The organism is Paenibacillus turicensis (genome assembly GCF_017873435.1).
GTDB lineage: Bacteria > Bacillota > Bacilli > Paenibacillales > Paenibacillaceae > Fontibacillus > Fontibacillus turicensis.
Genome location: NZ_JAGGKG010000003.1, coordinates 1 through 57,671 on the forward strand (window position 1 = coordinate 1; position 57,671 = coordinate 57,671).

The 57,671-nt window shown below is 39.5% G+C and carries 49 protein-coding genes and 1 other annotated feature (1 of these 50 running past the window's edge); of the genes, 42 read left to right on the forward strand and 7 right to left on the reverse strand.

What is annotated here, in order from left to right; translation table 11 throughout:
* The first annotated feature begins 103 nt into the window (after positions 1-103).
* The 3 genes from J2Z32_RS04090 (at position 104) to J2Z32_RS22490 (ending at position 2,171) form a co-directional block, all read left to right on the forward strand.
* On the forward strand, positions 104-391 hold the full coding sequence (locus J2Z32_RS04090) for a holin (RefSeq protein WP_210087905.1): 288 nt from the start codon (positions 104-106) through the stop codon (positions 389-391).
* Between the two features lie 287 nt (positions 392-678).
* Positions 679-2,043 carry a helix-turn-helix domain-containing protein gene (locus J2Z32_RS04095; protein ID WP_210087906.1) on the forward strand — a complete coding sequence of 455 codons (1,365 nt, stop codon included), beginning with the start codon at positions 679-681 and terminating at the stop codon, positions 2,041-2,043.
* Positions 2,040-2,171 carry a hypothetical protein gene (locus J2Z32_RS22490; protein WP_280921100.1) on the forward strand — a complete coding sequence of 44 codons (132 nt, stop codon included), beginning with the start codon at positions 2,040-2,042 and terminating at the stop codon, positions 2,169-2,171. Before J2Z32_RS04095 ends, J2Z32_RS22490 begins: the two co-directional genes overlap by 4 nt.
* Positions 2,172-2,295: 124 nt before the next feature.
* Here the strand turns inward: J2Z32_RS22490 and J2Z32_RS04100 are convergent, their stop codons facing one another.
* Positions 2,296-3,183, reverse strand: a complete 888-nt coding sequence (locus J2Z32_RS04100; RefSeq protein WP_210087907.1) for an Abi family protein — start codon at positions 3,181-3,183, stop codon at positions 2,296-2,298.
* Between the two features lie 383 nt (positions 3,184-3,566).
* Here J2Z32_RS04100 and J2Z32_RS04105 point away from each other — a divergent pair, with 383 nt between their 5' ends.
* Complete coding sequence (locus J2Z32_RS04105) at positions 3,567-4,544, forward strand: helix-turn-helix transcriptional regulator (protein ID WP_210087908.1); 978 nt, start codon at positions 3,567-3,569, stop codon at positions 4,542-4,544.
* Positions 4,545-5,046: 502 nt separating this feature from the next.
* Here J2Z32_RS04105 and J2Z32_RS04110 read toward each other — a convergent pair.
* Entirely contained in the window at positions 5,047-5,892 is an 846-nt protein-coding gene (locus J2Z32_RS04110) for a YitT family protein (RefSeq protein ID WP_210087909.1), read from the reverse strand.
* A gap of 349 nt (positions 5,893-6,241) precedes the next feature.
* Here J2Z32_RS04110 and J2Z32_RS04115 point away from each other — a divergent pair, with 349 nt between their 5' ends.
* Positions 6,242-6,859: an acetate uptake transporter gene (locus J2Z32_RS04115; RefSeq protein ID WP_210087910.1), complete on the forward strand. Its 618-nt coding sequence runs from the start codon at positions 6,242-6,244 to the stop codon at positions 6,857-6,859.
* A gap of 604 nt (positions 6,860-7,463) precedes the next feature.
* Here the strand turns inward: J2Z32_RS04115 and J2Z32_RS04120 are convergent.
* Complete coding sequence (locus tag J2Z32_RS04120; RefSeq protein ID WP_210087911.1) at positions 7,464-8,411, reverse strand: ArsR/SmtB family transcription factor; 948 nt, start codon at positions 8,409-8,411, stop codon at positions 7,464-7,466.
* A gap of 400 nt (positions 8,412-8,811) precedes the next feature.
* Here J2Z32_RS04120 and J2Z32_RS04125 point away from each other — a divergent pair, with 400 nt between their 5' ends.
* From J2Z32_RS04125 to J2Z32_RS04150, 6 genes are all read left to right on the forward strand, one after another.
* Positions 8,812-10,179, forward strand: coding sequence for an ABC transporter substrate-binding protein (locus J2Z32_RS04125; RefSeq protein ID WP_210087912.1), 1,368 nt, complete (start codon positions 8,812-8,814; stop codon positions 10,177-10,179).
* A 121-nt stretch (positions 10,180-10,300) separates the two neighbouring features.
* Positions 10,301-11,191 (forward strand): carbohydrate ABC transporter permease, encoded by an 891-nt coding sequence (locus tag J2Z32_RS04130; protein WP_210087913.1) that lies wholly within the window; start codon positions 10,301-10,303, stop codon positions 11,189-11,191.
* Between the two features lie 25 nt (positions 11,192-11,216).
* Positions 11,217-12,059, forward strand: coding sequence for a carbohydrate ABC transporter permease (locus J2Z32_RS04135; protein WP_210087914.1), 843 nt, complete (start codon positions 11,217-11,219; stop codon positions 12,057-12,059).
* A 47-nt stretch (positions 12,060-12,106) separates the two neighbouring features.
* Positions 12,107-13,516 carry an arabinan endo-1,5-alpha-L-arabinosidase gene (locus tag J2Z32_RS04140; RefSeq protein WP_210087915.1) on the forward strand — a complete coding sequence of 470 codons (1,410 nt, stop codon included), beginning with the start codon at positions 12,107-12,109 and terminating at the stop codon, positions 13,514-13,516.
* Positions 13,517-13,534: 18 nt separating this feature from the next.
* The gene (locus J2Z32_RS04145) at positions 13,535-14,491 is read left to right on the forward strand and encodes a glycoside hydrolase family 43 protein (RefSeq protein WP_210087916.1); all 957 of its coding nucleotides are present in this window, start codon (positions 13,535-13,537) and stop codon (positions 14,489-14,491) included.
* Between the two features lie 475 nt (positions 14,492-14,966).
* The gene (locus tag J2Z32_RS04150; protein ID WP_210087917.1) at positions 14,967-16,583 is read left to right on the forward strand and encodes a response regulator transcription factor; all 1,617 of its coding nucleotides are present in this window, start codon (positions 14,967-14,969) and stop codon (positions 16,581-16,583) included.
* A 32-nt stretch (positions 16,584-16,615) separates the two neighbouring features.
* On the opposite strand, the gene J2Z32_RS04155 is transcribed toward J2Z32_RS04150, so the two are convergent.
* Positions 16,616-17,503, reverse strand: coding sequence for an AraC family transcriptional regulator (locus J2Z32_RS04155; protein ID WP_210087918.1), 888 nt, complete (start codon positions 17,501-17,503; stop codon positions 16,616-16,618).
* Positions 17,504-17,621: 118 nt separating this feature from the next.
* Between J2Z32_RS04155 and yicI the strand changes: the two genes are divergently transcribed.
* From yicI to J2Z32_RS04180, 5 genes are all read left to right on the forward strand, one after another.
* The gene (gene yicI, locus J2Z32_RS04160) at positions 17,622-19,985 is read left to right on the forward strand and encodes an alpha-xylosidase (protein ID WP_210087919.1); all 2,364 of its coding nucleotides are present in this window, start codon (positions 17,622-17,624) and stop codon (positions 19,983-19,985) included.
* A gap of 336 nt (positions 19,986-20,321) precedes the next feature.
* Entirely contained in the window at positions 20,322-22,106 is a 1,785-nt protein-coding gene (locus J2Z32_RS04165) for a sensor histidine kinase (RefSeq protein WP_210087920.1), read from the forward strand.
* Between the two features lie 132 nt (positions 22,107-22,238).
* The gene (locus J2Z32_RS04170) at positions 22,239-23,219 is read left to right on the forward strand and encodes an ABC transporter permease (RefSeq protein WP_210087921.1); all 981 of its coding nucleotides are present in this window, start codon (positions 22,239-22,241) and stop codon (positions 23,217-23,219) included.
* A gap of 13 nt (positions 23,220-23,232) precedes the next feature.
* Positions 23,233-24,132 (forward strand): carbohydrate ABC transporter permease, encoded by a 900-nt coding sequence (locus J2Z32_RS04175; RefSeq protein ID WP_210087922.1) that lies wholly within the window; start codon positions 23,233-23,235, stop codon positions 24,130-24,132.
* Positions 24,133-24,365: 233 nt separating this feature from the next.
* Positions 24,366-26,081, forward strand: a complete 1,716-nt coding sequence (locus tag J2Z32_RS04180; protein ID WP_210087923.1) for an ABC transporter substrate-binding protein — start codon at positions 24,366-24,368, stop codon at positions 26,079-26,081.
* 152 nt (positions 26,082-26,233) lie between these two features.
* On the opposite strand, the gene J2Z32_RS04185 is transcribed toward J2Z32_RS04180, so the two are convergent.
* Complete coding sequence (locus tag J2Z32_RS04185) at positions 26,234-27,070, reverse strand: AraC family transcriptional regulator (protein ID WP_210087924.1); 837 nt, start codon at positions 27,068-27,070, stop codon at positions 26,234-26,236.
* 140 nt (positions 27,071-27,210) lie between these two features.
* Here J2Z32_RS04185 and J2Z32_RS04190 point away from each other — a divergent pair, with 140 nt between their 5' ends.
* Positions 27,211-29,244, forward strand: a complete 2,034-nt coding sequence (locus tag J2Z32_RS04190) for a beta-galactosidase (RefSeq protein WP_210087925.1) — start codon at positions 27,211-27,213, stop codon at positions 29,242-29,244.
* The gene (locus J2Z32_RS04195; protein ID WP_210087926.1) at positions 29,245-30,213 is read left to right on the forward strand and encodes a phosphotransferase family protein; all 969 of its coding nucleotides are present in this window, start codon (positions 29,245-29,247) and stop codon (positions 30,211-30,213) included.
* Positions 30,214-30,344: 131 nt separating this feature from the next.
* Here the strand turns inward: J2Z32_RS04195 and J2Z32_RS04200 are convergent, their stop codons facing one another.
* Together J2Z32_RS04200 and J2Z32_RS04205 are read right to left on the reverse strand one after the other, a co-directional pair.
* The gene (locus J2Z32_RS04200; protein ID WP_210087927.1) at positions 30,345-31,418 is read right to left on the reverse strand and encodes a M42 family metallopeptidase; all 1,074 of its coding nucleotides are present in this window, start codon (positions 31,416-31,418) and stop codon (positions 30,345-30,347) included.
* 386 nt (positions 31,419-31,804) lie between these two features.
* On the reverse strand, positions 31,805-31,945 hold the full coding sequence (locus J2Z32_RS04205) for a hypothetical protein (RefSeq protein WP_210087928.1): 141 nt from the start codon (positions 31,943-31,945) through the stop codon (positions 31,805-31,807).
* 798 nt (positions 31,946-32,743) lie between these two features.
* Between J2Z32_RS04205 and spoVAC the strand changes: the two genes are divergently transcribed.
* From spoVAC to J2Z32_RS04325, 24 genes are all read left to right on the forward strand, one after another.
* A complete protein-coding gene (gene spoVAC, locus J2Z32_RS04210; protein ID WP_210087929.1) occupies positions 32,744-33,244 on the forward strand; it encodes a stage V sporulation protein AC in 501 nt (166 codons plus the stop codon).
* Positions 33,245-33,246: 2 nt separating this feature from the next.
* Complete coding sequence (spoVAD, locus tag J2Z32_RS04215) at positions 33,247-34,257, forward strand: stage V sporulation protein AD (RefSeq protein ID WP_210087930.1); 1,011 nt, start codon at positions 33,247-33,249, stop codon at positions 34,255-34,257.
* 5 nt (positions 34,258-34,262) lie between these two features.
* Positions 34,263-34,613, forward strand: a complete 351-nt coding sequence (gene spoVAE, locus J2Z32_RS04220) for a stage V sporulation protein AE (protein ID WP_210088175.1) — start codon at positions 34,263-34,265, stop codon at positions 34,611-34,613.
* Between the two features lie 112 nt (positions 34,614-34,725).
* Positions 34,726-35,682 (forward strand): AAA family ATPase, encoded by a 957-nt coding sequence (locus J2Z32_RS04225; RefSeq protein ID WP_210087931.1) that lies wholly within the window; start codon positions 34,726-34,728, stop codon positions 35,680-35,682.
* A gap of 3 nt (positions 35,683-35,685) precedes the next feature.
* Positions 35,686-36,888, forward strand: coding sequence for a DUF58 domain-containing protein (locus J2Z32_RS04230; RefSeq protein ID WP_210087932.1), 1,203 nt, complete (start codon positions 35,686-35,688; stop codon positions 36,886-36,888).
* On the forward strand, positions 36,872-39,103 hold the full coding sequence (locus J2Z32_RS04235; RefSeq protein WP_210087933.1) for a transglutaminase TgpA family protein: 2,232 nt from the start codon (positions 36,872-36,874) through the stop codon (positions 39,101-39,103). The genes J2Z32_RS04230 and J2Z32_RS04235 overlap by 17 nt, the downstream gene beginning before the upstream one ends.
* A gap of 47 nt (positions 39,104-39,150) precedes the next feature.
* Entirely contained in the window at positions 39,151-39,675 is a 525-nt protein-coding gene (locus tag J2Z32_RS04240; protein WP_210087934.1) for a YqeG family HAD IIIA-type phosphatase, read from the forward strand.
* Positions 39,675-40,802, forward strand: coding sequence for a ribosome biogenesis GTPase YqeH (gene yqeH, locus J2Z32_RS04245; protein ID WP_210087935.1), 1,128 nt, complete (start codon positions 39,675-39,677; stop codon positions 40,800-40,802). The genes J2Z32_RS04240 and yqeH overlap by 1 nt, the downstream gene beginning before the upstream one ends.
* A 12-nt stretch (positions 40,803-40,814) precedes the next feature.
* On the forward strand, positions 40,815-41,642 hold the full coding sequence (aroE, locus tag J2Z32_RS04250) for a shikimate dehydrogenase (RefSeq protein WP_210087936.1): 828 nt from the start codon (positions 40,815-40,817) through the stop codon (positions 41,640-41,642).
* An 81-nt stretch (positions 41,643-41,723) separates the two neighbouring features.
* The gene (gene yhbY / locus J2Z32_RS04255) at positions 41,724-42,020 is read left to right on the forward strand and encodes a ribosome assembly RNA-binding protein YhbY (protein ID WP_210087937.1); all 297 of its coding nucleotides are present in this window, start codon (positions 41,724-41,726) and stop codon (positions 42,018-42,020) included.
* Positions 42,021-42,032: 12 nt separating this feature from the next.
* Positions 42,033-42,623, forward strand: a complete 591-nt coding sequence (locus J2Z32_RS04260; protein ID WP_210087938.1) for a nicotinate-nucleotide adenylyltransferase — start codon at positions 42,033-42,035, stop codon at positions 42,621-42,623.
* Positions 42,610-43,182, forward strand: a complete 573-nt coding sequence (gene yqeK / locus J2Z32_RS04265) for a bis(5'-nucleosyl)-tetraphosphatase (symmetrical) YqeK (RefSeq protein WP_210087939.1) — start codon at positions 42,610-42,612, stop codon at positions 43,180-43,182. Before J2Z32_RS04260 ends, yqeK begins: the two co-directional genes overlap by 14 nt.
* A gap of 16 nt (positions 43,183-43,198) precedes the next feature.
* Positions 43,199-43,546 carry a ribosome silencing factor gene (gene rsfS, locus J2Z32_RS04270; RefSeq protein ID WP_210087940.1) on the forward strand — a complete coding sequence of 116 codons (348 nt, stop codon included), beginning with the start codon at positions 43,199-43,201 and terminating at the stop codon, positions 43,544-43,546.
* The gene (locus tag J2Z32_RS04275; protein WP_210087941.1) at positions 43,543-44,466 is read left to right on the forward strand and encodes a CvfB family protein; all 924 of its coding nucleotides are present in this window, start codon (positions 43,543-43,545) and stop codon (positions 44,464-44,466) included. Before rsfS ends, J2Z32_RS04275 begins: the two co-directional genes overlap by 4 nt.
* A 49-nt stretch (positions 44,467-44,515) precedes the next feature.
* Positions 44,516-45,292, forward strand: a complete 777-nt coding sequence (locus tag J2Z32_RS04280) for a class I SAM-dependent DNA methyltransferase (RefSeq protein WP_210087942.1) — start codon at positions 44,516-44,518, stop codon at positions 45,290-45,292.
* A gap of 301 nt (positions 45,293-45,593) precedes the next feature.
* Positions 45,594-47,300, forward strand: a complete 1,707-nt coding sequence (locus tag J2Z32_RS04285; protein ID WP_210087943.1) for a ribonuclease J — start codon at positions 45,594-45,596, stop codon at positions 47,298-47,300.
* A 175-nt stretch (positions 47,301-47,475) separates the two neighbouring features.
* The gene (locus J2Z32_RS04290) at positions 47,476-48,744 is read left to right on the forward strand and encodes a glycosyltransferase family 39 protein (protein ID WP_210087944.1); all 1,269 of its coding nucleotides are present in this window, start codon (positions 47,476-47,478) and stop codon (positions 48,742-48,744) included.
* Positions 48,745-48,828: 84 nt separating this feature from the next.
* Positions 48,829-50,769 (forward strand): stalk domain-containing protein, encoded by a 1,941-nt coding sequence (locus J2Z32_RS04295; RefSeq protein ID WP_210087945.1) that lies wholly within the window; start codon positions 48,829-48,831, stop codon positions 50,767-50,769.
* A 42-nt stretch (positions 50,770-50,811) separates the two neighbouring features.
* The gene (locus J2Z32_RS04300) at positions 50,812-51,510 is read left to right on the forward strand and encodes a glycosyltransferase family 2 protein (protein ID WP_210087946.1); all 699 of its coding nucleotides are present in this window, start codon (positions 50,812-50,814) and stop codon (positions 51,508-51,510) included.
* 10 nt (positions 51,511-51,520) lie between these two features.
* Positions 51,521-51,889, forward strand: coding sequence for a DUF2304 domain-containing protein (locus J2Z32_RS04305; protein ID WP_210087947.1), 369 nt, complete (start codon positions 51,521-51,523; stop codon positions 51,887-51,889).
* 80 nt (positions 51,890-51,969) lie between these two features.
* Positions 51,970-52,224, forward strand: a binding site (T-box leader).
* 99 nt (positions 52,225-52,323) lie between these two features.
* Positions 52,324-54,750 carry a leucine--tRNA ligase gene (gene leuS / locus J2Z32_RS04310; protein ID WP_210087948.1) on the forward strand — a complete coding sequence of 809 codons (2,427 nt, stop codon included), beginning with the start codon at positions 52,324-52,326 and terminating at the stop codon, positions 54,748-54,750.
* Between the two features lie 26 nt (positions 54,751-54,776).
* A complete protein-coding gene (locus tag J2Z32_RS04315; protein ID WP_210087949.1) occupies positions 54,777-55,229 on the forward strand; it encodes a ComEA family DNA-binding protein in 453 nt (150 codons plus the stop codon).
* A 19-nt stretch (positions 55,230-55,248) separates the two neighbouring features.
* Positions 55,249-55,773: a deoxycytidylate deaminase gene (locus J2Z32_RS04320; protein ID WP_210087950.1), complete on the forward strand. Its 525-nt coding sequence runs from the start codon at positions 55,249-55,251 to the stop codon at positions 55,771-55,773.
* Between the two features lie 159 nt (positions 55,774-55,932).
* On the forward strand, positions 55,933-57,671 hold the 5' portion of the coding sequence (locus tag J2Z32_RS04325; protein ID WP_342453913.1) for a DNA internalization-related competence protein ComEC/Rec2. It continues 820 nt past the right edge of the window; 1,739 of the gene's 2,559 nt are visible here — the first part of the coding sequence; its start codon is at positions 55,933-55,935; its stop codon lies beyond the right edge, outside the window.

Sequence of the window (57,671 nt, forward strand, 5' to 3'; positions counted from 1 at the left end):
TTCTTACATGACTTCTCCAACTGCCATTCTGTCAATGAATGAAAACCTGAGAACGAGTGAGCAAACAAGAGAAAATATTAATTTATAGTGGGAGGAAATAAAAATGAATAACGCCATTTTAACTCAAGTATTATCCTTTGCATCTATTCTTGCCGTATTTGTGATGTCCATCGTACAGCTTGTAAAAACGACGCTCAACATCAACAAAAACCTTGTACCGCTTGTAGGCATTTTAGTTGGCTTGCTGATCGGTGTGGTCGCATATCCCTTTACAGACATGGATTTAGTATTGCGTTTATGGTCTGGAGGACTTGCCGGTTTGAGTGCGACGGGATTATTTGAATTAGCCTTTAATAAACGAGATGGAAATACGAAGGATAAAGAGCTTTAAACGACTTCAAGAATCCATTCAGCAAATGAAACAGGATTAAGCAATACAATAAAATTATAAAGTTAGACAATAAGTAGCTAAGTCAAGCTACCGATAAACGGAGCAATATACCAACTTTTAGGTATATTTGCTCCGTTTTTTTTATTTTCATAATTTAACTTATTGACAATATTAACCTATAGGTTTATGGTTGAATTATACAAATAATACTCTAACATACATTTTGAATTGTGGGTTTTGAATTCTTTTTTAATTTGTACTGAATCATTTATTTAAGAGGTGGTGTCGTGAAATCATCTACTATCCTAGCCGTCATGGAAAACTACATGAAGCAAAATTATTTAAATGGTCGGCAATTTGCCGAGCTGATCGGGGTTAACCCTGGAACAGTGACATATTTTTTTAACGGTCAACGAATTATTACAGTGTACAACTTAGACAAGCTTACCGAAGTGATGGGGTATCCTGAAGGTTATTTTTATGAGCAATATATTGAGGATTACTTGCGTGATCGAACCCCAAACTGGCGCCGAATTGGTCCTTATCTAAATCGTTGTGTAGAAATTGGCAAAATAGATTGCTTTAACAAGGTTGTAAATATATTAATGGAGCATTCTATCTACTGTAATTTATTGTTTGAACTGGCGGAGAAGTTGTTTAAGGAAGGCAATTATGCTTTAGCAGAAACCTTGTATGAAAACATAGCTTTAAGTGAGGAGAAGCAATATTCTGAGCGTCTTGCCGTGTGTCAGTATCGTCTTTTTAAAATTAAATTAGGAAAAAGCCAAGTTGATAATTACAAGGTTGCGAGTCAGTTTGAACCGTTTGTCGATCGCTTAGATGAGTGGGAGCAACTGGATGCCTTGAAGGATTTGGCGAATGTCTACCGTTCGCTTAGAAATTGGGAGCAGGTGGAGCTGTTCGCGAAGGAAATGGAGTATAAGGCGAACCTTCACTATTTCAGCAAAAAAAGAGAAAATCGCAATCCTATTCAGTTAAGTAGACCGCTTTTTGTATATATTACCTATAGCAAGCTGCTGCTCGCAGAGGTTTGTGAGGGAAGGAAGGACTTTGAGGGTGCGCTTCGCTATACATACCAATATGCGGATTTGAGTTGGGTGCAGGAGCAGGATGAGGGTACAAACTATTGGAAAACTCTCTTTAGGAGGTGGTCAAAGGCAAATATATATGCGAATAAGCTGATGAATGGCGAATGTTGTGTACTATCAGAATACACAGAGTTTCTTAAACAACACCCAGATGAAATGGTTACAGGACTGTTTAATATTGTATTTGCTGCAAATCGATATCATCTTAATGTAGATTATATTTTAAGAGAGTTTAGAAACAAGTTAGAAGCAGAATTAGAAGTCTACCCATCTCGCTTAGACAATGATCTTTACAAAGGACAAGTTCTCTTTGACAGTTACAATACCTTTTTATATGAACTAACCTGTTACTATTTAAATAGAAGAAAGCATACACAGGGGTTAAACATTTTAATACACGGACTTAAAAACTCTATATTTCTCCACAAGGAAATAAATATTGTTAAATTTATGGCTTTGTTTGAGCAAGTGAGAGGTTCAGCTTCTGAGGAGATCAATGAAAAGTTTAAAAATATAATTAGCGAGGTGCTAGAGAAGGTATGAAGAAAAAAATTATAGTGATGTTACTTTTAAGCATGGTGTGTATATCCTCAGGTTTAGTCGAAGCAAGTCAACCAAGTCAATCGAGTCCATTAGGTATTCAAGTTAATTCTCAGCATGGTGGGGCTTAATCATTGTTTTGAATTTTAACAGAGAGTAGGGACAAGCCGCATCTAGTATATGGATGTGGCTTGTTTTATACAATTCAGAAAATTTGTATATCTCTACAATGTCCCACATAGAATTGGTGAAATATTAATTTAACTTTTGTTTGATTAAGATCGCTTCCCAATCCTCAGGAAATCCAATTCGTTCTAACTCTATAAAGTCATTATATTCGTTAAGTAACGCTTCCAACCGTATCACAAAATTATTCCATTTCTTTTGTTCAGGAATTAGATGTTTAAGAACATAAAGGTGAGCAAAAATTCGGTTTTGCTTAATACGCAGCTTTTTGGATTTATGATCCAGTCTTGGCTTGCTTGTAAACGATCGGTTATATAATCTGCCATAGTGAGCACATATATTACGAACATAAGATAGGCATTTAAGCCAACTCTCAAGATAAATTGCTGGTGCTTGATAATTGTTTTTTGCAATATAATTCTTATCTTCATTTTTCATATTAGAGTACAACTTTGAAAGAGTTCCGAACGAGAGTATTTCAATTGCTACCCAAATGGGGATGTTTCCTTCATATTTACTGAAATGGTGCTTAATAAATATTTCTTGAGATCGACTGATTTCCTTATTCAATTCAGTAACAAAAGTCTCATGATAGTTTTCATTTTCAAAATGTGATGATTCCAAATGTCCTAAGGCGCCATATGTATGAGCAATGTGATAAGAAATATGAGTGCGAAAAGAAATTTCTACTTGCTCTGTTAGGTCCATAATCAAGTAGCGTAAACGATGATCAAATTCATATATGGCATGGATTTGGGTAAATGTTACTCCGGAGTGAAATCGATCATTGCTTTTGAGACTCAACCCATATGCGCTCAGACGGTAATAATTAATTCTCTGCAATGTTTTAAGAGCAGCATCTTCATCATCTATTATAAGGCCTCGTTTTTTTAGAATTACAATTTGTTCTTCGAAAGTAGCAGGTGGCTTAAGCCCAAGAGCTATTTGTGGATTCATAGAATTCCCCCGAATAATAAAAAGGCCCACCTTGGTACGCATTGTTAAGAGGCGTGGTGGGATCTGTTACCTTAATTTTACAATAGTTATATTCAGTTGTCAAACCATTTATCAATTTAGCAAGTTGAAAATGATAGAGAAATTTCATAATAAACTAAAAATTCTTACTCAAGTTTTTAAGCAGTAGTTTGATTCCTAATTTCTTACCTGTTATTGTAAAAACTGAGGGTCAATATTTTGAATAACTCTAATAACCTTATGAATGATATCTTGTGTTATCTATAAATATCCCCATCCCCTCAATCTCAGCAACTAAAATCAAGGCACACCATCTCCATTATCCTATAATGGCTGTAGAGTGGTTGAAACGAGGTGAACAATTCATGTACGAGTGGCATAAGCAGATCAACATCATTGTAAATGAAATTGACGAATGTATTAAAGAGCGTAACGATGAAGCGCTAACTCTGTCTTCTTTGTCTAGCAAGCTGGGTTATTCCGAGTTCCATACAACGAGAAAATTTAAGGAAATATCGGGCATACAGTTTAGAGATTATTTGCGGCTGAGAAAGCTAGCTTTTGCGTTAAAAGAGGTGCGAGATAGCGAAAAAAGCATTGTTGATATTGCCTTTGATTATGGCTTTTCCTCGCATGAAGCTTTTACAAGAGCCTTCAAAGGCACCTATGGTGTTGCGCCAATCGAGTATCGTAAACACCCTTTGCCTGTGGTGCTCCGTACAAAAATACTCCCCTTTGACCGCTACTTTTTAGGTATTGGAGAGATTGGAATGGTAAAATCTACGGAGGATGTTAAGATTTATTTTGTAACGATTCCCGCCCATAAGCTTTTGTACGTTAAAAACTATGAAAGTAACGGCTATTGGGATTTTTGGCAAAAGCAAAGCACTGTACCAGGACAAGATTGTGATACCATTTGTGGGTTACTGGATAGTGTGAAAGGAAAGCTAGATGACCTAGGGGATGATACAGGGATTTGTAACGGGGGATCTGGTCAGGTGTTGGGATACATTCATGATCCAGAGGCTCGCAAGTTTGATTGTTATGCTGTTCCTCGTGCCGAATTTTATGGCGTGCGTCTTGCCGCTGATTATGACGGGGAAGTGCCACCCCAAATGCTGATGATGGACGTTCCTGAAGCGGAATACATCGTGTTTGAACATGGCCCATTTGATTATGAAAAAGAAAATCGGATTGTGGAGGACACAGTGGATCTGGCAGTCGCTACTTTTGATTATGCAGGCACAGGTTATTGCTTTGACACTTCACCAGGGAGAGTAGCCTACTTTTACCATGACCCAACCCGCTTTTGGAAGTACATTCGACCTGTACGGAAAGTATAAATCATTCTTCAAAGTGTATAAAGTATTTAAAATGTTAGAATGTTTTGAATCATATGAATGCTTAAAAGATTTAAAAGGCTTTAAAGGTTTGAAAGGTTTTAAAGGTTTGAAATGTTGTAAATTGAAAAAGTACGATAATATAAAATCGTTATATTTTTCACCTCGGTCTATGAATTTAGTTGCTAAGCGATAAGTAGCAACAAACCCAAGATAAATAAAAAAGCCAAGCTATTCACATTGTTTTACTGTACTTGTGAACAGCTTGGCTTTATGCTTTTCTCTCCCTGCCCCTCACTTAAATTAGTGGTTGACACCAACTCACATTAGCGAAGGGACAGAGGGATTCTGGAGAATGAAATATTCGTATTTGAAACCAGATTTCTACTATAGAATTTAATCTAATGGAAGAAATCTGGTTTCAACAACGATCGCAAGAACCCTCTGGAGCGCAGCAACCACCTTCACAGTGAAAGTGTCAATCACTAATTTACAGCCTTCGTCTCTACTTCGATATATCCACAAACCCTTCCCCAAACACATCTCTTGCATCATGAATCGTCACAAACGCATTTTTATCGGTTTTGCGAATGATCTTTTTCAACGTCGTAACCTCTTGCTTGTTAATGACGGTATACAGCACTTCTTTAGGCAACTTCGTATAATAACCGTATCCGGTTAGCACCGTAACACCACGATCTAAAACGTGGCTAACCTGCTCTGCAATTTCATCCTGTTTTTCAGATATAATGGTAACTGCTTTTTTCGGGTTTAAGCCTTCGACCACAAAGTCCATTACCTTTGTCCCCACAAATAACATGACGATCGTTAGCATGAGTTTTTCTGCACCAATAATAAAGTAACAGGAGAAAGCGACGATAAGATCAAAAAATAATAAAGCATAGCTAATATTCCAGTTTAAATATTTGTTCATCAGTCTGGCTAAAATAACCGTCCCCGCAGACGTGCCCCCTGCACGCACAATCAGCCCAATTCCCAAACCGACCATTAAGCCTCCAAAAATGGCATTGATCATCGGTTCATTAGATGTAATACTCCAGTTGTGACTAATACCGAGGAAAAAGGAATGTGCCGCCACAGCAATAATCGTATATAAAGTAGTTAGCTTCCCAAGAAATTTGTATCCAATTAAAATGAGGCAGGAATTAATAATTAAGCTCGTGAGCCAGGGCTGAAATGCGAATAAGTAATACAAAATGATGGTAACACCTGTTACGCCACCTTCGCCAAACTCATGGGGAATGACAAATAAATTTATTCCCAGCGCAAAAATAAAAGAGCCAAGTATGACAGATAGCACTTCCATCATGCGCGTTTTTACAACATTCATGTCCAATCACAATCCTTCCAATGTCCAGTTTCGTTTAATTTCTTATTTATATAGGAAACATTTCATTAAGACTTTAGTGTCACCACTAAGCAATCACATTATATGTGAAGGTTCAAGTTTCACCCTGTACATCTAATCATGTAAGTGTAAAAATCTCAAGTTTTCATACTAATATATTAATAATGTAACAATGTAGTTGGTTAAAGTAGCTAAATATATTTATTCCATGAATATTCATATAGGCTAAGTTCCTAACGTGTGATATGATAGACGGCGTGTCTTAGGTTTGTCGTAACAATCGAAGACAATAATAAATATTTTTATAGATAAAATGGGGGATCGGTTAAGTATGTCATCACAATCAACACAGCATGTCAAAATCGTGAGTGCAGACCCTAGTGCAATCGGGTTGTTTGGTCTTGCGATTGTAACCTTAGTAGCTTCATCACAAAAGCTTGGAATCACTACGGGGTTAGGATACGCTGTTCCATGGGCAATCTTTTTAGGCGCATTTGCACAATTATTTGCAGCGATTCAGGATGCGAAGCATAATAATACATTTGGTATGACCGCATTTGGTGCATATGCATTTTTCTGGTTTGGCATGGGTGCAAGCTGGCTCGTGAAGATGGGCGTATTTGGAGAAGCATTAGCTTCACAAATCGATGTTAAGCAGCTTGGTTTTGCATTTGCAGGTTATTTTATTTTCACTGTGTTTATGACCATTGGGGCAATGGAGACACACAAAGTATTATTTACGATTTTTTTACTCATTGACTTTTTATTTTTAGGATTATCATTAGATTCCTTTGGCGTGGGCAATGGGTTCTTCCATGAAGTTGCTGCGTTTGCGGAGTTAGCGATTGCGATTGTTTCATTATATGGTTGCGGAGCAGCTGTGCTAAATACTCATTTTGGCAAGGTATTCCTGCCAGTGGGTAAGCCATTTGGTATTTTTAAAAAGTAAAAAGTGTAAAAGTTAAACTTAAGTAGATTTTGACAACGTTTGTGAGTCATAGACTCCTAGATCATAGACGCTGAGATAAGAAGACCTTAGAATGCTTTTATTAGCATTTTAGGGTCTTATTTACATATATTGATTTCACATAAAAGATACCAACCTTATGAGGCTAGATTGTAAATTATGGTATACTAAAAGGGACAAAGTAACCGGTGGGATTACTGACACGGCGACTCTTCCGAAAGGAGGTGACGCTGTGTCACTTGATCTTATAGTGAAAATTCTTGACGTGCTACTAAAAGTAGTCGGTATTCTCTCAAGTATGTTAAGTCTGCTTGGAAGTAATAAAGAGAAGAAAACACGTAAAATCAAGAAAAACCACCGGCGATAGGTTGGCTCCCTTACCGGTGGTTTTTCTCTTTACTTGAATAACTCGCCGTGGTTGCCCACTGGCCTTTGTTATAAGTCACGATGTTACAGCATCGTGGCTTTTCTTTAGCTTAAGCTTTTTGTGCTTCCATTATACCATACGTCTTCATTTTGTGTAACTTTACAAGTAACCTCTATAAGTAAACTATAATTTATTTATCCCATTTATTCTTTTTTTTGCTTATAATTTCTCATTCATCGACTGACCACTCAAATCATCCTCCACATCGTACAACACCCGTGCAATTAGCTCTTGGCTGTAGTTGCCAAAATGCTTGCCATAAATCGTAAGCCCTCTTTTATTTATTGGTTGATCCGTCACCGCAATTCGCAGTGTAATGTCACTTTTATAATCTAATCCAATTTGCGACAACGTAACGTCTGAAATTCGACAGCCATCAATAAAGCTACCTTCTTGGTTGATGCGAATCAGCTTCAGCATACCGTATTGATTGAGGTGAGGAGGCCACCAGTCAGGTGTAAACGTCCCACGTGCATCCCCAAAATCCCCTGGACTCGTCCAAAATCCAATTTCAATTCCATTAATGTAGAAATAAATATCAGATGGATAATTGTTCGAGAAGCCGGGCGCTTCTGAGCTAAGCTCCATTGAAAACTGAATTTCCCGAAACGTTTGATTAGGCTTCAAATAGTTAGGAATACGATATTCTAAATATCCGTCCGCTAACCAAATGATTTCAGAATTTATCCGCTGTGGATCAGCAAAATAACGTGGATCATCAAAATCACCAATAATGCTGTCCTTTGTCGCTAAGCCACAGGTAGGCACCGCTTGATAATCACTATAATGTCCGACCTGTATTTCCACCTCGTACAAATTAGTTACATCCTTACTTTGCAAATCCACCATTAATTTATCCTTATTTAAATAACACAGCTTTTGAATGCCATGCTTCCCAACAGAGGTATTGATCTCGATGAGTCCACTTTCCTCTAGCTTCTTAATATGCATTGTAATAGCCCCGTTGCTTAAATTCAGCCTTGTTGCAAGTTCATTAAGATTAAGGGACTGATTTTTAGCAAGCAGTTCAATAATTTGAATCCGTATTTCGGAGCTTAACGCTTTAAAAATATCTATTCCACTCATCAAGTCCTTGATATAGATCATTGTAAAAATAACCTTCTTCCTCGTGATATTGCATTTGTTTTATATTAGTATAAACTAACGCGCGATTTTTATAAAGTTTTTATCGTGTTTTCTGGTATAATGACTATAAATAATAAATTTTAATTATTACATAGAGGATTGTTTTATATTAATATAAAATAAATAGACTCAAATAACCATTAAATTACTATTATATGCAAATAATTAGTGTGTTTTTACATTAAGTTTAGATAAATATAAAAAGGTTTATATCTTTATGTTTACAACAGTTTTGATCTATGTTATTTTATATTTGTAAGCGGATTCATATATGCGTTTATAAAATTATTTATAGTTTATTAAAACAGTTATAACCCTGTTATAGCTAAGTAATTAGAATTTTTTTAGGAGGGGTTCTCAGATGTTAAAGAAAAAAAGCTGGTTTGTTCTCACTTCTCTAATTTTAGTGCTTTCACTTGTGTTAGCGGGCTGTGGGGGGAGTAAAAACGCCAACAGTGGCGGTAAAGGCGACTCAGGCTCAGGAAATAAGGAATTAACGTTTATGTTTAGAGGAGGACCCGATGAGCAAACGGCTTATAAAAATGTAGTTAAAAAGTTTGAAGATGATCATCCAGGTGTGAAAGTAAAAATCATCGTGACGGCTGCGGATCAATATGCAACGAAGCTGAAGGCAGCGATCACAGGTAACAAAATGCCGGATGTATTTTATTTTGAATCTGGAGATTTGAAGGCGTATGTCAACAGTGGCATCTTACTTAACTTAACTCCTTATTTGGACAAAAATGAAAAAGTAGACCTCAACAATATATGGAAATACGGAATCGATTTGTATCGTTATGATGGCAACATGGCGGGTCAAGGCGATATTTATGGGATGCCAAAGGATGTAGGTCCATTTGCATTAGGTTATAACAAAACGATGTTTGAAAAAGAAGGCATTCCACTCCCTGATAAAGATAAACCAATGACTTGGGATGAATTTGTAGATATCAATAAAAAGCTGACCAAGGACACCAATGGAGATGGCAAGCCAGATCAATATGGTTCAGGCTTTAACGTGAACTGGGCATTACAATCATTTGTATGGAGTAACGGTGCGGACTGGATTGATGAAACTAAAACAAAAGTGACCATTGATGATCCGAAATTTGCAGAAGCATTGCAATATTTTGCTGACCTACAAAATGTGCATAAGGTGACACCTTCCATTGAGGATTCTCAAACCTTGGATACGTATCAACGTTGGATGAAAGGTGAAATGGGCTTTTTCCCTGTAGGTCCTTGGGATATGTCTACGTACGAAACATTGCCTTTTAACTATGATTTAATTCCTTACCCAGCAGGTTCAACAGGAAAATCAGCAACTTGGACTGGCTCATTAGGTATTGGGGTTTCAAGCAAATCCAAAGCACCAGAGGAAGCAGTGGAGCTAGTCAACTACTTAACCGCTTCACGTGAAGGCATGGAGCAGCTTGTCAATGCGAAGGTACAAATTCCTAACCTAATCGATATGGCACAAGAATGGGCTAAAAATTCAACTACAAAACCAGCGAACAAAGAAGAGTTTTTACAAATTGTCGAGGATTATGGACGTGTATTGCCAGGTCACTACACCTATAATGCAGAATGGTACAACTTATTTTTCACTGACATTCAACCTGTATTAGATGGCAAAATTACAGCGGAGCAATATGTGAAGGAAGAGCAACCAAAAATGCAAAAGCTGTTAGATAAAGCGATTGAGCAGGAGAAGAAGTCTAAAAAGTAACTGAGGTGGCACAACAAATACGTAGTGTTACCCACATTTAAAAGTAATGAAGTGATGTTAGTCTCCAATTAAATACTGAGGCTAACATCATTTTAATTCTGCATCATAAGAGGTGAAGAAAATGAAGGCAAAATCCAACCTTTACAGGAAGGAACGAATATATGGATATTTATTTATTCTTCCTCCAGTGCTTGGATTGTTAATATTTACACTTTTCCCTGTAGTTTATTCCTTTTATGGCTCATTAACAGATTGGGACGGCTTAGGGAGCATGAACTTTGTTGGCTTCGACAATTTTAAAGACGTATTTAGTGACGAGCTATTTTATAAAGCAGCATTTAATACTGTATTTTATATGATTGGGATTCCGATTGGTATCGTGTTAGCGCTATTGCTAGCGTTAGGTTTAAATCGTAAAATCCCAGGAACCACCACGTTCCGCGTCATTTATTATATCCCAGTCATTTCATCACTTGCCGCGATTTCAATTCTATGGAACTGGGCGTATAACGGCGATTATGGATTAGTCAATCAGTTTCTTGCTTTGTTTGGTATTGACGGTCCAAACTGGCTGATGAATAAGCACAGCATTAAGCCTGCCATCATCTTAATGACGGTATGGAAAGGGTTAGGTTATACGATGCTCCTATACTTAGCGGCGTTGCAAAGCGTGCCTAAAACATATTATGAAGCGGCAGAGCTGGATGGAGCTAGTGGCTTTAAAGCATTTAGACATATTACTTGGCCGATGGTGAAGCCTGTTACCTTCTTTATTGTGGTGACGAATATCATTGGAGGCTCGCAAATATTTACGGAAATTAACATTATGACACCAAAAGGGGGAACAGAATTCTCCTCCGCTTCGGTCGTATTTTATATTTGGGATAAAGCATTTGGCAACCTGCAAATGGGGTATGCGTCCGCTATGGCGGTTGTGCTAGGCTTATTCATTTTTGTAGTCACTTTAATTCAATTTAGAATGAATGAGAAATCGTCTAGCGATCTGGCTTGATGAGGACAGAAAGGAGGAACAACACGTGTCGCATTCACAAAAAGTAAAGCTTATAAATACGATTATTTTTATCGTTTTGGCGATTGGTGCAGTATTTATGATTGCCCCATTGCTTTGGATGGTTACCACCTCTGTGAAGGAAAAGCAAGATGTGTTTGCATTACCACCTAAATGGATACCTGACACCATCAATTGGATTAAATATAGTGAAATTTGGGAGAAGGGGCCTTTGCTAGATGGGATTAAAAATAGCTTAATTGTGGCTTTAAGTGTAACGATTGTGGGGACATTTACATCAAGCTTAGCCGCCTTTTCTTTTGCGAAGCTCAAATTTCCGCATAAAAATAAAATCTTTTTATTGCTGCTAGCTGCGATTATGATTCCTTATCCTGCGGTAATGATTCCGCAATTTATGTTTTTCTCAAAAATCGAATGGGTAGACACCTTACTTCCTTTAATTGTGCCAGGCTTGTTCGGAAATATCATCATGATCTTTTTTATTCGCCAATATTTAATGAGTGTGCCTGATGAAATTATTGAAGCGGCAAAAATAGATGGTAGCTCTTACTTCAGATTATTTTCAACGATTACCTTCCCACTAATTAAACCAGCGGTAGCCGCACAGCTTATTTTGTGGTTTATGGGCATTTGGAATGACTATTTAGCACCAATTATTTATTTGAATTCACCTGAAAAGCAGACGCTCCAGCTCGTCATTGCGAACTACAATGCGACGTATGCCATTCAAACCGATTACCCGTTAATTATGGCGGCTTCTGTTGTGGCGTTGTTACCTGTGTTGATTACATTTTTAATTTTCCAGAAACAGATTATTGAATCCGTTGCAATCTCAGGTGTGAAGGGATGAGGATGAGAAATTGGTCATTCAAAATGAGAATGGTGGTGCTGTGTTGTATGGCTATGTTGCTAATGCTTGGCCTTGGGGGATGTGGAGCTTCTTCTGATTCAGCTACACCTCCGCTAGTGTATCCAGAGTCACCCGGAGAGTTCCCGATGTATGATGTGTCTAACATCAATAATGAATCGGCATGGGAGACGGTTAATACTCATGATCCAAGCATCATTAAGACGGATAAGGGCTACTACATTTTTTCTACCGATATAAAGGTGGGCGGGGAGCCGCGTGCAGGTGTGATGGTTCGTCGTTCCGATGATCTTATCCATTGGAAATGGGTGGACTATGCGCTGCCCGGTGTACCACAGGAGGCAAAAACTTGGACGAAAGCGACCAATCTATGGGCGCCTGACATTGTGAAATATAAGGATCAATATCGTTTGTATTATTCGGCATCAACCTTTGGCAGTAGACAATCGATGATCGGACTAGTGACTTCACCCTCCATTGAGGGGCCTTGGGAAGAAAAAGGGAACGTCATTCGTACAAAAGGTACGGATGGATTAAATGCGATTGATGCCAATGTGGTGACAGATGCACAGGGGAAAATGTGGATGGTATATGGCTCCTTTTTTGATGGGATTCATATTATCGAATTAGATCCTGAAAGTGGAAAACCAAAGGAGCAAGGCTTTGGCCCAAAAATTGCCGCACGTAGTAAAGCGGTGAATAACGGCGCAGTAGAAGGGCCTTACATCGTTTACAATGAAAAATTTAAAAAGTATTATTTGTTCGTTTCCTATGATTCCTTATTTGAAAATTACAATGTGCGAGTAGGGCGCTCAGACTCTATTACAGGGCCGTATTTAGATTTTAATGGTCGAAATATGCTAGATACTCAGCATGAGCCCCAATATGAGGTGGGAACCAAGCTTTTAGGTGGTTATCGTTTTGGTGAGGAGGAGGGCTGGATTGCGCCAGGACACAATTCAGTGCTTAACGATGATGGACAATATTACATTGCTCACCATGCCAGAGGGGAAGCCGATAAAAACTGGGCTTACTTGCATATTCGTAAAATATTGTGGAGTGAAGACGGCTGGCCGCTAGTATCCCCAGAGCGTTATGCGGGGGAAAAGGAGCAGGATGTCCCGAAGGTAGAGGTTGTCGGTAAATGGCAACGTATTGTGCAGGACCCTTTCCTTGATGGGCAAGCCGAGTCCGATGAGCTTGAATTGCTCAAGGATGGAACATTTACTGGTGTGCATGGCACAGGCGTATGGACGCTACAGGAAAATAAGCGAACTTTACAGTTAACATGGAATTCGTTGTCCCAAGGTGAAGGTAAAATAGAAACCGTCGCCTTATCCCCTGCATGGGACTGGGAAAAGGGTGTCCCTTGCCTCGTGTTCACAGGACTTAATGAGCAAGGCGTCAGCATATGGGGGAAGAAAATTAGCTCTAATTGAAGATACGGAGGAGAAACTATGACAACTCAAATTAAATATCCTGACCCACTTGTGGAGCAACGTGCGGACCCTTGGGTATATAAGCATAGTGATGGTTATTATTACTTTACAGGTTCCGTGCCTGCTTATGATCTCATCGAGGTACGGCGTTCCACAACGTTAGCAGGGTTAAAGGATGCACAACCTGTTGTTGCTTGGAGAAAATACGATACTGGGCCACTAAGTGCGAATATTTGGGCGCCTGAAATTCATTATATTAATGGTAAATGGTACATTTATTTTGCGGCGGCTAGAACAACGGAAACAAGAGACGGCTTATTTGATCATCGGATGTATGTGCTAGAAAATGAAGCCGAAAATCCGCTAGAAGGGACTTGGGTGGAAAAAGGACAAATCGTAACCCTATGGGAGTCATTTGCCCTTGATGGTACAACTTTTCAGCATAATGGAGAGCTATATTATGTATGGGCACAAAAGGATCCTGAAATTGAGGGGAACTCCAACCTCTACATTTCTAAAATGAGCAACCCTTGGACGTTAACGGGCGAGCAGGTTATGATCTCAACCCCTGAATATGATTGGGAAATTATCGGTTTTCGCGTCAATGAAGGAGCGGCAGTATTGAAGCGTAACGGAAAAATCTTTATTTCCTACTCCGCTAGCGCTACCGATCATAACTACTGTATGGGACTGCTCATGGCAGATGAAGGCGCTAACCTGCTTGATCCACCGTCATGGCATAAGTCGCCATCACCTGTATTTCAGACCAATGAGCAAACACAGCGATATGGACCGGGGCATAACAGCTTTACACTATCAGAGGATGGTCAAGATGTAATCATTTATCATGCTCGTAGCTATAAGGACATCGAAGGTGATCCCTTATATGATCCCAACCGACATGCACGCGCGCAGATTTTCACTTGGAATGAGGATGGAACCCCTCACTTTGGCATCCCAGGCAACAATGGCTAAGTAAATATGATTTGATAAATAAAGGTAATAAAAGCAGACTAAAAGTACGCTGTATAAGTAATAGCAGTATTAATTCAGTATTGGTTGAGAGGAAGCAAAACTAGCGAAGGGGTAGAGGGATGGTGGAGAAGTGAACACGTCCGCCTTTACAGCCTGTTTTTCAACCGATAACTATCTAATTCAAGAAAAACAGGCTGTAACAGGGGTCGAAGCCACCCTCTGCACCGTAGCTGCTTTCCTTCGAACTTAGTACTAAATCATAAGCGCCTATCACATTTAGTGATGGGTGCTTTTTTTGCATTAGCATCAAAATAGTGCAACAAGTCAACAGGAAAATGGAAGTTAGCACAGTCAGTATTGCTATAATAGAATTAAAAAAGTGAGATTTAACAGCAAATCTAAATTAAACGTGTTTTACATATAAATGATAATATCTTGAAGCAAATTACATCATTGTACAGGGGGGGAGCTACGGATGATAAAAGTATTAATTGTGGATGACGAGCCAAAGCTACGCGAGGGATTAAAATTTTTTATTGACTGGGAATCCTACGGCTATCTCGTTGTAGATACAGCTGCCAATGGTTATGATGCGTTAAGTAAATATGAACAACACCATCCGGATCTCGTCATTGCCGATATTCGAATGCCAGGTATGGATGGCATACAATTAATTAAAGCGTTACGTGAGAAGGATAATGATTTACATATTTTAATATTAAGTGGTTATGCCGACTTTGATTATGCCAAAAAAGCGATCACTCATCGAGCAGATGGCTACCTGTTAAAGCCAGTAGATGAAGAAGAGTTAATTAGTTATTTAGAAACGATAAAGCAAGCGATAGAGTTAAAGGAAATGTCTACGCAGAGGAATAATACAGCGAAGGAATATAATCGTGAGGCGTTGATTACGAATCTAATTGAACAATCATCGTATTCTCTCTCTAAAAATGAGGATCAATTAACGGAAGACGAGCTTATATTATATGATCAAGCAGACGAGTTAGGGCTGTTGTGGCCTAGCTATCAAATTTTATTGATATCTGTACAATATGAAGATGAATCTGACACAACAACAGCGGCATTGCTGAGAAAAAAGCTAGCTGATTTATTTGAAAAAAGTAATCGTGGATATTGTTTTACAATGCATTCCTTAGTTGGGGTGTTATTAAAGCAACCGCTTGTAGAGGTAGAGCTACAGGAGTTATATACTTATATTGCAGAGATAGTTACACCAGATGCAGCGTACTTTACCGCAGCGATTAGCTCAAAGGGGTACGAGCTTCGCGAGGTGAAGACTTGCTTCGAGGAGGCGAAGGAGCTTCTTCGACAGCATTTTATATTAGACCAAGGCAACATTTTAAGTAATCAGCTTACCAATCAATGTGAGGATCAATATAATGATCAGCTTGATGAGCAGGATACCTCTGAAGCGCTCAGTAAAATAGACACGTTAACCTTCATAGAGAAATTATATTATGCGATTGATATTAGTAATGCTAGTCTAGCGGCAAAGCTAATTCATAGGATCGGTCAATATTTTGTAACAGAGGGCTTTAACGAAAAAATAATTAAGCAACGTTTTGCCGAAATTTTAAATGTAGTATTTACTAAATTTGTACAAAAAAGAAGTGAGCAGGATATAAAAAATGTAGAGTTTAGCGATGCTTTGGCAGAAATTTATGAGGTACGTACTTTACATGAACTATATGAAAAGGCGAATTTGATTGTAAAAGAAATGATGAGCAATATAGGGCAGGAAGGAAAACATCAGGAAGTTAAAATTATGCTTGATCTGATTCAACGTAACTATAGTGACAATTTAAAGCTAGAGACGTTAGCTGGTGTATTTAACTATAATAGCGCATACCTAGGTAAGTTATTTAAAAATGAGACTGGGGAATATTTTAATACTTATGTAGATAAAGTGAGAATTGAAAAGGCAAAGGACTTTTTGGAGCAAGGCTACAAGGTGTACCAAGTCGCGGAAAAGGTTGGCTACACCAATGTAGACTATTTTCATACAAAGTTTCGTAAGTATGTAGGTACTTCCCCCTCCGCTTACCGTAAAGAGTCCGAGGCTTCTAGTTAATTTTTTGCCTCTGTCTCCGGTCCCTTCAACGCTTAGCTGATGCTTTTGCGGAATTCAGAAGGCGAGCAGCTCATCACCTTTCTAAAAACACGAATAAAATAGCTAATGTTATCATAGCCAACTTCAAGCGCAATATCTGATATTTTGCGTTCATCATCACGTAATAAATCAGCCGCTTGTCGGATGCGATACGAGTTAATATAGTCCATTGGCGTTTGGCGAGTCATCGACTTGAAAAATCGACAAAACTGCCCTTCACTCATCGGGATTAAAGCAGCTAGCTCCGCCAGTCGGATTGGCATATTATAATTTTGCTGAATATACACAATGACCGTCTTTAGTCGCTCTATTTTTGAGGATTGGAGGCGGTTATTTATGGTGCGGTTACAGGCGATATCGTTTTTTGCAATCTCGGCTAACATAAAATAGAGATGGCCCTTAATGGCTCCCTCATACCCCGCATGCTGCTGCTCGCAGCAGTCAAAAATCGCCCTAATATGCTGTACTAATTGTGCCCCACCTAAGCTATCTAAAGTAATATGACGAGGAAAGGTCGCTTTGCGCTCCTGTAATGGTAAAATCATATTTTCCTGTACTGCATCATAGTGTGCACTTGCCAAAAAATGAGGGTGGAACACAAACGAACGAAAGGTGCAGCCTACATTACCTAATGGGTGTGCAGCATGAATATCTCCCCCATCGATAAACACCCCTTCTCCTGCTTTAACCGGAAAATAATCGGTATCCACTTGAAATAACGTTTCGCCCTCTACACAATAAAAAAACTCCGCCTCTTCATGCCAATGGCAATCAATCACATGCTCATCTGGACCATAGGTCAGACAATAATGGCTGAAAGGCAGACGTTCATCGCCATGACTCCGACTTTCCTTCAGCGCTCGGCGTAAAGCTTGATCCATATGAATCCTCCTAAAGAATCAAAATAGTGTTATTTATAAAGAGAATAATGTAAGTTCATTTAATATATTATCAGTATAATGCAAGTATGAACAATTTTTGAAGGGGGTACATTTTGATATGAAATTTACGGATGGAAATTGGCTGATTCGAGAAGAGTACAGCTTGTTAAGTGCAGTTCAAGCCTATGATTTTTGGAAGAAGGAAAATATGCTTACTGCATTTGCATCTGGTGCGCCGATAAGAGGACGTGCAGATACGATAAATGGCGCATTGCTAACAGTTCAATTTCACTCTCCATTACCGGGTGTTATCGGCGTAAAATTAATTCATTTTGATGGCGTTGTTGATCATGGGCCTTCCTTTGAATTGAATCTTAGTCATCCCGATGTAGACATTGTAGAAAATGAACAATATGCTCAGCTCACAACTGGCAATTTAAGTGTACGTATTCACAAGGGGCCACAATGGTCTGTTGAATTTTTGCGGAACGGGACAGAGCGGATTACAGGAAGTGGTTTTAAATCGATGTCTCACATTATGGAAAACAACGGAAACGTTTACATGCGTGAGGAATTAGATTTAAGTGTTGGCGAGCTTGTCTATGGGTTAGGTGAACGATTTACGGCACTCATTAAAAATGGTCAGATGGTTGATATTTGGAATAAGGATGGAGGCACAAGCTCCGAACAAGCCTACAAAAATATTCCGTTTTATTTAACGAACAAAGGTTATGGCATTTTAGTGAATGATCCAGGCGCGGTTTCTTTTGAGGTGGCATCTGAAAAGGTGAAAAAGGTACAATTTAGTGTACCTGGCGAATCGCTAGAGTATTTTGTTATTGATGGCCCTGATCCAAAAGGGGTGCTTGAAAAGTATACCGAGCTCACAGGTAAGCCAGCACTTCCACCTGCATGGTCGTTTGGGCTGTGGTTAACCACTTCATTTACGACCAATTATGATGAAGCTACCGTGAATTCCTTTGTAGATGGCATGGCAGAACGTGATTTGCCTTTACATGTGTTCCATTTTGATTGCTTTTGGATGAAGGGATTTCATTGGACTGATTTTAAATGGGATGAGGATGTATTTCCAGATCCTGTTGGGATGATTAGCCGCCTGAAGGAAAAAGGGCTCAAGGTATGTCTGTGGATCAATCCTTATATTGCACAACGCTCTGTTTTATTTGAGGAAGGCAAGGCAAAGGGGTATTTAGTAAAAAAACCAAATGGTGATGTTTATCAGGTCGATTTATGGCAGCCAGCGATGGCGCTGGTGGACTTTACGAATCCTGACGCTTGTGAGTGGTTTGCTGGATATTTGCGTGAACTGGTGGATACTGGCGTGGATAGCTTTAAAACCGACTTTGGAGAACGAATTCCGACAGACGTCGTTTATTATGATGGTGCTGACCCTGTCAAAATGCACAACTATTATACGTATTTATATAATAAGGTTGTATTCGAAGTGCTGGAGCAAAAAATCGGTAAAAATGAGGCAACATTGTTTGCACGCTCAGCGACGGTTGGCGGACAAAAATTCCCTGTGCATTGGGGTGGGGACTGCTATGCGGATTATGAGTCAATGGCAGAAAGCTTACGTGGTGGATTATCTCTTGGCATGTCTGGCTTTGGCTTCTGGAGCCATGATATCGGTGGTTTTGAAAATACGGCGCCTTCCCATGTGTTTAAACGTTGGTTAGCATTTGGTTTATTATCCAGTCATAGCCGCTTACATGGCAGTAGCTCCTATCGTGTGCCTTGGGCTTATGATGAGGAAGCCGTTAACGTAACTCGTTTCTTTACGAAGCTTAAATGTAGCTTGATGCCTTACTTATATGATATTGCAGTAGAAGCCTCACAAAAGGGAGTGCCAACCATGCGCTCCATGCTTCTGGAGTTCCCGAACGATCCAGCGGCAGAGGTGTTAGATCGTCAATATATGTTAGGCGATTCGATTTTAGTTGCACCTGTATTTAGTGAGCAAGGGGATGTAAGCTACTTCTTGCCAGAGGGAAAATGGACTCATTTGCTAACAGGTGATACTGTAGCGGGAGGCAAATGGCGTAAAGAGAACTATGACTTTATGAGTCTTCCATTATTTGTTCGTGAAAATAGCATCCTTGCTATTGGGAACAACAATAACGTACCCGATTACGATTTTGCCAATGAAGTTGAATTGAGGCTATTTGAAATTGCGGATGGTGCAGAGGTATCGCGTAAAGTCCGTAATTTGCAAGGAGAAACAGAGCTTGAGGTTACTGTAACTCGTACAGGGTCTTCCGTGAAGGTAAATGCGACTGGAGTAGGTAAACCATTCTACGTTTCATGTCATGGCTTTGGGTCTATTGCGGAGGTGCAAGCCGCAGTGAGCGAGAATGCCAATAGTGCAAATAATTCTGACAGTGTGAAACTAGATGATGCAGGACGCATTGCAGTTGCGCCATTCTCAGGTGCGATCGAGTTTGACATTACATTGAAATAATAAATTAGTTCCTTTGACAAAGAGTTGTTTTGTGAGCTTGCTGTAGCTTGCAGACAACTCTTTTTATTCAAGTTTTAAGTTCCGTAGCTCCCACCCGCATCGTGGTCTTATATTTTCATCATTTTAATTAGTGGTTGACAACCCACTCCCAGTAGCGGAGGAACAGAGGGATGGTGGAGAAGCGAAAGCGCCCACCTTTAAGGCCCCATTTCTATCACATATAAACAAGATAAATAAGAAAATGGGGACTTAACAGCGGTTGAAACCACCCTCTGTTTCGTAGCTCCCACCAACCTTCGTTGTCAACCACTAATCCGTGAAAAGGAAGGATAACCATTGATCAAAGCCATCGTCCAGCTAACCAACAACCTTAAACTGAAGCATAAGCTTTTTGCCTTGTTTGTACTTGTAGTTCTCATTCCTATATTAATCATTGGTGGAGGAATAACTTATTATTTTAGTAAAGAAGCGACTGATCGGGCCATTTCTCAAGCTAGCAACGATGTTCAAAAAATAAAAAATCAGTTGGCTAGCTTATTTCGTGTGCCGATTTCCATCTCCAATACGCTGATGGTAGATAAAGCTTTAAAAAAGGTCGTGACTACAAATTATACCAATGTGTCTGAGCTGACAAATGCCTATCTAGACTATAAGGAATTTCCGAATTATAAGCGTCTATATCGTGAAATTACGGGGATTCGCTTTTACGTTAATAACCCAACGTTAATTAATAATACTGAAATAATTCCTACTAATCCTTCTATCGTATCGCAAAATTGGTATAAAAGCGTCATGGATCGTAGAGAGATGGGTTGGTTTTATGTTCGCTCTAGTGAGGATACAAGCATTGATAGTTTAAGTCTTGTGCGCCAGCTTTCCTTTCCAGATTATCGGGTTAGCGGTGTCATTATGATTAGCTTAAAGCAAGAGGAGCTGAATCGATTACTATTGCAGGAGCAATTTGACACGATCATTATGGATGAGCAAGGTTTTGTGGTCGCCGCGAAAAATAAAGAGTGGGTTGGTCTTAAGCAAAATCAACTTCACTATGGTATCGATTTAAGTAAGCAAAAAATCGGGGTACATCAGTTAGACATTGAAGGTAAATCCTCCTATATGTTTGTAGAACAGCTTATCCCTGGATACAGCATGAACGGATTAAAAATCATTTCATTTTTTAACACCTCATCGATTATTAAGGAATCAAGAAAGGTGAGTCTCTTTGGTTTGGTGCTGATTTTGCTCGTGCTGATCATAGCTACCTTTTTTGTATACACCGTATCCTTTCTCACCAGTAATAGATTACTTCGCTTAAGCAGGCATCTAAATCGTTTAGCATTAGGGGATTTATCTGTTGTGTCTCGTATCGATGGTAACGATGAGATTGGACAGCTTTCCCGTCAATTTAACTATATGGTTCATAACATTAACGCCTTAATGCAACAGGTTGTAGAAAAAACAGAGCAAAACAACAAGCTGGAGCTTGCCCAAAGAGAAATTAAGCTCAAAATGATGGCAAGTCAGATTAATCCTCATTTTTTATTTAACGCATTGGAATCAATTAGAATGAGTGCCCATCTTAAAGGTGAAAAAGAAATTGCGAACGTCGTTCGTTTACTTGGCAAGCTTATGCGTAAAAATTTAGAGATTGGCAGAGAGTATGCCCCTTTAAAAGAAGAGATTGAAATGATTAACTCCTATTTACACATTCAAAAATTTAGATATGAAGAACGCTTGAATTTTGAATTAGATGTTGATCCAGCTCTATTAAATATGTTATTGCCACCGTTAGCAATCCAACCTCTTGTTGAAAATGCAGTTGTACATGGGCTTGAAAATAAGCCAGAAGGCGTCACGGTAAAATTACAAATCCTTGCTGATTCTGACATCGTAACGGTAAAAGTAAGTGATGATGGACTTGGAATTACACCTGAGCGACTAGAAGAGGTACAGCAGCTTATTACAGATCAAGAGGAGCCAACACGAAGCCGAATTGGATTACGGAATGTGCATCAACGGCTTGTGATGTGCTACGGAGAGCAGGCAGGTTTGCAAATTTGGAGTGTGTATGGAAAAGGTACGAAAATTTCATTTAATATTCCGCGAAGTGAAAATAAATAGGTACAGCAGCATAAATAAAACGCTTTCATAAATCTCTAATTTTTATATGGTTTTGTTTAAAATGTGTTGGGTATTAGTAAACCCTGCTTTCTATTACGATAATTGTATCGTTGAAAGGGGGGGATTGGACTGATGGAAGCGCTAACAGCAAAAGCTGAAACTAAAAATAATAGCGTCATCCCTTTACCGCCTAAAAAGCAGAAAAAAGGGCTGTGGAAAAAAATAGTGCGTCAAAAATACTTATACTTGATGTCCATACCATTTGTAATTTGGGCATTTGTATTTAGTTATTTACCGCTATGGGGCTGGACGATGGCGTTTCAAAATTATAAGCCTGCTAAATCCTTTAGTGAGCAGAAATGGGTAGGCTTTGATAACTTTATCGAATTGTTTCATGATGAACGTTTTTATCTGGTGTTAAGAAATACGTTAGCGATGAGCTGTATGGGATTAATCGCAGGTTTTGTGTTTCCTATATTTTTTGCCATATTTTTAAATGAGCTAGGCGGAAAGTATTTTAAAAGATCGGTGCAAACCGTCTCGTATTTGCCTCACTTTGTTTCTTGGGTTGTTGTTGGGGGGATCGTATCCAAGATGCTTTCCATTGACGGCGGAATCGTAAATGATATTCTCGTTTCACTAAATATTATTAGTGAGCCCATCCAGTTTATGGCGAAAGGCAATTGGTTTTGGGGGATTGTTACCGCGTCTGATGTATGGAAGGAGACAGGCTGGAACGCCATTATTTATTTAGCGGCAATTACAGGGATTGATAAGGAATTGTATGAGGCGGCCAAAGTAGATGGTGCTGGTCGTTTTAGACAAATGTGGAACATTACACTTCCGGGGATTCGCACCACAATTTCAGTTTTATTAATTATGTCTATCGGACACTTAATCGGAATTGGGTTCGAGAAGCAAATGCAGTTAAGCAACTCATTAGTAACGGACTACTCCGAAGTATTAGATCTGTACGCCCTGAAATATGGTATTAATATAGGTCGGTTCTCATACGGAACTGCAATCAGTATGTTCACATCTGTCATTGGAATTACTTTATTGTTAACTTCCAATGGCATTATGAAAAAATTAACGAAAGAAAGCATTATGTAAAGGAGGGAACAGCATGGCAAGTCGTGGGATAGCCTTATCCAAAGGCGATAAAGTTTTTAACGTATGTAATGTAATTTTAATGTGCTTAATCTTAGTTGTGACGTTGTATCCCTTCCTGAATGTATTAGCGATTTCGTTAAATGATTCTACGGATACAGTTCGAGGTGGCATATACTTGTGGCCTCGGGAGTTTACACTGAAAAACTATGAAACGATTTTTGGATACAGCACCTTGATTCAAGGGTTTAAAGTTACAATTTCACGGACGATTGTAGGTACAGTATTAGGTCTGTTAAGCTCTGCGATGTTGGCCTATACGATTAGCCGACCAGACTTTCTTTCTCGTAGATTTGTGTCTAAATTTCTTGCGATCACGATGTATGTATCTGGTGGACTCGTTCCAACCTTCGTCTTGATGCGTCAGCTAGACTTAGTGGGTACATTTTGGGTTTATATTTTCCCAGGGATTGTGAGTGCTTTTAACGTGTTTGTCATCCGTTCATTCATCGATGGCTTACCTTATGCGTTACAGGAATCTGCCAATTTAGATGGGGCAAACGATCTGCAAATTTTCTACAAGGTGATTCTTCCATTATGTAAGCCGGTGTTAGCTACCATTACTTTGTTCCTTGCAGTAGGACAATGGAATGCATGGATTGATACGTATATGTATAACGCAAATAAACCACAGTGGACTACCTTGCAATTTGAACTGATGAAAATATTACAAAGCACCAATCAAGGCGGAAAAATGACAAATGCTAATGACCTTGCAAATCAGATGGCACAGGTTTCACCTGAATCCATTAAGATGGCGATTACGATTGTCGTTACCGTCCCTATCTTGGTCGTGTATCCATTCCTGCAACGCTATTTCGTCGATGGAATGACATTAGGTGCTGTTAAAGCTTAATCCTGTTTTTGTTAAGTGCCCAACCTTCAACCTCCGACGTCTAACTGGCTTGATACAGATAAATCATGCATTTTGCTAGATAGGTGGAGGGGAGGTTGAGCAAAGCTGAATGGTTAAGTCTCTTTTTAAACACAGTATGAAAGCCCTTACTTTAGGGACTGATCACGGTATCAACAGGCATAACCCTGTTATACGATATAGGTTTACAAATATACGCAAGGGGGAACGAAACAATGAAGTGGAAAGGCACAAAAGTAGTAGCTGCAGTTTTATTAACAAGTGCATTAATTATAGGTGGCTGTGGTAATACGGCGAAAAATGATACTGACAAAAACTCAAAGCCGACAAATGAGTCTGCCGCTAAAGACGATAAAAGTCCAATCACATTTACATTTTTTGGTGCGGATGCTAGTCCAAACTGGAATAACATGCAGGACGATATTGGCAAAGTCATTACAGAAAAAACAGGCGTGACCCTTAATGCTGAATTTGACGTAGGTAGTGGTGGGGGAGATAACAAAATTGCTTTAATGGCGGCAACAGGAGAAATACCAGACATTATTTTTCCTAAAGGGAACTTATCTACGTTGGTGGATGCAGGTATGCTGATGGATTTAACGGACCTTATCGACAAATATGCACCAAATATTAAAAAGATTTATGAAAAAGATATGAATCGCCTTAAATATAGCAATGATGATCCTGCGATCTATTCAATTAATACTAACGTTGGAGTCGATAATGTTTCCTTTGATGCTATTGGTGGCTTTGAAATTCAACAACGTGTTTTAAAGGAGCTAGGTTATCCAGAGGTTAAAACTGTGAAGGATTTTGAAAATGTATTAAAGCAATATGTTGCAAAATATCCGACGACAGATGGTCAACCTACCATTCCGTTAACACTGAATGCAGACGATTGGAGAATTATGATTACCGTTACTAACCCTGCGTTCTTCACAACAGGTGCGCCAGACGATGGTGAATATTATGTAGATCCAAGCACGTATGAAGCAAAACTACACTACAAGCGCCCTGAGGAAAAGGAATATTTCCGCTGGTTAAACCACATGTACAACGAAGGTTTACTTGATAAAGATACATTTGTGCAAAAGGATGATCAATATAAGGCAAAAATTGCTTCTGGTCGTGTACTTGGCTTAATCGATCAGGAATGGGGTTATCAGGATGCTGAAAATGCGCTAAAAACAGCAGGTAAGGATGAGTACACCTACGCGCATTTCCCTGTGACAATGGGTCCAGAATTTAAGGATCGTTCCTTCCAGGTTGCAGGCGTGGATGGCTTTGGAATTAGTATCTCGAAAAATGCTAAAGATCCAGAACGTATTATGAAATTCCTTGATTGGTTAGCTTCTGATGAAGGTCAAGTGTTAAGACAATGGGGAGTAGAAGGCAAACATTATAACGTAGTAGATGGTAAACGTGTTGTGCCTGCTGATATCCAAAATCGTAAAGTAAATGATGCAAGTAACTTTAATAAAGAGTCAGGAATTAGCTTGTATCTTGCGTTTGCACCTCGTTATGGGGATGGGGTAAAGGACCCAAGCGGTAACTATTACACCACCAACTTCCCAGAACAAATTATCGAAGGCTATACAGACGCTGAAAAAGAAACATTAAAGGCGTACAATGCAAAAACATGGAAGGATTTATTCCCACAAGAATCCGACTTCCCTGCGAAAGAATGGGGGGCATTGTACAACATGCCAACGCCTACAGATGGGAATTACAACGTGATATACAAAAAAACACAAGATATTATTCGTAAAAGAATACCAGAAGCAATTTTAGCGAAAGCTGCTGATTTTGATAAGCTGTACGATAACTTCCTTGCTGAACTCGATAAAGTAGGGGCAAAGGAAATGGAAGCAGAATATACACAGTTGGTTAAGGCGAGAGTTGCCTTGTTTACAGGTAAGGATGTAAAATAACACCTAATCTTTATGACTGATTTCATTTTTCATAGGTAGTAATAGAGCTTAAAAAAAGATCGCAGATGCTAAAGGACTTCATACGAGATCCTTATGCGTTGCGATCTTTTTTTATAATTAGAGTCCACAGAATTAGAGTTCTCAAATCATATTTAAGCATGAAGGCGCTTGAATTGCTGGGGGGTTACGCCAGTATGCTTACGAAAGGTAGCGACAAAGTGACTGCTATCTCTAAAACCAGTAGCATTAGCGATTTCCGCAACGGTTCGCTGTGATTCACTTGCTAGCTTTTCCTTCGCTTTGTGAATTCGCATTTGTACAAAATAAGTATAAGGTGCTAAATGAAAGGTAAGATGAAATAGTTTACTTAAATGTCTACCTGAAATGCCTAATACCTCTGCTAAATCATCAAGTCCTACATCTGGATTAGCATAGTTTGCTTCCATCCATTTTAATAATGGCGTGAGCTTTTCCATATTACGTGAAAATGAATTGCGATTATCTTGACTTAGCTTGCTTAAATATCCAAGAAAACGATAAAGCTCTACAGAGGTTTCTAAACCAAAACGATCATCACTTGTTTGATCAATTTGAGTTAACATTGTACTAATGCTTGGTGCAAATGGAGAATGAGCATCCCAATTGAAAATCGCAGGCTCCTTAATATTAAAGGCACTAAGAATTTGGCTTACCGTTGTTCCGCCAAAGGTTAGATAATAGGTGCTCCATATTTGCGAGGTGTTAGCCTTATAGTGATGTGGTAGATTTGGTGGTAATAAAATACCACTATGAGGTTTTAAAACAATTTCAGTCTCCTCATAATATAACATCCCCTCGCCTTCTTCACATTGTAGCCAATGATACCATGGATACCCTTGGGGACGAATAATTTTTTCTTGATTAGGATTATATCCGATGCTTTCTATGAGCAAGGGAAGCTTCAGGTTGCCAGCAGGGGAAAACGCAAATCTGCGCATCGCTTTCGTCATGTATAGCTCTCCTTATTTTAAATTCAAAATTAGTTCCATATTATTATATTTTAAAACAAATATATTATATATAACAGTAACAAATTAAAGATTAGAATGGTAATATAATTATATTTTTTAAAAAGGATGTGTTCGAAATCATGATTAATAATAAGTTACCAAAAATTTGGTATGGTGGCGATTATAATCCAGAGCAATGGGACGCACAGACATGGCAAGAAGACGATCGTATGTTTAAACTAGCAGGGATCGATGTGGCTACAATTAACGTATTTTCATGGGCAATGATTCAGCCAGATGAGGAAAGTTATGATTTTTCATTTTTAGATGAAACGATGGATCGTCTATATAACAATGGTACGTATATTTGTCTAGCAACAGGAACAGCGGCACACCCTGCTTGGATGGCAAAACGTTACCCCGATGTACGCCGAGTTGATGTGCAAGGAAGAAAGCGCAAATTTGGAGGCAGACACAATTCTTGTCCGAATAGTCCAACTTACCGTAAATATGCAACTAAATTAGCAGGTAAACTTGCTGAACGCTATAAAGACCACCCAGGCTTATTAATTTGGCACGTTTCTAATGAGTATGGAGGTTATTGCTATTGTGAAAATTGTGAAGCTGCTTTTAGAGTGTGGCTGAAGCAACGTTACGGTAGCATTAAAGAGCTTAATAAAGCTTGGAACACTGCTTTTTGGGGACATACCTTTTATGATTGGGATGAGGTTGTAGCACCAAACGATTTGAGTGAGGAATGGGCAGGCGGGCGTACAAACTTCCAAGGTATTTCTCTAGACTATCGTCGGTTTATGTCATACAGCCTCCTTGATGTATACAAGCTGGAATACGACGAAATTAAAAAGCATACACCAGACATTCCTGTGACGACAAATTTGATGGGTACGTATCAAGAGCTAGATTATTTTGAGTGGGCAAAACATTTAGATGTTGTGTCATGGGATAACTATCCTTCATTAGATACGCCAGTGAGCTATACAGCGATGACACATGATTTGATGAGAGGGGTTAAGCATGGTCAGCCATTTATGCTCATGGAGCAAACACCAAGCCAACAAAACTGGCAAGCCTATAATTCATTAAAGCGTCCAGGCGTAATGCGGTTATGGAGCTATCAAGCTGTGGCGCATGGTGCGGATACGGTGATGTTTTTCCAATTACGTCGTTCCATTGGTGCTTGCGAGAAGTATCATGGAGCTGTAATTGAGCATGTGGGACATGAGCATACACGTGTATTTCGGGAGTGTGCTGAGCTAGGTCAAGAGTTAGTCACATTATCTGATTCTATTTTAGACGCTAGAGGTAACGCTAAGGTAGGCATTATTTTTGACTGGGAAAATCGTTGGGCAACAGAGCTTTCAAGTGGGCCTACGATCGCGTTGAATTACGTAAGTGAGGTTCATAAATATTATGATGCGTTATTCCAGCAAAATATTGAAAGTGATATGGTTGGCCTAGAAGCTGATTTCAGTCAATATAAGGTCATTATCGCACCTGTGATGTATATGGTGAAGCAAGGTTTTGCTATAAAGGTAGAGGAGTTTGTTGCGGCAGGTGGGACATTTATTACTACCTTCTTTAGCGGAATTGTAAATGAAAATGATCTGGTTACAACAGGCGGATATCCTGGAGAGCTTCGTTCCTTGTTAGGCATATGGGCCGAGGAGATTGACGCGTTATTCCCAGAACATAAAAATGCAATTGTGATGAATAAAACGTGGGGAGCTTTAAAAGATTCCTATGAATGCGGTTTATTATGCGATATTATTCATAGTGAGGGTGCAGAGATTCTCGCTGAATATGGCGATGATTTCTATCAAGGTTCACCTGTGCTAACAGTGAATAATTTTGGTAAAGGGAAGGCTTATTATGTGGCTACAAGTCCTGAGCCTGCATTTTTACAAGGCTTGTTAGCAAATGTGTGTGAAGAACAAAATATTAAGCCATTAGTCCATGCCCCTACAGGACTAGAATCAACCCAGCGTGTTAAAAACGGTGAATCATTCCTATTTTTACTTAATCATAATGCAAATGATGTTCAGGTGGAAATTGGAGAGGAGACCAGAGTTGATTTACTCACAGGTCAGGCTTATTCAGGACAAGTGACTGTAACGGGACGTGGTGTAATGATTCTGAAAGGAGCAGCACAATAGTTGGATAACGCAATTAAACCCGTGCTTAACGAAAAACAGCTTAGCGACATTATTACCTTTGTGTTTGGTGCAAAAGCAGGTGGATTTACGGCAACTGAATTAAAAGATGGTTTTTTTAACAGTGCTTATGCGATTACTTTAGAGCAGGGAAATCGTTATGTGCTCAAATTAGCTCCACTTGATAACAGTGGGTTTATGCGTTATGAGCACAATATGATGCAGACAGAGGTTGAAGTGCTTCGGTTATTACGTGAAAAAACGGATGTACCTGTACCACAGGTGTATGCCTATGAAACGTCTTCTCCAGTGTATGATAGCTCTTTCTTTGTTATGGATTTTATAGAAGGTGATTCATATTACAAGGTGAAGGATGCTTTACCTGAAGTTGAGCGTGAACGCATTGAGCAACAGCTTGGTTTTTTTACTGGTCAGATTAATAGCTTACGTGGACAACGCTTTGGATATTATGCGCTTGAGGAGATGCAAGGCGACAACTGGTCCAATGTATTTTTAAGCATGATCGACAGCTTAATGTTGGATGCAGACCATAAAGCTGTGAAACTACCTGCATCGGCTGATGAAATTACGGCGATATGTAAACGCTTCATACCTAGTTTAGATGAGGTGAAGATTCCCTCCCTAGTGCATTGGGACCTATGGGAAGGTAACATTTTTGTGAAGGATGGACAAATCGTTGGAATTATAGATACGGAGAGAGCGTTGTGGGGAGACCCACTCATGGAGTATTATTTCCGTTCATTTATTCAATCACCCGCACATATGAAAGGATATGGAAAGGAATTTTTTACCGAATCTGAGACACAACGTATTCTGATGTATGATTTGTATTTAGCGCTTATTCTTCATATTGAATGTACGTACAGAGGTTATACCAATGAGAAACATATTAATTGGGCAAAAGGCCATTTGCAGCGGACATGGGACTCTGTTTTGGCTGACATCAAATAATATACCCTTTTATTAAAAAACGATGCTTTTCCGTCTGCTTTATTTTTATAAAGTGATGGAAGGCATCGTTTTTTCTAATAAATATAGATAATATCTAACGATAGCTAATCATTCTTTACTTACTGTAACTATTAGCTACGCTCTAAAATTGTATTTAATGTTGTTTGGTCTAAGCCACGTACAAGCTGAACTAGCAATTCTTTAGCAGCAGCATAATCATCTGTATGAATTATCGATGAGGATGTATGAATGTAACGAGAGCAGATGCCAATAATTGAAGAAGGTACACCTTTTCCACTAACATGAACCTGTCCTGCATCTGTTCCACCTGGAGATACAAAATATTGATATTTTACTTTATGTGTATCCGCTGTATCCTGAATATATTCTAAAAGTCCACGGTGGGTAAGCATCGTTGGGTCATAAATCCGTAATAAAGCACCTTCACCAAGCTTACCAAATACATCCTTACTTCCCATCATATCATTGGCAGCACTAGCGTCTAAACCCAAGAAAATGTCCGGTTGAATAAGGTTGGCAGCTGTTCTTGCTCCACGTAGCCCAAGCTCCTCTTGTACTGTTGCGCCACAATATAAGGTGTTAGGTAATTTTTCTGTATGCAGACGTTCCATGAGTTCAATCGCAAGACCTACACCATAACGATTGTCCCATGCTTTAGCCATAATTTTTTTTGGATTAACAAGCGGAGTGAATTCGCAGATTGGGACAATTTGTAGTCCTGGTTTGATACCATGACGCTCTGCTTCCTCTCTACTGTCTGCACCGATGTCTAAATACATCGTTTTAATATCTGCAGGCTTGTTGCGGTCTGCTTCTTGAAGCAAGTGAATTGGAGTTGAACCCACTACCCCGATAACAGGACCATTTTCAGTAATTATTTGTAATTTTTGTGATAATACGGCTTGACCCAACCAACCACCAAGCGGTTGGAAATACACCATTCCATTATCACTAATTCTTGTTGTCATGAAGCCAACTTCATCCATGTGGCCAGCAACCATGACCTTAGGTCCTGCTTCGTTCCCACGTAACACACCAAATAAGCTTCCTAAATTATCTTGCACAAACTCATCCGTATAAGCCGCTAGCTTTGTTTTCATAAAGCTCCGTAATTCGCGTTCAAAGCCGGGAGCAGATGGAAATTCAGTTAAGGTTTTAAATAATTGCAACGTTTCTTGATTCATATTTATTCCCTTCCTTCCTTACAACAATAAATATTGACATGCACTTCTTTCCTACGGGACACATAACATATTTTATATTACACCACACTGGAATAGAAATACAGGGGAATGGAAGTACAGGAGGATATCGCCATGGAGGTAAGACATAAGGATACTGTCGTTATTTTGGTGTTGTTTGTTTTGCTGGTACTGATATTGGTGGCGGCGTTTTGAAGGAAGCCTCTAGCGCTCTTAAATCTGGATTCCTGTGATTGTAGGTTAGGGTGGGAATCCAGAGTTTAAATGCGCTGTCAGCATTCCTTCAAAACCCCTCCACCGTAGGGTAAAGGAAGGTGCGATTCCTGCTTTGCCTTGGAATCGTTCCAATATAAGATCGTTATTTAAACTTAATTATCGTCTCTGATTAAGTTTTTTTGTTTTGTTTGTTGCGTTTTGAAGGAAGCCTCTAGCGCTCTTAAATCTGGATTCCTATGATTGTATGTATATTGGTGGAATCCAGCTTTAAATGCGCCCGCTTCGCTTGTCATCTTCCTTCCAACTCCACACTAGGGAAAGAATGTGATTCCTACCATGCGTTAGGAATTCAAACCATTTATAAAGCCGGTATGGAAGATGTGTACACTCCGGTTGCACCTTCCATAAGAGTAATCAGCAAGAAGGAAGTTTAATACACCCGCTTCGCTTGTCATCTTCCTTCCAACTCCACACTAGGGAAAGACTGTATTCCTACTCTGCGTTAGGAATTCAAACCATTTATAAAGCCGGTATGGAAGAAGTGTACACTCCGGTTGCACCTTCCATAAGAGTAACCAGCAAGAAGGAAGTTTAATGCGCCCGCTTCGCTTGTCATCTTCCTTTCCACTCCACACTAGGGAAAGACTGTATTCCTACTCTGCGTTAGGAATCCAAACCATTTATAAAGCCGGTATGGAAGATGTGTACACTCCGGTTGCACCTTCCATAAGAGTAACCAGCAAGAAGTAAGTTTAATGCGCCCGCTTCGCTTATCATCTTCCTTCTCACTCCAAACTGGGGGAACGATGTGATTGCTCCTGTGCATTAGGAATCACGTTTTGGACAAGCTTACATAAGGATGAAAGGAAAACCCTTTAAAGCCGGTATGGAAGATGTGTACACTCCGTTGCACCTTCCATAAAAGTAATCAACAAGAAAGGCAGATTTAAACGCGCATCGGTTGCATTATTTTTAGCAAAAAAATAACATGGATGATTTACCAACATAACAACGTGACAATTGACAAATACTGAATATAAACAAGGTTGTTTTCTAGTTTTTTAGTATTTCAATACAAAGGAGAAATTGATATGCCAGCAAAAAGTAAATCAGGCATGAAGGTCAAGTTAAATTCCTTACTTTTAACTGAACAAGATTATAAGCAAATTGCGGATAGTCATAACCCTAAGGTCAATATATTTACGAATTGCTTGAAAGCTTTTTTGGTTGGGGGGACGATTTGCTTACTTGGTCAATGTGTGCAACAGCTTTTTATGACTTTTGGCGGTATGACGGCGAAGCAAGCTAGCAGTCCAACTGCGGCAGTGATGATCATTATTGCGATTATTTTAACGTGTTTTGGTGTTTACGATAAAATTGCGCAATGGGCTGGCGCTGGCTCGGCAGTTCCGATTACTGGTTTTGCCAATTCGATGTGCTCCTCTGCTTTAGAGTCTCGCTCAGAAGGCTTAGTGCTTGGGGTAGGTGCAAATATGTTCAAGTTAGCAGGATCGGTTATCGTGTTTGGTGTATTTGCCGCCTTTGTCGTTGGTGTCATTCACGTTATTTTTGGTCTTGGAGGTGTTCATTAAGTATGCTAATCGGTTCGCAAACATGGGAGTTTCGGAATAAACCCGTTATTATTGGTGCCGCCACTGTAGTTGGGCCAGAGGAAGGTGAAGGTCCTTTAGCTAGTGATTTTGATTTTACTTATGACAACCTTGAAATAAACGAAAAAACTTGGGAAAAGGCAGAAAGAAAGCTGCTTGAGCACGCGGCTTCGCTTGCGTTAGTTCACGCCAACATTTCTAAGGATGAGCTTAGCTTTTTTATCGGTGGAGATTTGATGAACCAAATTATTAGTGCGACGTTCGCAGCACGCCAGCTGATGACGCCATATATTGGCATTTTTGGCGCATGCTCTACTTCAATGGAAAGCTTGGCACTCGCTTCCTTTATTGTGGATGCAGGTGGAGCTAATTATGTATTAGCCGGCACAGCAAGTCATAACTGTACAGCAGAAAAGCAGTTCCGTTATCCAACGGAATATGGCTCTCAAAAGCCCCCAACGGCACAATACACGGTTACAGGTGCAGGTTGTGGAGTTGTAACAAGTACAGGCTCAGGACCACGCGTGACACATGCAACGATCGGAAAAATTCAAGATTTAGGGGTAACAGATCCGTTTAATATGGGAGCGGCAATGGCTCCGGCTGCTGCGGATACGATTGTCACTCACTTTAAGGATACAGGTCGCTCACCAGCGGATTATGATCTCATTGTTACTGGAGATTTAGCGACTGTTGGGCATGAAATCGTTAGTGATCTGTTAAAACGTGATGGTGTAGATATGAACTTAACGGAATTTAAAGATTGTGGCTTGATGGTGTACGACTTAGAAAATCAACCTTTTGTAATTGCTGGTGGTAGTGGTTGTGGTTGCTCGGCTGTCGTTACGTATGGACATATATTAAAAAAATTAAAAAATAAAGAGCTTCGTCGTGTATTAATTGTGGCTACAGGTGCGCTGTTATCGCCGTTGTCCTTCCAACAAGGGGAAAGCATTCCTTGTATTGCCCACGGTGTAGTTCTAGAAAGTGAGTGAAATGTATGATATTTTTCTGGGCGTTTGTGATTGGCGGTTTATTTTGTGTCGTTGGACAATTAATGTTTGATGTGCTTAAGCTATCTCCTGCTCATACGATGAGTACATTAGTTGTTACTGGGGCAGTGATGGATGCGTTTGGCTTATATGATCCACTTGTGAAATTTGCGGGTGCAGGTGCCACAATTCCTATTACAAGCTTTGGTAATTCACTTGTTCATGGTGCTTTAACAGAGCTGCAAAGAGATGGCTGGATTGGGGTCATTACCGGGATATTTGATGTCACCAGTGCCGGGATCTCTGCGGCTATTATTTTCTCGTTTTTAGCTGCCTTAGTGGTACGCCCGAAAGGTTAAGTGTTTTCATGTAAATAATGTCTATGTGCAAACTATGGTGCAAAAAGTATACTTCCCTCCGTTATATCATGTACAATATGAGTACTGATATCATGTTTGGGAGGTATTTTTTGTGCCAATAGAACATAATTCTACACAAATCATTGCTAATATTAAAGCAAATCTAGAGCAATGTATTTTAGGGAAATCATTTGAAATCGAATTGTTATTAACGTCCTTACTAGCTGGGGGACATTTATTGATTGAGGATGTTCCGGGAACGGGGAAAACTCAATTAATTAAAGCTTTAGCTAAATCGATAAGCGGAGAATACCGTCGAATCCAGTGTAACCCTGATATTTTACCAAGTGACATCACAGGAGTTTCTGTTTTCCACCCTCATGAGGAAAAGTTTGTATTCCGTCCAGGACCGGTTATGACTAATATTTTGTTAGCAGATGAAATCAACCGAGCTACAACTAAAACTCAATCGGCTTTGTTAGAGGTGATGGAGGAGCGTAATGTAACTGCGGATGGCGAGACGTATGCCCTGCCACACCCATTCATGTTATGCGCAACCCAAAATCCAATCGATTTTGAAGGAACCTATACGTTACCAGAAGCACAGCTAGATCGATTTATGATGCGCTTTAAGCTTGGTTATCCTGATGCAGCTATTGAAAAGCAGATGTTATCCTCCCATAAAATGGGACAACCTGTGGATACGCTCCAGCCTGTTGCGACGATGGATGAAATTGCGATGCTTCAAACTCAAGTCCGTAACATTTTTATTCATGATGCTTTGACAGATTACTTACTCTCTATTGTCCATGCGACTAGAAATCATCCTCTTATTGCGCTTGGCGCAAGTCCTAGAGCTTCTTTGTCCTTAGTTATGGCTGTAAAGGCATTTGCACTTATTCATGAACGCGATTTTGTATTGCCTGACGATATTAAGCTGTTGACACCGTATGTACTTAATCATCGCTTGGTGCTTCAACCAGAGGCTAGACTAGATCAAGTTAACTCGGCAATATTGATGGAGCGCATTTTAGAGCAGGTGCGTGTACCCGTTTCAGTGGGGAATTAGCTTATGTCAGATCAATTACGCAAACGAAGCAAGCCTATAGGATTTTGGATTGTTTTGTCCATTTGGGTAGTTTGTTTGTTTTATTTATTGTTTGAGGGTGGCAAAATTCCGATGATGCTGCTAGCGATGATATCGATTTTGACCTGTTATTGGGTGATTGGTCGTTTTAATGGAATTCAGCGTTTAAAGCTGGAGAGGAATTTTGCCGTAGCACAGGGATATATTCATGCAGGTGAGCATGTTGCTGTCAATTTACGAATTACGCCTCCTAAATTTATATCGATTCCATATCTAGTAGTCAGCGAAGTGCTTCAGCGTCACAATGGTGAAAAGTGGTCTTTTGAAAGCAGTATAGTTCCCAATCACCAGCAAGGCACTGAAATGCATTATGTTACCCCACCCTTAGAGCGAGGTACATATCATTTTGCACCTACAACGTGTCAAGGCAAAGATTTATTTGGTATTATCACTTATTCAGGTAGCTTTGAAACATCTGGTGTGTTGCGTGTTTTACCAAGGACGATATTTATTCCACATTGGGATATGTATAGTGGGCAGGTGTGGCTAAAAGGCTCAGAGCTAACCTCAAAGACATCTAGACGAGAAACGACACAAATTAACGGAATTAGGGATTATGCCTATGGCGATAAAATGTCCCGTATCCATTGGGCGGCAACAGCAAAAACGGGGGCTTGGAAATCAAAAGAATTTGAGAGAGAAACCTTACCCAAAATAATTGTTGTTCTTGATGCGCACCAAGCAAGCTACACACAACCAGAGCAATTTGAACTCGCAGTGTCTTCTACAGCCTCCATTTTAGAGTATGGGGTCAGAGAAGGCTTGTCGGTCGGTTTATGTACGTTAGCACATGAAATAACTCCATTTGCGCCTTATGGTGGTGTGTCCGTTCAACAAATGTTGCGGCACTTGGTTGACATAGACATAACAGGTAGTGGTAAGCATGAGCATCGCCTTGAATCGATATCACATTATTTTAACTCAGGCTGTTATTTTGTTTTTGTGAGTCCAATGCCATCCACTGAGCTTATAGACGTATTCCGTTTTGCCAAAAGTAAGCTAATGACCCCTTATCATATCCAAATTGGGGATGAAAATGTAGGCCAAACAAAGCGAAGCTTGGCAGGTATATATATCACGTCTTTACAGCAATTACCCATTATGATGGGAGGTGGACGTACTGCATAAGTTCAGCAAAATAAGAAGTGCTTATTGGTATTCTAGCTTTAGTGTGCTTTGGCTGCTTATTATTGTCCTGCAGTGGATTAAATATGGGGACGGAATTTGGTATAAAGAAACGAGTGTTTTAATTTTAACCACGATAGGAATAGCAGCAGTATGTGAGCTTTTGCTTCCAAAATATACGAGATTGAAATGGATCGTTAAATCAATTGTAATATTGATTGCGTGGCTAATTATTTCTAATCGTTACGACATTTATGTACCACTCGAAAATGCTACCATAAAGGAACAAATCACAACAATATTTAATGTATTTGCACCTTATTTTTGGTTTGCAGTGTCAGCATGGATTGTATTTGAGTTTTTACTCAGTTTTATGCACTCTATCCGTAACATTTTATTTATAGTTGGCGTTTCTATCATTGCGCTTAGCATATTGGACTCATTTAGCGAATTTTATTTATGGACACATGTAGCATGGATCGTTTTTGCAAGCTTAGGTTGGTTAGTTTGTCTTCATCTTAGACAGTTTCAGCTTAAATTTCCGGAAGGCTGGGGACAGCTACGTAAGCAACCCATTCGTATTTTGGCTGATATCATCTTTACGTTTGCCTGTGTGCTTCTCATTGGCATTAATATGCCTGAAGTATCCCCTACTTTGACAGACCCATATACTGCTTGGATTAGCAGAGATAAGGTAACCACAACTGGGGGATCAGGTCAAGCAGGAAATGGAACCTCAGGCACGCAAGGAGAAGGACCAAGTGTTTCATCAGGGTATGGACGTGACGATACAAGCTTGGGTGGCAGCTTTGATTTTAATTATGAAACAGTATTTCAGGTAGAATCTTCTGTGAAAAACTATTGGCGTGGTGAAACGAGGCTGACTTATTCGGGAGAAGGCTGGAGTGACACTGATGATAAATCAGGCACAGTTACGTATTCATCAGGTGAATTGCCAGAAACTGAAGCTGCTCGAAAACTCAAAACAAGAATGGTTGAGCAAACCTTTACAATGAAAACCAATCGTAAATACCCTGTTCTATTTGGTGCATATGCCATGCGACAGGTACGACTACAGGATAACCGTGAAAATGCCCCTAATATGAAATGGCAACGAAGAGAAGGCGAGCTTTATTGGCATGGTTATGAGGGGGATCAACGGCTAACTGATTATCCAAGTCAATATACGGTGACGTCCGAGGTACCCATTGTACCCGTAGATGAATTAGCTAAACAAAGCTATGATCAGTTATATGCACAGCAACCTCCTACACGTTATCTACAGTTACCTACAAGCCTACCGAATCGAGTAGTTGATTTAGCTGCAAATGTTAGTAAGGAAGGGAAAACACCTTATGACAAGGTAGTGCTTTTAAGAGATTATTTACGCTCAACTTATCGATATAGCAATCGTCCTAATTTAACGCTCAAGCGAAGTGACGATTTTGTTGAGGGTTTTTTGTTTGACATTAAAGAGGGATATTGTGATTATTTTTCAACCTCATTAGTTGTGATGGCTCGATCTCAGGGCATTCCTGCTAGATGGGTAAAAGGCTTTGCACCAGGCGCTCTTACGAATGTGGGTGTTCAAGATGGGGAAAGCAAAACCTTGTATCAAGTTACAAACGCAGATGCTCATTCATGGGCCGAAATCTATTTTGGTGAGGACTATGGTTGGGTGACGTTTGAAGCGACACCAGGCTTTAGTGCACCAGAGCTAACTTCACAGCAAAATAACCAAGAGCAAGAGATTAAGCCTGAGGAAGAACAACAGCAAGAAGAAAAGCAAGCCCAATCACAACCCAAAAAAGAAGATGCTTCTTGGATTGATCCAACGGTGGGTGTAATCATTGTGATTGCTGCGATTGTAATTGTTGTATTATGGCTAATACTAAGATTTAGAGAAGTCATTTACTATGGTGTTTTAGGGCTACGTAAAGGACGTACTTTAAGCTTTGGAGATAAGGCAATGCATAGTGTTATGGTTATGGTTAAACGCCTCAAACGCAAAGGATATGAGTGGAATGAGAGTCAAACCTTACGCGAAGCATTTGAAGCATGGACTCGGCTTGCCCCTGCATCAGCACCTAAGCTAGATCTTATTTTACAAAAGTTTGAAAAGGGGAGCTATAGCCCCGATACGATTACTGAGCAAGAATGGAGATTAATACAATCACTCACTGCACAAGTTGTAAAGGAAATGAAGCCTGTAAGTTAGACATAAATTATGGTATAGTTTGTCGTATGAAATAGAGGTGAACGTATTTGTTTGAGAAATTCTTGCCTAGATTGCGTGTAAATAGTGTGTATGACTTAGATTTAGACGCACTTTATGCTTCAGGCTATCGGTACATTATGACGGATCTGGATAATACGCTAGTTGGCGCTAAAGCCCCTTTAGCTACGCCAGAGCTGATAGAGTGGTTCAAGATCGTAAAGGAAAAAGGGTTTAAGCTAATTATTGTATCTAACAATAACTTAGGGAGAGTCTCCGCTTTTTCAGCGCCTTTAAATATTGAATTTGTGCATACTGCCAGAAAACCTTCTACCTCCGCGTTCCTAAGAGCGATGAAAATGATGGGGGCTCAGCCACAAGAAACGATTATGATTGGTGATCAGCTTATGACAGACATTTTTGGAGGTAACCGACTCGGTTTATACACCGTGTTGGTGCTTCCTATTGCTGTGGCTGATGAAGGTTGGGGTACACGGATTAACCGAAGACTTGAGAAATTTGTGAAACGAAGCTTGAAAAAGGCTGGACTATGGACCTGGGAGGACAAAAATTAATGAATCAACCGCAAGAAGCTAATTCAGAGAAACGATGCAGTGGCTGTGGAATTACACTACAAACGATCGATCAAAATAAGCCGGGGTATATCCCTGCGTCAGCATTAGAACGTGAGCCGGTCATATGCCAACGCTGTTTTAGAATTAAAAACTATAATGAATCCTCATCTGTAACGGTAGAACAGGATGAATTTCTAAGACTGTTATCGCAAATTGGCGGGAAGCAGGCATTAGTGATTCATATTGTAGATATTTTTGATTTACAGGGCAGTGTTATATCTGGATTACAGCGCTTTGTCGGTAACAATCCTGTATTGCTGGCTGTAAATAAAATTGATTTGCTACCTAAAGTTACGAATTGGAACAAAGTGCGGAATTGGGTGCAAAAGGAAGCCAAAGAAATTGGAATTAAAATTGAAGATGTGATTTTGTGTAGCGCCAAGCAAAACAGTGGGTTTGACCGTTTGTTAGAAGCGATTGCTGAATATCGTGGTAGACATGATGTGTATGTGGTAGGCTCTACAAATGTAGGGAAATCTACATTAATTAATCGTCTGATTCGGGATTATAGCGATTTAGATCAAGAGTTGACGGTATCTCGTTATCCCGGAACTACCTTGGATATGGTGCACATTCCTCTTGATGATGGGGCGTCTATTATTGATACACCAGGGATTGTTTATCCTTCACGTTATAGTGAATTGGTTGCACCCGAGGATCTTGGACTGTTGTTACCAGACAAGCCACTAAAGCCGGCGGTTTATCAACTAAATGAAGGACAAAGTATATTTATGGGTGGGTTTGCACGGTTTGATTTTGTTCAAGGCAACCGTCAGTCCTTTACATTTTTTAATAGCAGCCGGATTCCATTACATCGTACGAAGCTTGAAAAAGCAGATGAGCTATTTGCGAATCATGCAGGTGTGATGTTATCCCCTCCAAGTGCTGAAAATATTGCGAAATTACCAGAATGGACAAGACATGAATTCCGTATTGGTAAAGGAAAACGTAGCGATATATTCATTTCAGGACTAGGCTGGATCAAATTAAATAGTGAGGATGGAGCAACAGTAGCCGTTCACTTGCCTAAAGGAGTTAAGGTGATGGTTCGACCATCCTTAATTTAGGGGGAATAGGGTATGTTACTTGGTGTCATGGGGAATCCAATTGCCCATTCTAAGTCACCTGCGATGCATAATGCGGCACTAGCAGCGTGCAACATTCATGGTCATTATGTGCCACTGCATGTGACTGAATCAGCACTTAAGGAAGCGATAGCTGGAATCGTAGCGATGAATTTTCGTGGTGTAAATGTCACTGTCCCCCACAAAATAGAAGTGATGAAATATGTGGATGAGCTTGATGAGGCGGCAAGGCAGATTGGTGCTGTGAATACAATCGTTAATCAAGATGGACATTTGGTTGGCTACAATACAGATGGGATTGGATATATTCGTTCACTTAAAGAAGAAGCTATGTCTGATCTAAAGGGCAAGTCTGTGTTAGTGATTGGATGCGGTGGTGCAGCAAGAGGTATCATTTATGCTTTGCTAGGTGAATTACCAGGTCAAGTGATTGTTGCCAATCGGACCGTAGATAGTGCCTATGCGTTAGCCAAGGAGTGGGGGCATTTAGGAAATATTGAAGGTTGTAGCTTAGCTGAGGTCAACGTCAAAGCACAGCATGTTGATCTGATCATTAATACGACCTCTGTTGGTATGCATCCACACATCCAAAATTGTCCGATTGAGCCTGCTCATATTCCTTCTGGTATTGTGGTTAGTGATTTAATTTATAATCCATTGGAAACGGCGCTACTGCAACATGCTAAGGCAAAGGGTTGCTGTATTCATAACGGTTTTGGTATGTTCATCTATCAAGGAGCGTATGCCTTTGAATATTGGACAGGCATACCTGCCCCGATTGAGGCGATGAAGCAGGCAGTGAATCAAAGTTTTACGTCTTAAAATTAAATGTCAAGTACAGTTTTTGATTTAGATAGAAGCTGCTGAAACAGAAATTGATGAAATAAGGGAGTTTTGACTTACATGTTAACAGGAAAGCAAAAACGTTTTTTGCGTGGTCTAGCGCACAATCTTGATCCAATCTTCCAAGTCGGTAAAGGTGGGGTTAATGAGCATTTATACACACATGTCTCTGAAGCGATCGAGAAAAGAGAGCTAATTAAGGTTTCTATTTTGAATAATAATCTAGATGACCCTAAAGAGATAGCTCAAGCGGTAGCGGATGGAGCAGGTGCAGAGCTTGTGCAATTGATCGGCAGAACAATTATTTTGTACAAGGAATCTCAAAACTATAAGCAAATTGAGCTTCCTTCGAACTAATGGGAGAGCACCATGAAAAAGATTGGGATTATGGGCGGTGCATTTGACCCGATCCATCTAGGACATCTGCTTGCTGCTGAAGCCGCTAGAGAGCAATATGGATTAGAGGAAGTATGGTTTATGCCCTCCCATACGCCTCCACATAAGCATGAAGCAGGCGTGAGTGCGAAGGAACGACTAAGAATGGTAGAGCTAGCTACTTCTTCAAATGCTTCGTTTAAAACACTAGATATCGAGTTAAAACGTGGTGGAATTTCTTATACGATTGATACGATTACAGAATTAAAATCAATGTATCCTACATTCGATTTTCATTTTATTATTGGGGCTGATATGGTAAATTATTTACCTAAATGGCAGGGCATTAATGAGCTCGTTGGTATGTTAACATTTATTGGACTACAGCGTCCAGGCAGCTTTTTAGAGCTTGATCTTTTGCCTGCTCATATTCAAAGGGCTGTAAAACTGGCAGATATGCCACTTGTTGATATTTCATCAAGCTTAATTCGTAGACAAATCGTGGCTGGTCAATCGGTGCGCTATATGGTTCCTGAATCTGTTTATGAATATATGATAAGAGGTGGCTTATATGGGATACACTAGAGATGAGCTCATTCAAATTGTATCTTCACAAATGCCTGCAAAACGATGGAAGCATGTTGAAGGTGTCATGTCCTCCGCGGTTACACTAAGCCAGCGGTACGGTGCTGACCCTGTGAAGGCAGATATGGCAGCATTATTACACGACTTAGCTAAATATTGGCCTGTAGAACAACAAGTAAACGTGATCAAAGAAAATAACCTGAATCAAGAGTTGCTCTTATACGATAAACAGCTTTTACATGGTGAGGTAGGGGCATTTATTGCTCAGCATGATTATGGGATTACGGATTGTGAAATTTTAGATGCTGTTAAATACCATACCTCTGGTCGTGTAAACATGACGTTGATGGATAAAATAATATGTTTAGCTGATTATATTGAGCCAGGTCGAGATTTTCCAGGTGTAGACAACATTAGAGCTTTAGCTGAAACAAGTCTAGATGAAGCCTTAATTGCGGGGCTGGATTCCACGATTACTTTTCTTATTGAGCAACGTAAGGTGATTTATCCGACCACTTTACTGGCACGTAATGACTTACTTCAAGCATTAAATAAATAATTTGGAGATGATGTGAATGGCAGTAACTTCTAAGGAACTATTGAACATCGCTGTTGAAGCAGTAGACGATAAAAAGGCAATGAATATTGTAGCACTTGATTTGCAAGGGGTTTCTTTAATTGCAGATTATTTTGTCATTTGTCATGGTAATTCAGACACACAAGTGCAGTCTATTGCGACTGAAATTCGCAAACGTGTTCAAGAAGCAGGTGCAGTGATCAAAGGGATTGAGGGAATGAACTCTGCTCGTTGGGTATTAATGGACTTAGGTGATGTTGTTGTTCATGTATTCCATCGTGATGAAAGAGAGTTTTATAACATTGAGCGTCTGTGGTCAGATGCTAAGATTGTGGAGCGTGTATGAGCTTGATAGCAGGAACAATTGAAGTTTTACGTGTAGATCGGGAGCATTCGCCCTATGGTTATTTTTTGAAGGGGGATACGCAGGATGTGCTTTTGGCTTATTCTGAGTTAAACCCAGAAGGTTTCAAGCTAAAGCCAGGACAAGATGTAGAGGTGTTTTTATTTCATGATACAGAAGGCCGCCTTGCAGCTACAATGTATCGTCCTGCACTATTGTTAGGTGAGCTTGCCTTATTAGAAGTTGCAGATATACACCCGAGATTAGGTTGTTTTTTAGAGATGGGACTTGCTCGTCAATTACTTTTACCACTTAGTGAGCTACCGGAATTGCCGGAATTACGACCGCAAATTGGCGATAAAGTGTACGTCTTAATGGAGCATGACAAGCAAGGCAGACTCAAAGCGAAGCTTGCTGGCGAATTGGAATTATCTCCACTTTGCTTCCACGCTCCTACAACATGGAATAATGAATGGTTTGAAGCACTTGTCTACAAAACGTTGCAGATGGGCACATTTGTTGTCGTAGATGGGGGTGTGCTTGGTTTTGGTGCGATTGGCATGGTGCATTCCTCCGAACGTACTCGTTTATTGCGTCTTGGTGAAAAGGTTAAGGTTCGTGTGACGCATGTTCGGGATGATGGACGTGTTAATTTATCGATGGTGCCTCGTAAAGAAATCGGCAGAGAAGTTGATTCAGATATGATTTACGAGTATTTAAAAAGCAGGGCAGATGGTGCTATGCCATATTCAGATGCTACGCCACCTGATTTAATTAAGCAACGCTTTGGTATTAGCAAAGCAGCATTTAAACGTGCGATTGGCAAATTGCTAAAGGAAGGCAAAATCACTCAAAGGGAAAATTGGACTTATTTAACTAGTGCTGAGCATTCCACCACCGATACGGATTCAGAAGACAAATAGACAGATAACTAGAGTCTATCGTTGTGAAAAAAAGGATGGGTGATCACCGATGGAGGCTTACAGCAGGTTTGCCTATGTATACGACCAACTGATGGAGGATATGCCTTATTCAGAGTGGATTTCTTTTGCTAAAAAGGTATGGGACAAAACTGAAACTAACCCAAAAAGTATAGTTGATCTAGGTTGTGGTACAGGAAGTATTACGATTCCTTTAGCTGAAATGGGATATATTGTGACAGGAATTGATTTGTCAGAGGATATGTTAGCTGTCGCGCAGGATAAGCTAGAGCAAGTAAGTAAACTATCTCCACAGCTAAGAAATGCACAAGTGCGATTAGTTCAGCAAGATATGACGAGATGGGAAATGCCACAGCAGGTAGATTCGGTCATTTCCTTTTGTGACTGTATTAATTATTTGCTAACTGAATCAGCAGTTGTGCAAACCTTTGAAGCTACATATTCAGCTCTGCGTTCTGGTGGAAGCTTTATATTTGATGTGCACCATCCCAATACATTTGTAAACTATGATGAAGGCCAGCCTTATGTATACGATGATGACGCAATATCTTATATATGGACCTGCCATTATGAAGAAAACCTTCACCAAATTGAACATAATCTTAGTATTTTTGTGCAAGAGGGTGGAGAAAACTCTTCATATTATCGGCGTTTTGAAGAGGTGCATGTACAACGTGCTTACTCGATAGACTGGATGATGCAGTCACTGTATGCTTGCGGCTTCAAGCAAGTGGACTGTTACAGCGACTTCACGGAAGAACCACCAACTGAGGAAACCTCACGACTATTTTTTGTGGCAATTAAGTAATACTATCATTAAATTTTATCAAAAAAAACCCTTAAAGCCTTGCAACTGCAATGGTTTTAAGGGTTCCTTTTTTTTTCTAAAAATAAATTCATAGTTATTGTGGTTGTTATTCAGTATAATTAATATTAGATCATTTTTTGTTCGGGGTATTACATGTTAGTTCAGCATGCTCCTATAAAAAAATATAAGCTTTCAAATAGGACTTTACAAGGATTGGTACTTGACGTAGTCAGGCACTTATTTTTGCTATGAGCCTTAATTATAAATGGTATATTTTCATGAAGAGAGGATTAATCACATAATGAATCAAGTATTAAGCAAACCTGCGAAGACACAACGACGTCCTAAGTCGTCACCGCCACCAGTCCGCGTTTTTTCTCTAGGAGGGATCGGTGAAATTGGTAAAAACATGTATGGTATTGAGTATAAAAATGAAATCATCCTCATTGATGCTGGCTTGAAATTTCCTGATTCCAAGCTTTCAGGCATCGATTATATTATTCCCGACATGACCTATCTTGTGAATCAAAGTCATAAAATCAAGGGTTTATTTTTAACGCACGGTCACGAAGATCATATTGGTGCTATTCCTTTCTTGCTTAAACAGTTATCCATTCCAATTTATGGTGGAGCACTTACGATTGGTTTAGTGAAGGCAAAGCTTGAAGAATACCGTTTAAAGGGTCAAGCAGAGCTACACGTTTTTAGTGAAAATGATATCTTTGAATTTCAGCATCTTGCTGTTCATTTTTTCCGTACTACACATAGTATTCCGGATGCATTTGGTATTGTGGTAGATACACCTTATGGGGCTGTTGTGCATACAGGTGATTTTAAATTTGATTTTACACCTGAGGATCTTCCTGCCAACCTTCCTAAAATGGCAAACGTAGGTGGTAAAGGCGTTTTGGCCCTATTAGCAGATAGTACGAATAGTGAAAAAGAAGGGTTCACACCTTCTGATCGCAAAGTGGGACATGCCATTATGGAGTCTTTTCGTGAATGTAAGGGCAGAATTTTATTTGCTGCGTTTGCCTCAAATGTGAATCGCTTACAACAAGTCGTAGAAGCTGCGATCCAATGTGATCGTAAAATTGCAGTTATTGGTAGAAGTATGGAAAAAGTGTTTACAATTGCACAGGAGTTAGGCTACATTCGTCTTCCAGAAGGCTTGTTAATAGATGTGAAGCACATTGATAGATATGAGGAAAATCGTATTTTAATTTTATGTACAGGTAGTCAAGGCGAGCCTAACGCGGCATTAAGCCGGATTGCTTCTGGCGCTCATCGATCAGTACAGATCTATCCAGGTGACTCTGTTATTTTCTCTGCTTCACCGATTCCAGGTAATACGCAAAATATTAACCGTAGCATTGATATGCTGATGCGTGCAGGTGCGAATGTAATTTACGGACCTTCGTGGGGAATTCATGCCTCTGGTCATGGCTGTAGAGAAGATTTAAAGCTGATGCTCAGCTTTATAAGACCTAAATTTTTTATTCCAATTCACGGAGAATACCGGATGCTATTATCTCATCGAAATCTAGCAATCCAGACAGGAATCCAAGAAAAGAATATTTTTGTAATGGATATTGGTGATACCGTTTCTCTATATCGTAATCGTGCAAAACGTGGAAGAGCCATTCCTGCAGGTGAGGTCATGATTAGCAATGGGGAAATGCGTAGCTTTGAAGATGAATTGATCGAGGAACGTGAGGAGCTAGCTCAAGAGGGCGTTGTCATTGTTGTGATGACTGTAGATAAAACCACACAGCAAATATTATCAGGCCCAGATATTGTGACGCGTGGATTTGTGTATATGCAAGATGCGAGACCATTGCTCCGCCGTGCTGAAACTGCACTTCGTAAAAACCTAAATCGACTAGGTGAACGTCAAGAATATGACCATGCATTATGGACAAAAACGACCCATAAGGTTTTGCGTAGACATTTCACGAAGGAAGTTGGCAGAACACCTCACATCATGCCATCAATTATGGAGATTTAACTCAAATTTATATCTTATAAAATGATATTAAGTTGCGTTTTTTTGCGAAAGAACTTATCTTTTTTTGCAAAATACGCAACTTAATTGGTTAATATACGTTAGGTGTTATGTGGTTTGTATTTTTACCCTATAACATTTTGGATGAAAATTAGAGCTATTGGAGGGTTTCATATTGTTGTCAAGCAATCAGAGTAGTAGGTCTGGGGTGTTACAGCGTATTTCATATGCAATTTTTAAGGATAAGCGTCCCGCAGTCTTTATTAGTCTAGTAGTTATCTTTATTTTAGGTGCTTATTTGAGATTTGATTTCATTACTTCCGTTAAGCACAATGTGACTCATGATACAAAAGGGTACGATATTCTTGTTCGGCAATTATTTGAAGATGGTGTCTACGCCTATAAGGATACAAAGCCAAATGCACAGGTAACACCGGGGTATCCTATCTTTATGGCTGCTGTTTATAAAATGGTAGACTATCAAAACCATGATCCATATCCATATATTAGATACATACAAGTTGGGATCAGCTTGCTAACTATGTATATCATTTATCGTTTAGCTAGAAGATTAGGAGGCACAGGGGTAGGGATAGCCGCAACAGCGATTTCTGCCATTTATCCTTCGTTTGTATGGAGTAATGGAGCCATATTAACAGAAGTATTATGTACGTTTTTCCTAACGCTGTATTTGTATATGCAAGTGATTGCATTTGAGAAAAAAACTTGGCCGTATGCACTTGGTAGTGGTCTGTTACTAGGGCTAACAGTTCTTGTGAGACCAGAGTTTTTACCTTTGATCGTTGTTTGCCATGCTGTAGCCTATCTCTGGAAAAGAAATTGGAAAGAAATTGGTAAGCTACTTATCATTACTAGCCTAGGTTTAGGTATTGCGTTATCCCCATGGGTTATTCGTAATATCATTACTTTAAATAAAGTAGTTGTGGCTTCTACTCAAGTTAATCCATTTGCCGCTGGAACCTATCCGGACAAAAACTATGATGATGATATGGTTGATAGAAAAGGCAAAACGCAAATGGAAGTAGCAAAGGAACGGCTTTACATTGGTTTTACACAACATACATGGGAATATGTCCAATGGTACACCGTTGGTAAATTGAAGTACACCTACGGAAAAATGTTTTTTGGTGCTGGACATAGCCCTTATTACGAAGTCATTCCGTTGCTTCCTAGAAATGCATTACATTGGTTGTTAATTGGCTTCTTCCCAGTAACACTGGTGGCATGTATCAGGCGTTGGAGAGAACCTGCGTTTATGTTTGTGACTGTGATTGTTGCGATGTCTATGGTTCGTTTATTGTTTGTACCAGAGACACGATATAACTATACAGTAATGCCACTCATTATTATTTTAGATTGCTTAGTCGCAGCAGGCATTATCAAATGGTTTAAGCAAAGAAAGCAGCCGGTGATTCAACAAAAATGAGGATGAGGTGTTAAAAAATTGAATTTTCAGATTAAAAATTTCGTTGTAAAGTTGTTAGCTTTTGTTATGGTTTTCGCTTTAATTATGCCACAGACACTCGCATTTGCAGATCAATCAATAGATTCAACTAAAAAACAAGAGGATACTACAAATACAAGCAATGAAGGAACATCTTCAGATTCAGCTACTAAGGAAGGGACAACAGTGGAGCAAAACTCTGACCCTACTACACCTGTTGACCCTACTAAATCAGTAGATTCTACTACACCGGTGGATTCTACTAACGATGTGACTGAAGAGGGGAAACCTTCTACAGAGGCAACTCCAACTACGGAGCAAAATGCTACAACTGAAGGCGATGGCTTACTCGTTTTATATATGAATAGCGCGAAAATGGAGCAAAATGGGCAAGTCTATCAATCTACTTCCCCAATGACAGTGAAAAAGGGAGTTTCATATGTTGGTGTTCGCTCCTTAACGAACCAAATCGGCTATCAATTTACGTATTTGCCTGAAACAAAGGAATTCGTAATTACGTATGAAGGTCATGAGCTAAAATTCAAAGTAAATACGACTGAATATATGGTGGATGGTGTGCAGCAAACTATGCGTGGTGCCGTTTACCAAGAAAAAAATGTAACGATGGTTCCACTTACCGCAATTATGACTGCATTAAATATTCCTTATACTGTGGAAGGAAAAAAGGTAATTTTACAGCTTAAAACAGCTGAGGAGGAACCTGTTCCAGAGCCAATTCCGCCAGTAGCTCTTTTTACTACAGATAAAGCGGAATATAAAATTGGGGAAAAAATATACGTTAGTGATCAATCCACTCCAGGGAATAGTGAAATTGTAAGTCGGAAGTGGAGCGAAAATTGGCAAAGTCAAAGACCCGCATTTTTCTCCGCAGGTCCTAAAAGCATTACTTTGACGGTAACAGATAAAAATGGATTAACTTCTGAGTACACTGTAACGATTAATATTTCAAATGAAGTATTGTATACAGAAGCACAATTTAATATGCTATTTACAGAAGTAGGACAAAAATTCCCACTTGGTGAAAAAAGCGTACTTTCCTTTGACAGAGTTCCCTTTACTTTCACACCTGAGCCTTATACACTTTTTAGAAGTAGTGGCCCTGAGACGGTAACAACGGAAGGAATTTTGTATAGCGATATTATTCAAGGCAATACTCGTTTTATGATCCATCATGGCAACAAGATTGGTGAAAAAGCGAAGCTATATGTAATTGCGCAAAACGACAACATGACTGAAACCACCATTAGCACTGAAAGTTATGGTGTTGCAGGACCAAGTGAACACCCAGATATTACTGGACGTGTTTCATTTCAAAGATATTTGGAAAATTCATTAACAGGCAGCAAAAAAAATAATACTACGTTATTACCAGGAGAAAGCAAATTAATTTTAACTGACTTAAGTGCAAGTATTATGGGTCAAGGACAAGTATTATCATTGTTTGGTGATGTATACAGCGACAACCCAATCAAATATACTGTAGTTATAGTCAAGGCTGGTAGTGATCCGTTACAGGCACTTGCTACATTGCCGAATCTTGATCCAAAAGAATCGATTGTTCGCGGAACTTTCACTGACTCTACGAAGGTTTTCCGTTATACTGAGTTGTTAGGAGCTAAGGATCAACGTTTACCACTTACAGATAATTCGTTTGATTTGTTCCAACAAGGTTATGATGGCATTATGGGGACCTCTGCGATTAACTCAGGTAACTATGGTGTATTGTACAAGCTCCAGCTTGAGCGTGTTGCACCTAATACGTTAATAACGTTTAATCCACGTGGTGGCTTGTTCCTTGGTGCAGCGATGGTAAATGGTAAAGTGGTCAGCTTCTCACATTCAGACGCTACACCAACCACGTCAGCAAGTGTGCTTTATCGTACAGGTAGCAGCGAAGAAAAGGTAGAAATTATTTTGACACCTTCTGCTGGCAGTAATATGCCATTTAACCTATTGTTTATGCCGATGCCACAAAAAAAGAATTAATTATAACAGAGATGAAGAATTGAATTTCCGGAGGTCATTATTGTGAAGATTCTGTTGATCATACCCGCCTACAATGAAGAAAAGAATATCGGACGTATCCTCGATGTTTTGTGCCGGGACTATAAAGATGTAGATGTACTTGTTGTCAATGATTGCTCTACAGATAAGACCTCAGAGGTTGTACAGCAATTTCCGGTAGCCTTAGTTAATCTTCCTTGTAATCTTGGTATTGGTGGGGCTGTGCAAACAGGATATAAATATGCCTGGGAAAAAGGATATGATATTGCAGTGCAAGTGGACGGAGACGGACAACATAACCCAGCCTATTTAAAAGATATACTCCAACCGTTAATCGATGGTCAAGCCGATCTAGTCATTGGCTCTAGATATATTGACAAAACTGGGTTTCAATCCACTCGATTAAGAAGAGTTGGTATTGTGTACTTTTCTAAATTGCTGAAAATGTGTACAGGTCAGCTTATTACTGATCCCACATCTGGATTTAGAGCTTGTAATAAGGCAGTGATAGAGATGTTTTCTAAAAGATATCCTGTCGATTATCCTGAACCAGAATCGATTATGTTTCTAAAGCGTAATCAGTTCAGAATTAGCGAAGTACCTGTGCAAATGGAAGCAAGGCTGCAAGGTAAATCTTCAATTACTTCTTTTAAATCCGTATACTATATGGCAAAAGTATCGATGGCCATACTCATAGATAGTATGCGTAAGCAAATAGTGTAGGAGCTCTAGTATGATATCATTTAAATTTCAGATTATATTAATTGTTGGTGCTTTGTTTTGTTTTTTTGCTTTAATCAATTTAATTCGAAAATATAAACTAGAGCTAAGATATTCTCTCCTTTGGATGATTGTAATGTTGCTGATTTTAGTATTAGCAATCGATCCGCATTTAGTAGGATGGGTATCTAAGGGGATGGGTGTTGAGTTACCTGTAAATACTGTGTTTTTCCTCACTATCTTTGGCTTAATTATGATTGTTTTTTCCTTAACGGTTACAGTTTCTAAACTGACGACCAAAATTAAGGAATTGTCACAGCAATTAGGAATTATGCAACATCATTTAAATGAGCTTAAACAACATGAACAGCATAAATCCTAAAGGTGCGTACAGACTACTATCAAGTATTCATCATTGACATTTCGTCATTTTTAGATATAATTGTTTGTGATATTTACAAATGTAGGGCTATGACAAGGAGTAGTATTTTATTGTTCCCCATGCAGAGAGTTGGTGGCAGGTGCAAACCAACAGGGTTAAATAGAAGAACTCGCCTTTGAGCTATGATATAACGTTACCTGAGGCCTATTATGCTTAAGCTGTAACAGAAATATCATCGTCTTCATCCGCGTTAAGGATGCAAAGTGAGCTAAGGACAAAGCATGTCCAAAGCTAACTAGGGTGGTACCACGGGAATTAGACCTCTCGTCCCTAGCGATTATACGCTAGGGGCGGGAGGTTTTTTTGAAATACCGACTATACAAGTGATAGCAAAAAATGAATGGACTTTTTGTCACAACTAAGGAGGATTTACAATGGGTCATGATATTTATAACGCACAAGCCATTGAACCAAAATGGCAGAAGTATTGGGATGAGCAAGCAACATTTAAAACAAGAGAAGATGAAGGAAAGCCAAAATTTTATGCAATGGATATGTTCCCCTATCCGTCAGGAGCAGGTTTGCACGTAGGTCATCCTGAAGGTATGACAGCAACAGATATCGTATCTCGCTATAAGAGAATGTTAGGCTACAATGTACTTCATCCTATGGGCTGGGATGCATTTGGACTTCCAGCAGAGCAATATGCAATCCAGACAGGAGAACACCCTCGTGATATTACAGTTAAAAATATTGACAATTTCCGTCGTCAGATTAAATCATTAGGATTTTCTTATGACTGGGATCGTGAGTTCAGCACAACAGACCCTGAATATTACAAGTGGACACAATGGATTTTTATTCAGTTATATAAAAAAGGACTTGCTTATGTTGCTGAGGTGCCTGTGAACTGGTGCCCTGCATTGGGTACAGTACTAGCTAATGAAGAGGTTATTGACGGTAAAAGTGAACGTGGTGGTCACCCAGTTGTACGTAAACCGATGCGTCAATGGATGCTGAAAATTACAGCCTATGCTGATCGTTTGCTTGAGGATTTAGAGGATCTAGACTGGAGCGAAAGCATTAAAGATATGCAGCGCAACTGGATCGGTAAATCTGAAGGTGCTGAGGTTGAATTTAAAATTGAAGGTCATGATGCTAAATTAACCGTATTTACGACTCGACCAGATACGTTGTTTGGCGCCAGCTACGCAGTACTTGCACCGGAGCATGAGCTTGTTGCCTCCATTACTACTGCGGAGCAGCTAGAAGCAGTGAAGGCTTATCAAGAGCAAGCCTCACATAAAAGTGATCTCGAAAGAACTGATTTAGCAAAAGATAAGTCAGGTGTATTTACAGGTGCTTATGCGATTAACCCAGTGAACGGCGCTAAATTGCAAATCTGGATTGCAGATTATGTATTAGCTGGTTATGGTACAGGGGCAATAATGGCGGTTCCAGGTCATGATGAGCGTGACCACGAATTTGCTAAAAAATTCAACTTACCAATTATTGAGGTTGTTTCTGGTGGAAATATTGAGGAAGAGGCTTACGCAGGAGATGGACCTCACGTCAATTCCGATTTCATTAATGGTCTTCATAATGCGGAAGCAATTAAAGAAATGATTGCTTGGCTTGAGAAAAATGGTTATGGTAAAGGCAAAATTACGTATCGCTTACGTGATTGGTTGTTTAGTCGTCAACGTTATTGGGGTGAACCAATTCCGATTATCCATTTGGAAGATGGCTCAATGAAAACTGTTCCAGAGGATCAATTGCCATTACTATTACCTGATGTTGAACATATTAAGCCATCTGGTACAGGCGAATCACCACTCGCTAATGTTACAGAATGGGTAAATACAACCGATCCAGAGACAGGACTTCCAGCTCGTCGTGAGACAAATACAATGCCACAATGGGCAGGTAGCTCTTGGTATTACTTGCGTTATATTGATCCACACAATGATAAAGAATTGTGCTCATTTGAGAAGCAAAAGCAATGGTTACCTGTAGACATGTACATCGGTGGTGTAGAGCATGCTGTACTTCATTTGCTGTATGCACGTTTTTGGCATAAGGTACTTTATGATCTTGGTGTAGTGTCTACGAAGGAACCGTTCCAAAAGCTAGTTAACCAAGGAATGATCCTTGGTACAAACAACGAGAAAATGAGTAAATCTCGTGGAAATGTCATTAATCCAGATGAAATTGTCAATGAATTTGGTGCGGATACGTTACGCTTGTATGAAATGTTTATGGGTCCACTTGAGTCAACGAAACCTTGGAATGCAAATGGTGTGGAAGGAATTCATCGTTTCTTGGCACGTGTATGGCGTTTATTCGTGACTGAGGATGGTAGCTTAAATGCGAAGATTGGTGCTAATCCTGAAGATACCTCGTTAAATTCAGTATGGCATAAAACAATTAAAAAAGTGACTGAAGACTTTGAAGCATTACGTTTTAATACCGCAATCAGCCAATTGATGATTTTTGTTAATGAAGCCTATAAAGCACCACATATACCTGTGGAGGCGGCAGAAAACTTTGTACAAATCTTATCACCTCTTGCCCCACACATTGCGGAAGAATTGTGGGCACGTTTAGGTCACAAGGAGAGTATTACCTATGAGCCATGGCCAACTTATGATGAGTCTTGGACAGTGGAAGCTGAGGTTGAGATCGTAGTACAAGTGAATGGTAAGATTGTTGACCGCACAAAAATAGCGAAGGATTTGGATCAAGCAGGCATGCAGGAGCATGGTATGAGCTTAGATAGTGTTAAGGCAGCTATTGAAGGCAAGACTGTCCGTAAGGTCATTGCTGTTCCAGGCAAGCTTGTTAATATTGTAGTGGGTTAATGGGATAAGGGTGGTGAGTATGAACAATGTATAAATCTAAATTCATCCTTGCCATAACATCTGCTGTAATGGGTGCAGGTTTAATGTTTGTTGTCACTAATCTGACATCCTCTCCAGCAATTGAAGGTTGGACTCCGGTTAATACTGCTGTTGCGTCTACACTAGTGGAGCAGCAGCAGCCTCAATCGGAGCAACAGCTTCAATCAGAACAACCAAGTAAACAAGAACAAAACCAATCATCTGGGAAAGTTGCGGATAGTGAAAAATCAGCAGAGCAAACGAAACGAGTTAACATAAATACTGCAGGTTTAGTTGAATTGCAAAACATACCAGGTGTTGGAGAGAAAAAAGCGCAAACGATTATAGATTATCGTAATAAGCATGGTGCTTTTAAAAAAGTTCAGGATTTGACGAAAGTAAAAGGAATTGGTACAAAAAGCTTTCAGAAAATGAAACCATTTATTGAGATTGGTTCTTGAACAGAGGAGAAATGCTGGAATGAGTCAAGATGCACGTGCACGTAAGGACTGGGACACGTATTTCATGGACATTGCCTACATGGCATCTACAAGGTGCAGATGTCATCGACGTCATGTTGGGGCTGTATTGGTGCAGGGGAAAAAGCTACTTGGGACAGCTTATAATGGTGCACCTTCAGGTGTGCCAGACTGCTCAGAAGCGGGCTGTATGATCGCAGAGGAATATGAGCTAGCTATTGTAGATGGACAAGAGCAAATGGTGAAAAAACAGCGTTGTGTGAGAACAATCCATGCTGAACAAAATTTGTTGCTATTTACTGATCGTATTGATCGTGAAGGAGCAAGTGTGTATGTGACAGATCAGCCTTGCTGGACATGTGCCAATATGCTTGCAAATAGCGGTGTGCAGGAAGTAGTTTACCATCGAAGCTATCCTAAGGATGCGGATAAGGTGACTAAGCTGATGCAGCAGGTTGGCATTACATTTCGTTGTCTAGAAACGTATGAGCCTCCTGAGGTAGCAGTAAGTGAGATTACAAATTAGAGCAGTACTAAAAATTACAAGACATGAACAAGGAAGAACCTTTAACTACGTGAAGACGTGGCTAAAGGTTCTTTTTTATTGTTAAACGATAATCCAACTGCGCGAGAGGTTTGCGGAATGATGGTGGTTGGTCCCCATGGAAAATGAAAGGAGAAGACAGTGCAGTTTATTTCTTCAAAACCATTTGTGCTTGTAGCATGTCTATGGATTATAGGCTACACTACAGCCTACACCCAAAAGGGAGCTTCTTGCTGGTTAATGTGGATGGGGATAAGCCTCATGCTACCGCTTTTAGGATATGTGGTAAAAAACAACTGGAAACAGCATATTCTATATTGGATTATTTTCACGAGTGCTATTTTATATTGGAACTATTATGAACAAAATAATGTAAGTCTGATTGAAGAAAGCAACAAACATATTCAAGCAGGTACAAAGCTAAATCTGCAAGGTGTTATACTGGAACCACCTGAAATAGATGGGGATAGAGTAAGATTTACTTTAGCTGCTCATGAAATTGAGTTTATGCCCAAGATTTCCTCTATAAATAAAGAAAAATTAGCTGTACAGCTTACCTTGGCTACAAAAGATGAAATCAACATTGCAAAGTCATGGAAACGTGGGGATATTATATCCTTCTCAGGTACATTAGAGCAACCAAATACGGCTACAAATTTTGAAGGCTTTAATTATCGGCTTTATTTACAAAAGCAAGGCATTCATTGGATTGTTAAGGTTGAAGGAGCCTCGGTGGTTACTTTACTTGAAAAGGAAAGCTTTAGTCCACTTGCATTTTTAGCTCACGTAGACCTTTTTCGCCAACATATTGGATCAATTATTGATGAGCTATTTCCCGATTGGCAGGGAGGATATATGAAAGGCTTACTGATTGGGATAACCGATGATTTATCTGATGATAAATACAAACAATTTACGAACCTTGGCATGACACATATATTAGCAATATCAGGTACGCATGTCGCCATTAATATTGGTTTAGTGTTTGGATTATTAAGATTATTAAAGGTGACAAGAGAAAGAGCTTATTCTACAGTGTTTTGGTTGCTTCCAATCTATGTATTTATGACAGGGTTTTCTCCTTCTGTGCTAAGAGCAGGCTTAATGACTATGTTAGGTATTTTTTTGTTAAAAAGAGGGTTATTTAAGGATGGTTTAAACACACTTAGCGTTGTTGCCTTTGTTATGTTGATATGGCAACCTTATTATTTATTTAACATTAGTTTTCAGCTTTCGTTTGCTGTCACTGCTGGAATTATCGTATTTACACCATTCATAAAGCCTTATTTATTATGGCTACCGGCTAAAATTAGAGATGGCATTGCCATTACGATTGCTGCTGAATTGATTTCCTTCCCACTTACCTTATATTATTTTAATCAATATTCGTTGCTGTCTATGCTGGCGAACTTAGCTTTGGTTCCTATTATTAGTGCTATAACGTTACCAGTAGGGACAATTTCCTTGCTGCTAGGCTCGATATGGTTACCTCTCGGTAAATCGCTTGCTTTTATTGTGCAATGGTTAAACCTAGCTACATTCAGTATAACGAAATGGCTAAATGAAATGTCAGGATTTATGACGTACTGGAAATCCCCTTCCATGCTATGGATATTAATTTATTATGTGATGTTATACTTGATGTTTTATTTGCAGCACAGACCTAAGCTAGAATTAAGTACAAATACACATTCACTACATGATACTGTACCATTAGAAAACGCTAATATTAATAGAGGAAGAGACTCACTTCAATATGTATTTAAAGCTGGGTACTATATCTTTTTTATAGCTTGGTTTATGATCATGTTAGTTATTGCCTATCAGCCCCTTAATGAAAAGGGAATTGGATATGTGCAATTTATTGATGTTGGACAAGG

Coding starts and splice junctions, on each gene's coding strand:
- J2Z32_RS04090 (WP_210087905.1), top strand. CDS start 104: ATGAATAACGCCATTTTAACTCAAGTATTATCCTTTGCATCTATTCTT.
- J2Z32_RS22490 (WP_280921100.1), top strand. CDS start 2,040: ATGAAGAAAAAAATTATAGTGATGTTACTTTTAAGCATGGTGTGTATA.
- J2Z32_RS04100 (WP_210087907.1), bottom strand. CDS start 3,183: ATGAATCCACAAATAGCTCTTGGGCTTAAGCCACCTGCTACTTTCGAA.
- J2Z32_RS04105 (WP_210087908.1), top strand. CDS start 3,567: ATGTACGAGTGGCATAAGCAGATCAACATCATTGTAAATGAAATTGAC.
- J2Z32_RS04110 (WP_210087909.1), bottom strand. CDS start 5,892: ATGAATGTTGTAAAAACGCGCATGATGGAAGTGCTATCTGTCATACTT.
- J2Z32_RS04115 (WP_210087910.1), top strand. CDS start 6,242: ATGTCATCACAATCAACACAGCATGTCAAAATCGTGAGTGCAGACCCT.
- J2Z32_RS04120 (WP_210087911.1), bottom strand. CDS start 8,411: ATGATCTATATCAAGGACTTGATGAGTGGAATAGATATTTTTAAAGCG.
- J2Z32_RS04125 (WP_210087912.1), top strand. CDS start 8,812: ATGTTAAAGAAAAAAAGCTGGTTTGTTCTCACTTCTCTAATTTTAGTG.
- J2Z32_RS04130 (WP_210087913.1), top strand. CDS start 10,301: ATGAAGGCAAAATCCAACCTTTACAGGAAGGAACGAATATATGGATAT.
- J2Z32_RS04140 (WP_210087915.1), top strand. CDS start 12,107: ATGGCTATGTTGCTAATGCTTGGCCTTGGGGGATGTGGAGCTTCTTCT.
- J2Z32_RS04145 (WP_210087916.1), top strand. CDS start 13,535: ATGACAACTCAAATTAAATATCCTGACCCACTTGTGGAGCAACGTGCG.
- J2Z32_RS04150 (WP_210087917.1), top strand. CDS start 14,967: ATGATAAAAGTATTAATTGTGGATGACGAGCCAAAGCTACGCGAGGGA.
- J2Z32_RS04155 (WP_210087918.1), bottom strand. CDS start 17,503: ATGGATCAAGCTTTACGCCGAGCGCTGAAGGAAAGTCGGAGTCATGGC.
- yicI (WP_210087919.1), top strand. CDS start 17,622: ATGAAATTTACGGATGGAAATTGGCTGATTCGAGAAGAGTACAGCTTG.
- J2Z32_RS04170 (WP_210087921.1), top strand. CDS start 22,239: ATGGAAGCGCTAACAGCAAAAGCTGAAACTAAAAATAATAGCGTCATC.
- J2Z32_RS04175 (WP_210087922.1), top strand. CDS start 23,233: ATGGCAAGTCGTGGGATAGCCTTATCCAAAGGCGATAAAGTTTTTAAC.
- J2Z32_RS04180 (WP_210087923.1), top strand. CDS start 24,366: ATGAAGTGGAAAGGCACAAAAGTAGTAGCTGCAGTTTTATTAACAAGT.
- J2Z32_RS04185 (WP_210087924.1), bottom strand. CDS start 27,070: ATGACGAAAGCGATGCGCAGATTTGCGTTTTCCCCTGCTGGCAACCTG.
- J2Z32_RS04190 (WP_210087925.1), top strand. CDS start 27,211: ATGATTAATAATAAGTTACCAAAAATTTGGTATGGTGGCGATTATAAT.
- J2Z32_RS04200 (WP_210087927.1), bottom strand. CDS start 31,418: ATGAATCAAGAAACGTTGCAATTATTTAAAACCTTAACTGAATTTCCA.
- J2Z32_RS04205 (WP_210087928.1), bottom strand. CDS start 31,945: ATGACAAGCGAAGCGGGCGCATTTAAAGCTGGATTCCACCAATATACA.
- spoVAC (WP_210087929.1), top strand. CDS start 32,744: ATGCCAGCAAAAAGTAAATCAGGCATGAAGGTCAAGTTAAATTCCTTA.
- spoVAD (WP_210087930.1), top strand. CDS start 33,247: ATGCTAATCGGTTCGCAAACATGGGAGTTTCGGAATAAACCCGTTATT.
- spoVAE (WP_210088175.1), top strand. CDS start 34,263: ATGATATTTTTCTGGGCGTTTGTGATTGGCGGTTTATTTTGTGTCGTT.
- J2Z32_RS04230 (WP_210087932.1), top strand. CDS start 35,686: ATGTCAGATCAATTACGCAAACGAAGCAAGCCTATAGGATTTTGGATT.
- yqeH (WP_210087935.1), top strand. CDS start 39,675: ATGAATCAACCGCAAGAAGCTAATTCAGAGAAACGATGCAGTGGCTGT.
- aroE (WP_210087936.1), top strand. CDS start 40,815: ATGTTACTTGGTGTCATGGGGAATCCAATTGCCCATTCTAAGTCACCT.
- yhbY (WP_210087937.1), top strand. CDS start 41,724: ATGTTAACAGGAAAGCAAAAACGTTTTTTGCGTGGTCTAGCGCACAAT.
- J2Z32_RS04260 (WP_210087938.1), top strand. CDS start 42,033: ATGAAAAAGATTGGGATTATGGGCGGTGCATTTGACCCGATCCATCTA.
- yqeK (WP_210087939.1), top strand. CDS start 42,610: ATGGGATACACTAGAGATGAGCTCATTCAAATTGTATCTTCACAAATG.
- rsfS (WP_210087940.1), top strand. CDS start 43,199: ATGGCAGTAACTTCTAAGGAACTATTGAACATCGCTGTTGAAGCAGTA.
- J2Z32_RS04275 (WP_210087941.1), top strand. CDS start 43,543: ATGAGCTTGATAGCAGGAACAATTGAAGTTTTACGTGTAGATCGGGAG.
- J2Z32_RS04280 (WP_210087942.1), top strand. CDS start 44,516: ATGGAGGCTTACAGCAGGTTTGCCTATGTATACGACCAACTGATGGAG.
- J2Z32_RS04285 (WP_210087943.1), top strand. CDS start 45,594: ATGAATCAAGTATTAAGCAAACCTGCGAAGACACAACGACGTCCTAAG.
- J2Z32_RS04295 (WP_210087945.1), top strand. CDS start 48,829: ATGCCACAGACACTCGCATTTGCAGATCAATCAATAGATTCAACTAAA.
- J2Z32_RS04305 (WP_210087947.1), top strand. CDS start 51,521: ATGATATCATTTAAATTTCAGATTATATTAATTGTTGGTGCTTTGTTT.
- leuS (WP_210087948.1), top strand. CDS start 52,324: ATGGGTCATGATATTTATAACGCACAAGCCATTGAACCAAAATGGCAG.
- J2Z32_RS04315 (WP_210087949.1), top strand. CDS start 54,777: ATGTATAAATCTAAATTCATCCTTGCCATAACATCTGCTGTAATGGGT.
- J2Z32_RS04320 (WP_210087950.1), top strand. CDS start 55,249: ATGAGTCAAGATGCACGTGCACGTAAGGACTGGGACACGTATTTCATG.